We start from the raw sequence: 57,671 nt of genomic DNA on the forward strand, positions 1-57,671 counted from the left end.
AAAACCAAATATACCTACAGTCTTTCCTGCCAATTCTTCTCCTCGATTACCTTCCCTATCCCAGACACCATTTCGAACCTCCACATCAGCACGGTTGATATGGTTAAACAATGACAACAAACCTCCTATCGCATGTTCTCCTACTGCATCTCTATTTCCTTCGGGAGCATTATGTAGTTGAATTCCTTTTTCTTCCAAAAACTCCAAATCAATCTGATCCAAACCTGCTCCAGCTCTACCTATAAACTTCAGATTCACAGCTTTCTCCAAAAGCGCTCTATCCATTGGGGTTTTGGAACGAATGATCAAGCCTGTATATTCAGACACAATTGTCAAAATTTCTTCTCTTTTGATCTCAGGCCTGTAATTCACAACAAAACCTTCCGCTTCCAACAATGGAATGATCGAAAGGTGCATTTCATCAATTATTAAGACTTTGTTGTTTTGAGTCATTTTTTGATCGGGTAGTTTTGTTTAGTTGGAAAGTTGTGAAAGTTAAAATGTTGGAAAGTTACCAGTCAAATAACTTAATGTTATCAAAAGATTGTTGTTAATCAATTGCTATTGATACTTGACATATGTTTTCCCTTTTATTATTCATCATTCGATGTTTGACATTCGACATTTTTTAGATTTAGAATTCTGAAAAATAAATCAAATTTCGACCTACTGTCATTTATTAAGGCATGATGTTCAATCTTCTTTTCTTTCGTTTTATATGTCTGTTCACCTAAAAGATCTAAATGTCATTCAAATTCTCCTTCAGTACAAATGCGAACTGTCTATTTTCATATTGGCTTCCTGTCTTGTGTCTTGCATCTTGCTTCTCGTCTCTATCACGTCCTGATTTTACTTGACACTTTTTTCATTTAATTGAAGAAGTTCAACCCGCTTCGGGGTTGATAAAACCATGAAGGGTCTCTTTCCAAATTCCCCGCATTTCATACGGGGCTACTCAAGGTTTAACCCTGCCTGACGTCAGGCAGGCCCATTCGGGGTTTGTATCCCTTTTTCTCTCTCGGTTGTCACTTGTGTTTCGTTTCTTGTGTCTCTGTCTCACATCTTATTACTATTTACTTAGCGTAACTTTGCAGCTTTGAGTCCTTTGAGAGATTGTCTCATTTCTAACTTCCTAATCCCTCAATAACTAATCAACTGATAACTTTCTATCAGAAACCATTCTAAATCTTAATTTTAAAATCTACAATCATAAATCTAAAGAACTCACGTATCTTACCTCAATCCTTCCCCTAAAGATTCAAAAACCACATGGCTATTCCAAAATAGATTGCCAATCCAAGAAGGTCATTTGCAGTTGTAATAAATGGCCCAGAAGCTATGGCCGGGTTGATACCAAACTTATCCAATACAAGCGGGGTTACTGTCCCCATAAATGAAGCCATCAGGACCACACAAAACATTGCAAAACCAATGGTGAATCCAAAAATACTTTCATTTCCCAATACAAAAACAACAACCAGGTAAACAAAAACTCCCAAGACGACCCCATTCAATAATGCTATCAAGAAACCTTTGATAAATCGCTGCCAAGGTGTATCATCGAATACTGACTTTGTGGCCAATGTCTGGACTACGAGTGAAGATGATTGAATCCCCACATTTCCTCCTGTAGCCGCTACCAAAGGAATAAATGCTGCCAATGTCACATATTTTTGCAATCCTTCTTCAAAAATTTCGATAATCTGAGACCCCATCAGCCCACCTATTACTCCTATCAACAACCATGGAAGCCTTGCTTTGGAGATCTTAAAAATACTATCTGATTCTTCTACATCAGAGGATATACCTGTCATAGCTTGCATATCTTCTTCTGATTGCTCCCTAATGACATCCAAGATATCATCTACTGTAATTCTCCCAACCAATTTATTTTTTGCATTGACTACAGGAATAGATTCCAAATCATACTTCCGCATGATTTCAGCTACCTCTTCTTCGTCCATGTGTGTTGGAACCGAAATTACTTCTGGTTCATAGATGTCTGCGATTTTGGTATCAGAGGAGGCCAAGATTATTTTTTTCAGGGCAACTCTTCCCAGCAGGTGTTGTCTATTGTCCACTACATATATAGAATAAATCTTCTCAACTTTCTCAGCTTGCCTTCTAATCTCTTCGATGGTCTGGATGACATTCCAGTTCTGGTTGGCTTTGATAAATTCCTTTGCCATCAAGCCCCCTGCACTATCCTCATCGTAGCGCAACAGGTCAAGAATGTGAGCTGACTTCTCCTTTTCCTGTAAGTAGCTGATGATATCTTCACGCTCTCTGACTGAGAATAAATTCAAAATATCAACTCCGTCATCAGATTCCATTTGATCTATATACAAAGCTAGCTCGGAAGACTCCATTTCTTTGACAACTTTCATCAAGGAATCCTCATCAAGCTCAATCAAAATGTCGGCGGCAATATCAGGAGACAATAATCGTAAGACATAAAGCGCCTCTTCCATATTGAGCTCATCTAGCAATGCTGCTATATCTGCTTCATTGACTCCTTCGAGTGATTCTTTGATGAATTCATTGTCCTCTAGGTCGATAGACTCCCTGAGGCTTTCTAGGTATTCTTTGGATAATTCAAATACTTTTATTGGTTCCAAGATTTCTGAATTTTATTGGTTAATGCGACAAAGTCTTCCACACCAAGCTGTTCTGCCCTGAGGTCCAAAATCGGATCCATTTTCAACTCCTCAGAGATCCCCATACTTTTGACGGCATTTCTTAAGGTTTTTCTTCGCGTACTGAAGCCCTGTTTTACGACTCTGAAAAATAGTTTTTCGTCACAATCTAATTTCTTTGTTTCATTCCTTTTTAGTCTGATCACGCCAGAGTTTACTTTTGGCGGAGGATTAAACACACCGGGAGGAACTGTAAAAAGGTATTCAATTTCATAAAACGCCTGAAGCAAAACCGAAAGAATCCCATAGCTTTTGTTTCCTTTCGGGGAAGCTATTCTCTCTGCCACTTCCTTTTGTAACATACATACCACTTCGGTCACTTCATTTCTCACATCTAGAATCCTAAAAAAAATCTGAGAGGAAATATTATATGGAAAATTCCCTGCGACAGCATAAGATTCATTCATGATCGGTTCAAAATTTTCTTTCAAATAATCTCCCTCAATGATTTTATCACCAAGTTTTGGATACTTTATATTCAAATATGCTATTGATTCCTTATCGATATCCACCAAATAAAGATCCCAGTTTTCAGCCAAGAGAAAATCTGTCAACACCCCCATTCCTGGACCGATTTCGAGGACTTTTTTTATACCTCCATGCCCAGTGACTGCCTTGGCTATTTTTTCTGCTATACTTAGATCAGTGAGAAAATGCTGACCAAGGTGTTTTTTAGGTTTGACTTTTTCCATGCGTTAACTCTGATAATTTTATATAAATTGCAGGTCAAAAATAAGACAATAATCACAAAGGTCTATAATTATTTAAAAGTAGCCCATTTGGATCAGATGTCGAAATGTAATAAAATTTGGAAAGAAGGCAAGTCTAGAATAGATGAATCAAAGAAAAAACAAACCCGTCATAGGAATTAGTATTGGAGATATAAACGGCATCGGTGCAGAAGTCACCATGAAAGCGCTCCTTGACAATAGAATACAAAAATTGATCACTCCAGTAATCTATGCACATGGGAAAGCGATGACTTTTTATAGGAAACAACTGGAAATGGAAGATTTCAACTTCATGCAAATCAAATCCATTGATGAAGTTCATCATAAAAAAATAAACTTGATCAATGTGGTAGACGAAAGCCCTGAAGTACTTCCAGGAGTAGAAACCCATGAAGCAGGTCGCTTAGCCTTGGCCGCCCTTGACCATGCTATACAAGACTTAAAAGCCGAAAAGATCGAGGCACTAGTAACAGCTCCGCTCAACAAAAACAATATCAATTCGGAAGAATTGAAATTCGTAGGCCATACAGAATACTTGACTGCTGCATTTGAAGCAAATGATAGCTTGATGTTTTTGGTATCTGAAGATATTCGAGTGGGCGTGGTCACTGGACATATTCCATTAAAAGATGTTGCGAAAAAAGTAACTAGCGAAAATATCCGTAAGAAATTAAATTTGATGTTAAGATCATTGACGGATGATTTTGCGATCAGCAAGCCAAAGATTGCAGTCCTTGGGCTCAATCCCCATGCTGGTGAAGATGGTTTACTTGGCGATGAAGAGATAAATATCATTCAACCAGTCATCCGAGAGTTCAAAGACAAAGGCCATCTGGTTTTCGGTCCGTATTCAGCTGATGGATTCTTTGGAATGATGCACCAGAAGAAGTTTGATGGTGTTTTGGCTATGTACCATGACCAGGGATTGATTCCATTCAAATCATTAGCTTTCGAAACTGGCGTGAATTTCACAGCTGGACTTCCAATCATTAGAACTTCTCCTGACCATGGTACAGCCTATAATATTGCAGGCAAAAACATGGCCGATGAAGGCTCAATGAGAGCTGCTATTTTGCAAGCATATGACATTATCAGAAACAAAGGAAATTGGGACGAAGAAGAATAGTGAAAATAATTCTTCATCAAATTTCATATTTCTAAAAGGATTCCCTAAATTTGCGGTCTTGAAATAAGGGGAGGTCAGATGAAATTCTTGAAAAACTATAATATAGACGTCATCAAACTTAAAGAAGGTAAGCATGAATTTACCTTTCCAGTTGACAGAGAGTTTTTCGAACATTTCGAAGCAGCTGAGTTCTTGCATGGAGGAAAGCTCCAAGCGACGATTCATCTCAATAAGCTTACCTCACTAATGGAAGCTACATTTGAAATACAAGGTGAAGTGAATTTGACTTGTGATAGGAGTTTGGAAGAGTTTGATTTTCCACTATTCACAGATGAAAAGATCATTTATAAATACGGACTTGAGGAGGCAGAAATCACCGAAGATGTATTTATGATCACGAGAGATACACCAAGTATCAATGTAGCACAGTTGATATATGAATTTATCTTGCTTGCCATTCCGGCAAAGAAAATTCATCCTGATTTTGTAGAAGAGATGGATGAAGAAGATTTTGACGGAGAAGGTGAGTTAGTATATATTTCAGATGAAAAATTTGAAGAAGAGTCCTCTGACGAGGATAATCACTCAAACGAAGCAGATGAAAGCACAGATCCCAGATGGGAAATATTAAAAAAATTAAAGAAAAAAGATTAATCTAAATTACATAGAGATGGCGCATCCTAAACGAAAAATTTCGAAAACCAGAAGAGACAAGAGAAGAACACACTATAAGTTAACTGCTCCTGCATTAGCTCAGTGTCCTACTACTGGAGAATTTCATTTACCTCACAGAGCTTTTTGGCTTGACGGTAAGCTTTATTACAAAGGACAAGTAATCATGGAGAAGGAAATTCTCGCATAAGCATAAAATTATATAAAAGGCCTTTTACAAAAAATCCATCCCAATAATTTGGGATGGATTTTTTTTTATTTATTGAGAAGCTATCTTCTTGATTTTAAGTGAATAAATAAAGTAATAGTCAATTCTAATATCAAAAAGCTTTGGTGGTACAGCACATTTTAAATATTTTTGACATCTTAAACTGAACAAGAATGTCTTGAACAACTTCAAAGGAGGAGACAAACACTTGTAAGTCAATTAAATGGCGATCAAAAAGAATCATTTAATTGCCTAAACCAAACAATTAATGAAAAAAACGAGAGCAGTAATTACCGGAGTTCATGGTTGGGTACCGGAATATGTCCTTACCAATCAAGAATTGGAAACAATGGTGGACACCAATGACGAGTGGATTGTCAGCCGAACAGGGATCAAAGAAAGACGTATTTTGAAAGGTGAAAACCAAGGCACATCAGTGATTGGAACAGAGGCTGTCAAAGGCTTACTGAAGAAAACCAATACCGACCCAAACGATATAGACCTTATCATCTGCGCTACCGTCACTCCCGACATGCCCTTCCCTGCAACAGCAAATATCATTGCAGATAATGTAGGTGCAAAAAAGAGCTTTAGCTTTGATATCTCCGCTGCTTGTTCAGGATTTTTGTATGCATTGACAATGGGGAGTCAATTTATAGAGACTGGCATGTACAAAAAAGTGATCATAGTAGGAGCAGATAAAATGTCCTCGATCATTGATTACACAGACAGAGCAACATGCATTATTTTTGGAGATGGTGGCGGTGCTGTTTTGTTGGAACCTACCACAGAAGAGGTTGGAATCATGGATAGCTTGCTGCATGCAGATGGATCAGGAGCTCCTTATTTACATATGAAAGCAGGAGGTAGCAGAAAGCCTGCTACAATAGAAACCGTCAATGCAAGAGAGCATTTTGCCTTTCAAGAAGGCTCTACTGTATTTAAATTTGCTGTAACAAACATGGCAGAAGTCAGTGCCCAAATCATGGAAAGAAACGGTTTGAAATCTGACGAGATTGCTTGGCTAGTACCTCATCAAGCAAACAAAAGAATCATTGATGCTACAGCAAACAGGATGGGTGTAGGCCCAGAAAGAGTCATGATGAATATCGAAAAATATGGAAATACCACAGCAGGTACACTTCCACTTTGTCTTTGGGATTATGAATCCCAATTGAAAAAAGGTGACAATATCGTCCTAGCTGCCTTCGGAGGCGGATTCACTTGGGGTTCTATCTACCTGAAGTGGGGATATGACCCAAAATAATTTTAAAACAACTTAGACAATTAATAATGGCAAGTACCGCAGATTTTAAAAATGGATTGTGTCTGGAATTCAACCACGACATCTACACCATCACAGAATTTCAGCACGTGAAACCGGGTAAAGGTGCTGCATTTGTCAGAACCAAAATGAAAAGCCTTACCAATGGAAAAGTGTTGGACAAGACTTTCAATGCCGGTGAAAAAATAACTACCGCTCGTGTGGAAAAAAGATCCCATCAATATTTATACGCTGATGACATGGGACTTCACTTCATGGACAATGACAGTTTCGAACAAATCAGAATTGATGAAAAACTGATCGAGAGAGCTAATTTGATGAAAGAAGGACAAATGGTAGATGTACTGATTCATGCAGAAACTGAAACCCCTTTGACTGTAGAGCTCCCTCCTTTCGTAGAATTGATGATTACCTATACAGAACCTGGAATCAAAGGTGATACCGCAACAAATGCACTGAAACCAGCTACAGTAGAAACTGGCGCAACAGTAATGGTCCCTCTTTTTGTAGAACAAGATATTTTGATCAAAGTAGACACCAGAGATGGTTCATATTCTGAAAGAGTAAAATAATTTCGTAAAACTGTTTGATTTAATTAAATTACATAGAATTACGATTTTTAACCCAATGAAAATAGAAACTAACAATATGGTTTCTGCAAATAAATAACTTATGAAAGCAAAAGAAATTCAAGATTTAATAGATTTTATTTCAAATTCAGGCTTAGCCGAGGTGAAAATTGAGACAGATGAGTTCAAGCTCTCAATCAAAAAAAATAGTGAAACCCAGTACGTTGCTGCTGCTCCTGCCCCTGCTCATGCAGCTCCTTCTCCCGCATCTGCGCCAGCACCTGTTGCCACTCCTTCTGCTCCAGCTACTATAGCAGCAAAAGAAGATGATACTTCAAAATATTTGGAAATCAAATCTCCAATGATCGGCACCTTCTACAGAACTCCAAATCCTGACTCAGACAACTTTGTAAACGTCGGAGATGTGGTAAAAGGTGGTCAGACAGTTTGTATCATAGAAGCGATGAAGCTTTTTAATGAAATCGAATCTGAGATTTCAGGCAAAATCGTAAAAGTATTGGTTGACAATGCTACTCCTGTAGAATATGATCAGCCATTGTTTTTGGTAGATCCTGCAGGATAATTTCTTTTTGTTTCACAAAACTGAATTGATGTGTTTAAAAAAATATTAATAGCCAATAGAGGCGAAATCGCACTCAGAATAATCCGTACCTGTAAAGAGATGGGGATCAAAACTGTTGCGGTATATTCTACGGCAGATAAAGACAGTTTGCATGTAAGGTTTGCTGACGAAGCTGTATGCATAGGCCCTGCCCCAAGTAGAGAGTCTTACCTCAATATCCCAAGAATAATCGCGGCAGCTGAAATCACCAATGCTGATGCAATCCATCCTGGTTATGGATTTCTTTCAGAAAATGCCGAATTTTCCAGAATTTGTGAAGAATACAACATCAAATTCATTGGTGCTAGCCCGGACATGATCAATAGAATGGGCGATAAGGCTACAGCTAAAGCAACCATGAAAGAGGCTGGTGTACCTACTATCCCAGGTTCTGAAGGGCTTTTGGAGTCGATAGAACAAGGCGTAAAGCTAGCAAACGAAATGGGCTACCCAGTCATACTCAAAGCTACCGCCGGAGGTGGTGGACGTGGTATGAGAATCGTAAAGCAAGAAAGTGAATTCAAGAAAGCTTGGGATGATGCGCGTCAAGAATCAGGTGCTGCTTTTGGAAATGACGGTCTCTATTTGGAGAAATTCGTAGAAGAACCAAGACATATTGAAATCCAAATAGTCGGTGACAGCAATGGAAAGGCATGTCACTTATCTGAAAGGGATTGTTCTATCCAAAGACGACATCAAAAATTAGTAGAGGAAACCCCTTCTCCATTTATCACAGATGAATTAAGAGAAGCAATGGGAGCTGCTGCTATCAAAGGTGCGGAAGCAATCGGCTACGAAGGTGCTGGAACTATAGAATTTTTGGTTGATAAAAACCGAAATTTCTACTTCATGGAAATGAACACCCGAATTCAGGTAGAGCATCCGATTACTGAAGAGGTGACAGATTTTGATTTGATCAAAGAACAAATCAAAGTTGCAGCTGGTGAAAAAATATCTGGAAAAAACTATTTTCCAAAGCTTTATGCTATGGAATGTAGAATCAATGCTGAAGATCCTGCAAATGGATTCAGACCAAGCCCAGGTAAAATCGTAAACCTTCATCTACCTGGTGGTAGAGGTGTAAGGATCGATAGCCATGTTTATGCAGGCTATGTCATTCCTCCAAACTATGATTCAATGATCGCTAAACTTATCGTAAGTGGCCAATCTAGGGAAGAGGTAATTGTCAGAATGAAAAGAGCATTGGAAGAATTTGTGATTGATGGAATCAAAACCACAATCCCTTTCCATATCGCTTTGTTGAACGATGAAAAATTCAAAGCTGGAGACTTCACTACCAAATTCTTGGAAGATTTTGATTTCTCTGTTATCAAAAAGTAAAATCTAATACAATCCATATTAGAAAGACTGCCGCAATGGCAGTCTTTTTTTATAAAACTAAATTTATTGGTTGACAAATGCATGAGTTTCAATCGATCTACCAAGCTTTGGGTGAAGAGAAAATCAAAAGTTTAGTGCATCATTTCTACCTAGGAGTAGCTAATACTCCTAGTTTGTTGGCTTTGTACCCAGAGGATTTAGTTCCTGCTGAGGATCGATTATTTTTGTTTTTGCAGCAGGTTTTCGGAGGGCCACAGACCTATTCTGACCAACGAGGCCATCCAATGCTTCGCAAAAGGCATTTTCAATGGGAAATCGATGGAGATATGAGAAATAGTTGGCTCAATTGTATGTTTGCAGCTATGGAAAAGATAGAAATAGACCAAAACACAAAAGAAGCAATGATGCGTTATTTTGTACAAGTTGCCAACCACATGATCAATAAATAAGATGGTTCTTCTGAGAGGTCTCTATACAGTTTATGCTTTCATCGTATTTTGCTTGAGTTTTATCCTCTTGTTTCCACTTCTATTAATTACCATTTGGATACCAGGTCAGCAAGAATATGGCAGGAAAATCAACAGATTTTGGGCAAATATTTACTTTGTATTGATTGGTCTTCCAGTGAGATTTGTTGGGAAAAAGCATGTAAAAAAGGGGCAGCCTTACATTTTCATTGCGAATCATTTTTCTTATATCGATATCGCAATGATGGGATTTGTCCCGGGAGATGTAGTTTTTATCGGGAAAAGTTCGCTAAGAAATATCCCTTTGTTTGGATACTATTTCAAGAACCTCCACATTGCAGTCAATCGAGAAAGTGTAAGAAGTCGTGGAGAAGTATTGGTCAGGGCAAAAAAAGCAATTGAAAATGGCAGTAGCATTGTTATTTTTCCAGAAGGCGGTATCACAGCTGCACAACCACCAGTTCTCAGCAGATTCAAGGATGGAGCATTTAGTTTGGCAATTGACAAACAAATCCCTGTAATTCCTGTAACTTTATCTTATAATCATTTAATTTTGCCCGATGAAAAATATCCACTTTTGAATTTCAAATCAGGGAAAATCGTTTTTCACGAACCAATTTCAACCGAAGGTCTGACCACAAAAGATGTACCGATGATACGAGAGCAAGCGCATCAAATCATTCAAAACCAACTTTGGGAAGACAATAAAACAGAACAAAAAGCTTTATAGACTTATGAAAATAGATGTAAATTCGCTCAAAAAAATTGCACACCTTGCAAGATTGGAATTTGATGAAAAGAGTGCTGAAAAAATGACTCAAGACATGACCCAAATCCTGGATTGGGTTGAGCAATTGAATGAATTGGATACTGATAATATAGAACCAATTACAACCATGTCATCTGAAGTGAATGTATTGAGAGAAGATAAAGTTGGTGAGCATCTTTCTCACGAAAGTGGTTTGAAAAACGCACCACAACGTGACTCGGATTATTTCAGAGTTCCAAAGGTAATGGAGTAATGTCAGTAAAAACTTTCAGGAATTTAGAAAACTTATTACTCAAAGGCCTTCCCAGTATCATAGCATTATTGGGAGGGCTTTTCCTATTATTGAGTCTCTTTGTTTGGGACAAAGCTAGTATGCCTATTCTTCCAGGTGTATTTGCGGAAAGTATAAGTGTGCCTTTACATTTTTATAAACTAGGAACAGAAATAATCAACCTTGATATAGATAATTTTTTAGTTTTTCAAAACTTCGAGTCATTACCCCCTATCTTGAATACTGAATTCGGGTTGTTTTTCGGTGGATTGGTTGTTTTGTTCTTGTGCTATGGCTTGACATTGATCAGCACATTGAAGAAAATGTACTTTATCGCAGGAAGTGCAGGATCAATTTTCTTTTTTACTTTCTCTGGGATCAATGGTCTGAATATCGGTGGACTATCTACCAACTACCCATTAATCATTTTGCTCTTGGGAGCATTGTCGCCAGTGGCTATCATTCATTTCTTTTTAGAAAATTGGAGCTTGAGCAAGCGTTTCTTTCTCGTGTCTACGAGCTTGATCGCCACCATTTTTCTACTAACCCAAATTACAGAAATAGAAGCTGCATCACTTTATTTATCTGAAAACATCACATTGCCTGTAGCATTTCTCGCCGTAATTTTCATGTTGCACATAGGCCATGCAGTAATTTCGAGTGCCAGTATCTTTTTGATCAAACTCAACCAAGGGGTAAAACTCAAGATCACTTGGCATATTACCATTATTTCAATAGTCTATTTCTTCCTTGTACTCTTTACACTTTTTGATACTATGGGAGAAATAAACCTTCCCTTCCCTACCCTTCCACCATTGGTGATTATGCTAGTTGCTGGCGTTTTGGGATACTACATTTTGGACTTCAAGCTAACCCAAACACCTCAAGCATTTGATCAGCCACTCATTGGGAAATCATTTTATCTGATAGGTCTTGGGGCTACAACTTGGGTTTGGGGAAAAGCAATCTATACCTACAACCAACCCCTGATCGAATTCTTCAACCACACTTTTCTGTATGGGCAAATCGCTCTTTCTTTATTGTTTTTTGCCTATTTATTGACAAATTTCTCCAGTATTCTAAACAATGGAGAGCCTTTGGAAAAAGTGATCTTCAAGCCACAATTTTTTGCTTACTTCCACATGAGGATTGGTTCGATCATGTTTTTGGTGATTTTAGTGATTTTTGCAGATGCAGTCATCGCCGTACAATTGAAATCTGCTTCACTAAATTTATCTGCCGATTATTACTATCAAACAGAGCGTCCACAGCATGCGAGAATCCTTTATGAGAATTCATGGAAAAATTATTTTAAAAATGACAGAGCAAAAAATTCCGTTGCTCACCTCTACCTTCAAGACAAGCAACAAAACATGGCGCTTAGGCATCTGGAGGAAAGTTTCGATTTTGCCCCGAATGTTCCAAACATCCTTTTGCTCAGTTCAAGATTACATCAGGCTGATAAAATCGTGGAAGCAATATTCTATTTGGAGAAAGGATTAGAGTATTTCCCTGAAGATGCAAAACTTTCGAATAATTTGGCCTTGCTTTACTCCAAGATCAATAAACCGAACCAAGCAATTGAAGTTCTCAATTCCACTTTAAATGACCAAAAAACTATAATAGCAAACAAGTTGGCATTGGAAGTAAAACACAACCTTGAGAGCAAAACAAGTCTAGCCCCTTCTCAAGACCTTATTGGCCAAATTAACGCACTCGCAAAAGCAAATAAGTTGGGAAACTATACCGATTTTGTCTTAGACACAGATAATCTTCCTGATCAATTTGTATTGAAATCATCTGCATTGAGAAATCAATACACCAATCAAATTGCAAAAAGTTATGAAATTGACTTAATAAACCTTAATAACTTAATCAAGATCCAACAATCAAGTTATGAACAAAGAAACTATTGGGAAACAAGGGTTATCCGGACATTTCAAGACCAAAGGATCAATGAAACGCTGAAATTCTTGTCAGGCGCATCATTTTCGTTCCCTAACCATGCAGCAAAATACCATGTAATGTCAGCGGAAATCCTTGCCAGCCAATTGGATTTTGAAAAAGCTGCTTTGGAACTAACAATAGCAGCAGTAGATGGCTATCTAAGTTTCAAACCACATCATTTGGCAATTCTCTATTTCAGTGGAAAAACTGCAGAAGCACAAGCTTTGCAACAAAAACAAGGGGTGAAATTCCCTAAATGGATGGAATGGAATGAAAAAGGCGAATTGTTGGAAAATGACCAGACCAAGTTTTTTGAAATTTTGAGCATTTTCCATCAAAGTACAAAAGAAAAGCTGCTGTTAAGTATTGAAGAATTGACTACTAAAAACTTCAAAAGTGATTTGGCAAATTACTTAATGTTATATAAGTCACATTGGTTAGTCAAAATGGATTTTGACTATTTGGAAAAACTATTGACCCAAGGCGAAAATGCAATTTGGACAAAAGAAGAGTTTGAAGAGTTGACAGTAGTATTGGAAAAAGGCAAAAACGAAATACAATCTGAAAAAATACATAAAATACTGAAGCCTGAAATTTCAAAAACAAAAAATGCTTATGTAACACCTTTGATTTTCCAAGCATTGGCAGAAGAAAAAGAAGCTTTGAAAAGATATGAAATCCTTCAGGAATCAATTCAATTCAATAAAGACCCAATTCTTTGGATGGCCTATGTAAAAGAGAGTAGAAATAATGGCTTGGGGAATTATGGAACAAAAGCTTTAGAAGACATGTCAAAATGGCTATCAAATGAGGAATTAGAAAAATTAATGATTGAAAACCTCTAAAATTTCACACCGTTAATCAAATTAATTTTTCCTTTTTGATCAATTCTACTAAATTCAGGAATTCAAAACAATTGACCATGAAAAAAATAATAGAAACATCCGATATTCAAAAGACATATAAAATGGGGGCTGAAGAAGTTAGAGCTTTGAAATCAGTTTCTATTTCGGTCAATAAAGGAGAATATGTAGCATTTATGGGCCCATCTGGTTCTGGTAAGTCAACATTGATGAATATTATCGGCTGCTTGGATACCCCAACAGCAGGAACTTACATTTTGAACGAAAAGGATGTAAGTGATATGTCTGAAAATGAATTGGCTGAAATCAGGAATAAAGAAATTGGATTTGTATTTCAAACGTTCAATCTCCTTCCTCGTGCAAGTTGTCTTGAAAATGTAGCTCTACCATTGATCTATGCGGGATATAATAAATCAGATAGAGAAGATAAAGCATTTATAGCTTTGAAAAATGTGGGTCTTGCTGACCGTGTTCACCACAAGCCAAATGAACTTTCCGGTGGTCAGAGGCAAAGAGTAGCCATTGCAAGGGCACTTGTAAATGATCCTAGTATTATTCTGGCTGATGAACCAACTGGAAATTTGGATACCAAAACCTCCTACAGTATCATGGAACTTTTTCATGAGCTCCATCAGAAAGGGAATACCATCATCATGGTAACACATGAGGACGATATCGCCCATTATGCACACAGAGTGATCAGGCTTCGTGATGGCTTGGTAGAATCAGACGAGATCAACCTTACACCTACAAGGGCTGTAACTGTTGAATTAGACGAATAAAAAAGCATCTTTTTATAAATAGATTCTTACTTTTGTAGGAAGGTACATTTTTACCTCTAGGATGCATATCTAGCGTAATTAATGAAAATTTATACAAAGACCGGTGATACCGGAACAACATCCCTTCTTGGTGGCAAAAGAGTTTCAAAGGGACACATCAAGATAGATGCTTATGGGACTGTCGATGAACTAAATTCTTACATAGGATTACTTAGAGACCAAGAGGTCAATAAAAGTCGGGAAGTAATCCTCAAAGAAATCCAAGACAGGCTATTTACTTTAGGTGCTACATTGGCCACTGAAGTAGGAAAATCAAACATCAAAAAACCTGATCTCCACCAAGAAGACCTAGAACTTCTTGAAAAAGAGATAGATACAATGGAAGAAAAACTCCCACCTCTCAGCAACTTCATTCTTCCAGGGGGGCACCAGTCAGTTTCGTTCTGTCATTTGGCTCGTACTGTCTGTCGGAGAACAGAAAGGTGTGTCATCCTTTTGATGGAAATTGAACCAGTCGACCATATTATTTTAAGTTATTTGAACAGACTATCTGATTACCTTTTTGTATTGGGACGTCTTATGGCGATAGAACTAGAAGTACAAGAGGTAACTTGGAAACCAAGAGCATAAATCAAGATGAATACTACTTTAAGCATAGAAATCAACAAAACAAAATCATCAAAATTACCCCAGACAAACTTTGATGATTTAAAATTTGGTCAAACTATCAGTGACCACATGTTTGTAGCGGATTATGAAAATGGAGAATGGGGAAATTTCCGTATCGAGCCATACGCACCACTGCAACTCAATCCTGCGAATGCAACTTTGCACTATGGACAATCGGTCTTCGAAGGGATGAAAGCCTATAAAAATGAAAATGGCGAGGCTTTGATTTTTAGAGCTGATGCAAACCAAAAGAGGCTAAATGAATCAGCTAAAAGAATGTGCATTCCAGAAGTTCCTGAGCATATCTTTATGGAAGGACTTACTCAATTGTTGGAAGTTGACAAAGCTTGGATTCCCAATAAACCGGGCTGCTCACTCTACATCAGACCTTTTGTGTTCGCTACGGATGATTACTTAGGAATAAGACCTTCGGACAAATACAAATTCATGATTTTCACTTGTCCGGTGGGTAATTATTACTCCAAACCAGTTTCTGTGAAAGTCGAATGTGAATACACAAGAGCTGCCGAAGGAGGAACAGGCTTTGCAAAAGCTGCTGGAAATTATGCAGGTTCCCTCTATCCTGCATTGCAAGCCCAGAAGCAAGGCTATGACCAATTACTTTGGACAGATGGAAAATCTCATCAGCATATAGAAGAAAGTGGAACGATGAACGTGATGTTCATGATCAATGATACACTGATCACCGCACCTACCACTACAGGAACTATCCTCAAGGGAATTACAAGAGATAGCGTTTTGACACTAGCCAGAGAGATGGGAGTTAATATAGAAGAGAGATTCCTCAGAGTTACTGAGCTTGAAGATGCGCTAAGAAGCGGGACTCTAATTGAAGCATTTGGTACAGGAACAGCTGCTACGATAGCGCATATTGCAAAAATCCATATAAATGGAAATGATTATGAATTGCCCCAAAAAGACAATTCAGCATTTAGCAATATCATTTTGGAAACATTGGATGGTATCAAATATGGTAGACTCGAAGACAAACATAATTGGATCATCAAGATTTGATCACTTAATATTTCTACTGAAAAAGTGTCAAAGTTAATCTTGACACTTTTTTTATGTTTAAAGAAAAATAGGAGTCAAACTAAACCTGGAATTACCCACATTTTGAAAATATTTTGATATCTTGAATTTAAATCAACTAAATAAAAATGAAGTGTCATATTTTTAAAATTTCAGCATGCATTCTTCTTTTATTTGTCATCAACCTTAATGATGTGTATGCCCAAAAATTCATTTTGCTCCAAAAAGGAACAAACCAAAAAAGCAGATTGAAATTTGAAGTTGGGGAGACTTTTACTTACAAGAGTAAAACAAACGATTTTTATATCACGGACGTCATCAAAGACATTCAAACTGATATAATCGTACTATCAGAAAACATATTGAAGCCAGAAGATATTACTTCTGTGGATATTTTTGATAAAGACCCAAGAAATGGCACACTCAAGAACCTATCCACATTAAGTTATGGTGCAGGTCTTATCTGGTTGACAGCAGAATCGATCAACTCCCTCTACCATGACAAATCGTTCGGAATAAGCTCCGGCGGAATGATAGGTGCTGGTGCACTTTTTGCATCTGGATTTACACTTTCAAAGATAAGACGCAGGCATTTCAAAAATACAAAAAGGAATAAAATTCAATTGGTGATTCTTTACGGAGATTAGAAAATGAATAGGTTTCTAGTATAATTTTTCCGATTTTTGCATTCCAAAACTAAATAAATTTATGACATCAGACCAGTTGAAAGACTTGAAAGCCCGCGTTTCGGCTTTGAGGAGGTATCTTTGACTACGATCGTAAGATTGAAGAAATAGAAGATCTCGAGGCCGTATCTGCGCAAGCAGATTTTTGGAATAATCCAGACGAGGCCGAAAAAACAATGAAAGTAATTCAAGGAAAAAAATCCTGGACAAATGCTTATGAAAAAGTAGCTACCGGGATTCAGGACTTGGAAGTTCTTTATGAATTCTACTCAATGGATGAAGTTTCTGAAGAGGAACTGAAAGCTGAATATAGCAAAGTCCATCAGAATGTAGAAGAGTTGGAATTGAAAAAAATGCTAAGCAGTGAGGAAGATCAGCTTAGTGCACTCATGGAAATCAACCCAGGAGCAGGTGGTACAGAAAGCAATGACTGGGCCTCTATCTTGATGAGGATGTACATCATGTGGGGCGAAAAAAACGGATACAAAGTTCGTGAAGTTGATCTACAAGAAGGAGAAGTTGCTGGTATCAAATCAGTTACTTTGGAATTCGATGGCCCGCTAGCTTATGGTTTTTTGAAATCTGAAATCGGCGTACACAGATTGGTAAGGATTTCCCCATTTGATAGCAGTGGTAGAAGGCACACTTCTTTTGCATCGATATATGTGTATCCTGTGATAGATGACACCATCGAGATCGATATCAACCCAAGTGATGTAGAGCTACACACTTCCAGATCTGGAGGAGCCGGTGGACAGAATGTCAACAAAGTGGAAACGAAAGTTCAGCTTACACATAAACCTACAGGCATTGTCGTAGTATGTCAAATCGAAAGATCACAGCTTGCTAATAGGGAAAAAGCCATGCAAATGCTTAAGTCCAGACTTTACCAAATGGAAATGGAAAAGCGAAATGCTGAGCGTGCAAAAGTAGAATCTGGAAAAATGAGAATAGATTTTGGTTCCCAAATCAGAAACTATGTCTTGCACCCATACAAATTAGTGAAAGATGCAAGAACAAGCCATGAAACTTCAGATGCACAAGCTGTATTGGACGGGAATTTAAATGAATTCATCAAGGCTTTCCTATTGGCGCAAAGCGAAGAGGAAGCCAATAAAGATTAACGTTTACAGATAATTGTTTGCAGACCTCTCAGGAAAATTTTGATATAGAAAATTATCAATGCTTTGCTCCTGAGAGGTTTCTTTCTTTTAAATCAGAATTCAAGATATAAGATTTTCAATGTATAGGCTTCTCCCCACCTTTTTCACTCTGAATTTTTTTACGCTATGCTTGAGTTCATTTTTGTTTTTTGCAAGTTTCAACATGATCATTCCAGAACTCCCCTCCTATTTGACTTCACTTGGAGGTGAAGATTACAAAGGCTTGATTATTTCTCTATTCACACTTACAGCTGGCTTGTCTAGGCCATTCAGTGGCAAACTAGCAGATAAAATCGGAAGAATTCCTGTGATGATTTTTGGTGCTGTTGTATGTTTTGTGGTGAGTTTACTTTATCCACTTATCACTTCGGTAATTGGATTTTTGTTTTTGAGGTTTGTACATGGATTTTCTACAGGATTTACCCCTACTGGTACTTCTGCTTTTGTAGCTGACATCATCCCATTTAATAAACGAGGGGAAGCTATGGGCATCCAGTCTTTATTTGGTTCTTTGGGAATGGCTGCAGGCCCAGCTTTGGGAGGTTACATTGCGGCAGAATGGGACATAAATGCACTATTCTACTGTTCTGCATTTACAGCAATCCTTTCTATTTTGATTCTTATGAGGCTCAAAGAAACTCTAAAGGACAAAGAAAAATTGTCGTTTGATCATTTCAAACTCACTAGACATGAAATCATTGAAAAGAGAGTCATTACCCCTTCCATCGTTTTGTTTTTGACCGTATTTTCTTTTGGAATTGTATTGACAGTTATCCCAGATTACTCTGAATATCTAGGGATAAAAAACAAAGGACTTTTCTTTGCTGTTTTTACACTTGCATCACTTGGTATAAGGATCATTGCAGGCAAAGCATCAGATAAATATGGTAGAGTGTCAGTAATGAAAGCAGCAACTCTTTCCATGGCAATAGCAATGATTACAATAGCTATGGCTGAAAACAAAGAAATGCTCCTTTTTGGTGCAGTTATTTTTGGAGCTTCAGTAGGAATGAATTCCCCTACAATTTCCGCTTGGACTATAGATTTATCTTTGGATAAATATAGAGGCCGCGCTTTGGCTACAATGTATATTGCTCTTGAAGCAGGTATTGGAATTGGAGCTTTAGTTTCTGGATTTGTATATGACAACAAACCAGAAAACTTCTTTCTTGTGTTTTGTTTAGGCGCAATAACTTCATTTTTGGCCATATTTTATCTATTCACTTTATCAAATAAGTCAATAGTTCAAGATTAGATCATTTTTTCTTAAATAATCCTATTTTAATTTAATAAAATCAAACTTAGTACAATTAAAATCACTATAATTAAAATTAACGTTAATATGTTAATTGCAGAATAAAAACTTATTGAATTTCAATAATAAACATATTTTCTTTCGAAAATTTGATTTAAATTCATTTTTGAAACAAGCTTATTTGGTTTAGAAAATGACCATTCACCCAAGGTTAATCTTAATTTACTTAATTACTTCTGTTCTCTGTCTAACGTTTTTATTATTAGACTTTGACTTTGGTTTTTTTGTTACCAAACCTTTAATTCTGCCTGTTCTTTTATTTTTTCTTCTCCTGAAGTTTAAGTCGACAAAGCATCAATTAATACCACCATTGATGATCGCTACTTTTTTCTCATTTTTGGGAGATATATTCTTGATGGTACAGGTAGAGGAGTCATTGTTCAAGTTATTGGGGATCTGTACTTTTATTGTTGCCCAAACTGCCTATGCACTGCTTTATTACTACTCTACATATGATTTCAAAAAGCGAAAAATAAATATCATCCAAAGATGGCCTGAATTTCTGACTATCATTATCACAATGACCACTTTGATATTCGTGTTCCCTACTCTCGGCGTTTTTGCCGTTCCAGCTATAATTTACACAGTTATTGGATCGATCGCTATTGTTTTTGCCCTTAACAGAAGGTTTTATGTGTCGCAAAAAAGTTTTATTATCACAATTATAGGCGTAATTTTTTTCTATTTGGGTGATGCAATAATGGGCCATGATTTATTCTTAAGCAATAAACATTTACATGTCATTGTTCTCCTTTTCTATATTCTAGCACATTTCTTAATTATAAAGGGTATCATGATTCAAATAGATAAAGAAATAAAAAGGACACCTAGAAAAGATGCCCAATTATTCTAATTGTTTAAATATTTACGTTCTCTTGGTATGGATAATATTTCTTTCTGTCTTCCGTCAAGATAAATGACTTCCTTACCGTCAAAAAATGCCCCTTCTTCTAGCATCACCCTGATTTCATTATTCCACTCTTCGACAAAAACGACAGCATTTAATTCTATTGCATATGCTGTATTTGGGTATAATGGATAATCTCCTGCTCCCGGAGTATCACCCTGATTGTCCCACATTCCAATAGTAGGGCCAGAAGCATGACCATGATAACCCATAGGGTGTGAATAAATACTACCTTCAATCCCCTCCTTTTCCATCATAGACCTTGTAGCTTTCAATATTTCATTGCCCGTTCTCCCTGTCACGAAATTTGATGTTAAGATATCTTGTAATCTATTTCCTGCTTTCAAAGCATCATTGAGGTATTTTGGCACTGAATGTTCTCCAGGCTTGAGTACATAAGCCAATTGTTGGGTATCGGTATTAAGTCTCAAATATGTAATTCCAAAATCAATGTGCAATAAATCTCCTGGCAAGATGACTTGAGAATCCGGCTTGTTGGCAAATGATCTCAAATGCTCTTTGGAGGCAGGGTCAGGTCTTTGGATATCTACAGTTGGATGAAACCACGTATCAAGCTTCATGGCTGCTATCCGCTCTCTATACCACCATACAACATCATCAGTGGTAGTCACTCCTGGAGTAATTACTTTTTCTGAAAGTCCTTCTGAAATGATGCTATTCGCGATACTTTGCAAATGCCTATAAGTAGCCATTTCCGATGGTGTTCTCGTTTCTAACCATCCTACCGCCAGATTTTGGGCAGAAACAACTTTAGACTTTGTACTTTCGTCCAAATACTCCATAAGGGTATTGTATTCGCTCACATTCAAGCCATCTGCATGTCCATAATCTTTGCCCATGTTGACTGCGAGTTTGTTAGGATTTCTTTCTTGAATCAATTCCACAAGTTTTTTCCATTGATCTGGCTCTTCATCTGGATCCCAAGCTCTCTTAAACGACTTACCGACATCGTATCTCGCTACAGCTAGCGCTTCTACTTTATTACTTCCTTCTGGTTTGTACATCAAAAGCATGGTTCTTCTTCTTGCAGCAAACCATGTTGCTGGCAGAAAAGTACGAATAACTGGATCTTCATTATACTCCCTTGATATAATCAACCACATATCAATACCTTCCCTTTCCATCAGCTTGGGGAGTAATGTTTGGACTCTCTCTTCTAGCCAGTTGTCAATTACTACAGCCTGCTCTTTTTTTGTCAAAACTGATGGACTTTGTGCCAAAACAAATTGACTAGAAAATACTACTACAATGAAAATAATAATCACTTTGCTCATATACTATTTGGATTGGTTGATACAGCGTTCTGTTTCCAATAAACTGGCTATCTCTTGTTTGTCCCAAGATTTTTTGATCTTAGTAAGATTGGCTTCATAATCTTTCTTAAATCCTTTTCTGAAAATTGCCTCGATAAATCTCCTTACATCTGTTTTATTCTCCAATATCAATTCGGGGACTGTTGTAGGTTTGTCTTCATCATTTTTGGCTACCATTGTAAAGTAGCAAGTATTGGTATGCTTTACTTCACCTGTTTTCACATTTTCAGAGATTACCTTGATACCAATGATCATCGAGCTATTGCCAACATAATTCACTGAAGCCATCAAAGAAACCAATTCCCCTACTTCTACAGGTTGCAAAAAATCGACTGTATCCACTGATACGGTAACACAATATGCTCCACTATGCTTAGAAGCAGTAGCGTAAGCTACTTTATCCATAAGTGAAAGTAAAATTCCCCCATGGATCTTTCCTCCAAAATTGGCATATGATGGAATCATCAATTCTGTAATAACTACTCTAGAAAAACTGGCTGGTCGTGCTGCTATCATTTTATTTTTTTCTGAATTTAAAGATAATAGCAGGAATAAAAAAATGGTTTTTCCACGAACCTAAAGTTCATTTCCAAACCAAAAGTTTCTTTTATAGCAAAGCCCAAACACGTCTATCTTTCTGTTTACACTTTCTTAAGTAACCTTGCACTCAAAGAATGGAACCTATACAGCAACATAAAGCCAGTAACAGTAAGACCTATCAATAAACCATACCAGATTCCTTTTTCTTGCATATCGAGGACAAAGGCAAAGAAATAACCTAAAGGCAAACCAATGACCCAATAAGCAATCAAAGTCACAATGGTAGGCACTTTCACATCAGCCATGCCACGCAATGCACCCAACCCGACTACCTGGATTCCATCAGATAATTGAAAAATCCCTGCGATAATTAACAAACTTGCACTCATCTGTATCACTGTATCATCATCAATATACAATGAAGGCAAAAACTCCCGAAGTGAAATAAACAAAACAGCAGCACAAAGCATAAATATGGCAGTCATTCCAAACACTGTAAATCCTGCTTCTCGAAGTGTTTTGATATCTTTTCTTCCGAGTTGATTTCCCACTCTGACCATAGCTGCTGCAGAGAGGCCCGACGCCATCATGTAACTGATTGATGCCAAATTAATTGCTATCTGATGTGCTGCCAAGGCAGTGACGCCTATCCAACCCATCATAATGGCTGCTGCACTGAATGCCCCAACTTCAAAGATAAACTGAAATCCAGTCGGCACACCGATTCGGAGCATTTTAGAAATCATTGGAAATGAAAACCTCTTTATCTTAAAACCAAGATTGAAAGATTTATACCTTTTGGATTTTAATACATAGTATGCAATGACAATTCCCATTAATACTCTTGAGATCAATGTTGCCCATCCAGCGCCATTCAAACCCAAAGCAGGAAAACCTAAATTGCCATAGATCATAATCCAGTTTAAGAATACGTTGAGGCCATTACAAACAATCGTAATGTACATTGCTTGCTTTGTCTGCGACAATCCTTCTGCAAACTGCTTGAATGTCTGGAAAAACATAAAAGGAAGGATGGAAAGCGTGATGATTGCCAAATAAGGAATCGCCAATTCAACAACTTTTTGAGGCTGATTCATATATTTTAGCAAAGGAGAGAATAGGATTATCACGATAAACAGCATTGCGCCAGTTACCATATTGATAGTAAAACCATGTCTAAACAACCTCCCTATTCTACTTGTCTTGTTTTTGCCATCAGCCATAGCGACAAGTGGTGTGATGGCCATGGAGACACCAATCCCAAACATCAAAAGCACAAAGAAGATGCTATTTGCCAAGGAGGCAGCGGCCAGTGGCTCCGCTCCCAATCTACCGACCATCATGCTATCAGCCACCCCTACCAAGACTTGTCCCAATTGACTCAACATGACGGGATAAGCCAAAACGAATGTTTTGGAGAAATGATCGTTAAAATTATACTTAGACATTGGTGAAAGTCAAATTAAATTTCAGTTTTAGATATTGTACATTTTAGCTACTTTGAGTAGCCCTGCAATGGATATGGCATCCGTTATTTCACCATCCATTACTTTTTGAATAGCTACTCTTAGCGGTAGCTTTAGGATTTCAATTTGTTCTGTTTCTTCAAACGCAGTTTCTCCAGAAGTCAGATCTTCGGCCAAATATACGAAGCCTTCTTCATCAGTTACAGAATTTGAGGTATGGATTGTCATGATTTTGGTCCACTTTGAAGCAGATAATCCAGTTTCTTCTTTGAGTTCCCTCTTTGCGCTTTCCAAATAATCATCTTCCAACAGACCTCCCCCCATAGGGATTTCCCAAGAATATGCGTCCAAGGTATACCTGAATTGGCCAACAAGCCATGTATTTCCTTCTTTATCAATCGGTATGATGCCTATTGCTTTATTTTTGAAGCATACTTTACCATAAATCCCATCTTTTCCGGATGGAATGATCACTTCATGGTGTTCCAATCTAATCCATGGGTTTTCATGGATCTTTTTGATGCTTTTTGTAATCCAGGGGTTTTTCATAATGTAATAGGGGTTCAATAAAAAAGGGAGTCTATTTCTAGACTCCCTTTTGAATGATTTTTCAAAAAAATTAAGCCGGAATAGGAAGAACTTTGCTATCCTTGAAAGTAGAAAGAATAACCATTGACTGCATAGAGTCAACTTCTCTGATTTCACTTACTTTTTCAAGCATTAATTTTTGATAGGCTGTAATGTCTTTTGCGATTATTTTTAAAATAAAATCACCTGTACCAGTTATGTGGTGACATTCGATTACTTCCTGAATATCGTTGATTTCTTTCATAAATGCATCGATATTGCCTTTGTTGTGTCCAATTAGGCTGACCAAAACAAAAGTACTAACCCCGAGACCGATTCTCTCAGGATCTAGTTTTGCATGGTAACTTTTGATGATGCCTGACTGCTCAAGTTTTTTTACTCTTTCCAAAGTCGGTGCAGGTGAAAGACCTATATCCTTCGAAAGCTGGGCATTGGTGATTTTGGCATTTGCTTGAAGAATTTCTAGAATCTTTCTATCTATTTTATCGAATTTTATTCTGATGCTGTTATCCATAATATGAAGAATTTGCAAAATTTTATGTGGTGCAAAGTTAATATAATTTGAATTTATTTTAAAATCTATTTCAACAAAAAACGACCGCTTCTACAAAATATTGTTATTTTTTAATCTAATTTAATGAAACAAATCAACTGATAAACCGAGATATCTTGATAATATTCAAATTATCTCTTGAATTTACGTAATCCTTAACGGTAATTACTGATTAAAGTTTATTCTTTTTGATATAATCTCTAGCTTCCTTGTGAGCTGGGTGTTTCCGCTTCGCATATTTTTTTACCTGGTTAAAATATTGCTTCGCTTTCTTCTTGTCTTTCTGCTCATTGGCGATTTTACCAAGAGCTATTAATGAATACAAATAATATCCACTTTCTTGACTTTCTGACTCTGCTCCATAAGACAATGTCTTTTCATAATACTTCTTGGCTTCTTTCTTATTGTTGATCCTTTCATTAAATTGAGCAATATAGAATGCAGCGTATCTGCCACTATTGGATTCATAGCCAGTCCATTTGTCGTCTATTCTGTTGAGAATTTCTTGTGAAACATCCTTCGCTTCATTAATCCTACCCACTGCATACAAATGTCTAGCATGCGATCTGTGGAAATATGGATTGTTTGGATATTTATTATTAAGGTATTCAGTGATTTCCAGTGCTTTGTAGGGTTGTTTTTCTTCAGATGCATATAGCCTGAATAGAAAATACTGCGCTTCAACTCTTGCATAAAAAGCATTCTTCGCAACCTCTTCCAGCTGCTGTAGACCTAGTTTTTTGTCACCTTTTGGGAAAAATGCCAAAACAGGTTTCAACAATGGGTAATTTTCTGGAATCCATACAGAAAAATAATTGAACAATGCATCCCCCAAAATCAGTTCCGGATTCAACTCATCATCTCCCCTACTCAGATTAAGGTATTTCATTGCACTTTTTCCTGCAAAAGTAGCTTTTGTCCAACTCCTTCTTTCACTGTAAAGTCTGCCTTGAAATCCATAAGCTCCCGAGAGAAAAAAGGCTGCTTCCTTATTTGTTGGGTCTTTTTTATAGATCTTTTCTGCCTTTTCTATAGCGACATCCATCTGCTTGATAAATAGGGCATCATAGCGCTTGTTTTCCAGATCTGGTGCTATTTTCCACCATGTACTCAATCCCATCAAAAAATAGGGCAATGGATGCTCAGGATATTGGTATTGGATCACTTTGAATCCCCTCTCTGCTACTTCAAAATCAAAATTATACAAGCTATTTACTGCTTCAGTGATTCTAAATTGAAGCCCTTTGTCCAGCAATAAATATTCTGAAGTTGTTAGATTAAGATTTGAAGATTCTGTTTCTTCATTTTGCTGTGCAAAGGAGGCTACAATGGAAAATGGAATAAGCAAACTGAATACAAATATTTTCAACTTCATCATTAAGGTTAATTTTACTGCAAAACTATCAGGTATTCCAAACAAAAATTTACATTTGATAAAATTTAATTTTCGCTTGAATGGTAAAACCCAAATCTCAAATTGCACAACGTATCGAAGACATAATTAATTTCGATAAAAGACTATTTTTTATCTTTATTGTTTTGATTTTTATTGTCATAAGATTTATAACCAACGAAATCATCCTTGAAGCTATTCCTGGATATGAGCAATTGTCCCAAGATGGTTCACTTACTTTTTTTCACATTTTCAATGCATTACATTATATCTGGACTCCTTTTGCGCTTCTTTGGAAATTTACTTTGACGGCATTTATCCTTTGGACTGGCGCTTTTGTGCTTGGGTACAAAATTTCATTTCGCGAGCTTTGGAAGTTTGCTTTGGTTGCTGAGATCATTTTTATTTTTCCTGAATTGATTAAGTTATTTGTTTTTCTTGATCCTGCTGACAATTTGACTTTTCAGGAAATCAAAGATTATTACCCCTTGTCGCTGATGAGCTTATTAGACACTTCTGAGATGCATAGGAAGTACTTCTATCCACTACAAACCATCAACCTTTTCGAAGCTATTTATTGGGTATTATTGACGCTTGGAGTTCACACGTTCAGCAAAAGAAGCTTAAAGGAATCGAGTATCATCGTACTAGTTGGCTATGTAATGATTCTCTTTTTATGGCTATTCTTTTACATCCTTGTATATAAATAAAATATGAGTATCCGTAATGTTGAACGTAGGCTAAGAAGTAGCTTTTTAAGTTGCGGATACTCGTCATCAGTCAACAAAACCACGAATCGTATATCCAACAATCTATTTTTTGGCTACGTGTATGAAAGCGGATAATCATAAAATAAAAGGAATGATTTTTTAACTTTGTGCCTTTAGAATCGTTAACCGTACAATTACCAAATCAATAAATGAATATGAATCCACTATTGGAAAAATTCAACACTCCTTTTGATACAGCACCTTTTGAAAAAATTAAAACAGAACATTTTTTACCTGCTATAGAAGAAGGAATTCAAATGGCAAAAGCCGATATTGAAACGATCAAAAGCAATGAAAAAGTTAATTTCGAAAATACAATCGTAGCATTAGACCATGCAGGTGACAGATTGAATATTATTTCTGGAATATTCTACAATCTAAATGCTGCTGAGACCAACGAGCAAATTCAAGCCTTGGCAAGGGAAATATCTCCATTACTCACAGCACATGGCAATGACATATTATTGGATGATGCTTTATTTGGGAAAATTCAACAAGTTTATGATCAAAAAGACAAATTTGAGCTAAATGAAGAACAAGCAACACTTCTAGAAAAGACTTATAAGTCCTTTGTAAGAAATGGAGCAAAACTAAATGAAGAACAAAAAATTCAGCTCAGAGAAATTGACAAGAACCTATCCCAACTTAGTCTAAAGTTTGGGGAAAATGTATTGGCAGAAACCAATAAATATCAACTTGTCGTGGATGATGAATCAAAGCTCTCAGGACTACCAGAATCCATCAAAGAAGGCGCATCACAATCCGCAGAAGAAAAAGGGCATAAAGACAAGTGGGTCTTTACTTTGGATTTCCCAAGTTATTTCCCATTTATGACTTATGCTGATGATCGGGAATTAAGAAAAGAATTGTTTTTGGCCTACAATACAAAAGCTTCCAAAGGTGATGAACTGGACAACAAACAGTTCATCAAGGAGATGCTAGAGTTAAAAACAAAACGAGCAAAACTTTTGGGATACAATTCTTATTCAGATTTTGTATTAGAAGAAAGAATGGCAAAAAGCGGATCTGCTGTGATGGAATTCCTAAAAAACCTTCTTGAAAAAGCCAAACCTAAAGCTTTGGATGAAATAAAAGAAGTTTCAGAATTTGCCAAAAAATTAGACAGCATTGATCAACTGGAGAAATGGGACTTTGGATATTATTCCGAAAAACTCAAAAAAGAAAAGTATGAAGTAGATGATGAACTTCTTCGACCGTATTTCAAACTTGAAAATGCGATAGAAGGTGTATTCGAAACAGCAGAAAAATTATATGGATTGAAGTTCAAAACCAATAAAGATATTGAAGTATATCACCCTGATGTGACTGCCTATGAAGTTTCTGATAAGGACAATAACCATTTGGCAGTCTTTTACGCTGATTTTTTCCCTCGGCCCGGCAAAAGAAATGGAGCATGGATGACAAGCTATCGAGGTCAAAAATTGATTGGTGGCAAGGATCAAAGACCACATGTATCTATTGTTTGTAATTTCACAAAACCGACCAAGACTAAGCCTTCACTCCTTACCTTCAACGAAGTCACTACACTATTTCACGAATTCGGACATGCCCTGCATGGTATGTTAGCCAAAGGAACCTATGAATCATTGACTGGTACCAGTGTTTATTGGGATTTTGTAGAGTTACCTTCACAAATTTTTGAAAATTGGTGCTATGAAAAAGAATGTCTAGATCTATTTGCCAAGCATTACGAAACGTGTGAGACCATTCCTTCTGCATTGATTGAAAAAATCAAGAATGCTTCAAATTTTCTACAAGGATATCAAACAGTAAGGCAAATTAGCTTGGCATTGTTGGATATGGCTTACCATAGTTCCGACCCTAGTATGATTACTGACATTGTGGTATTTGAAAGAGAGCAAATGAAAAAAACTTCCTTGCTTCCTGAAGTAGAAGGCACTATGATGAGTACCTCATTTTCACATATTTTCCAAGGAGGATATGCAGCTGGATACTACAGTTACAAGTGGGCAGAAGTATTGGATGCTGATGCTTTTGAATTGTTTCAAGAGAAAGGGATATTTGATGCCGAAACAGCGAATTCTTTTAGGGTAAATATTTTGGAATCTGGAGGAAAAGTCCATCCATCTATTTTATACAAAAGATTCCGAGGAAGGGAACCAAGGCCTGAGGCTTTGCTAAAAAGAGCCGGACTATTGTAATAAGAAGAGGATGCATAAAAATGCATCCTCTTCTCTTATAAATTAAAAAATCCTGCGTAAAACAGACCATTATGCTTTCTAGCCTTTTACCTACATTACGATAATAAATCCAACCAAGGCTAACCAAATTATCGACGAAATTGCCAATAATGCTCGAAATTGCTTGTCTTCGTTCATGACTATTTTTTTGTTGAATGTACATTATTTTATGTTGATTTTCAACATAAACCAATATTATTTAGGTAAACTCTAGCATATTAGACAATAAACATCAAGTTTTTTCGTATATATTTATTTTTTGATTGGGATTTCCAAACAAAATAAATGATTTGCCGGTACATTTCTGCTAGAAATCAACTTCATCTCACAGTACCTAAAACGCATTCATAATATCATGATTCAAAAAATGCATGGTTTCAATTTTACTTTTTATAAAGACTAAATGTAAAGCATCGAATTGGAATAGAATCATCATGAAACTTTATCCTCAGCTAAGTCGTGATAATGTTTTTGGTTTTTTGACATATTGCTCGCCGTCCAAACAATCCTGGTCTTATTTTCCGATTTTCTAACTGGACAGTTTTTCATCTGGCAATAGTGGCAACACTTTTCGGGGATGCAAGGGTCTGAATGAACAAAAACCTCCATTATCCCAATAAAATCATTTTCCAAAGCGGATTCGACTTTTTCAACCTCTTCATGCACTTCTCTCAAGTTAAAATAATAAGGTAATGTAAGGTGTAAGTCAATATGTCTATCAGCTCCATATTGCTGAACCCTCATATTATGAATATCTATCCAAGTGTCTTTTCTTTCCTTATTCAATACAGTGACCGTATCCATCACAGCTTCTGGATTAGCCTCATCCATCAATCCTGCTACCGACTTCCTTACCAAAAAGTACCCTGAATAAATGATATAGAAAGAAAATAAGACCGAAAATATTGAATCAAGGACAGTGAATCCAGTGAAGTAAATGATTCCAACACCTACAACCAAAACAAAGCTGGACACCGTATCAGTAATCAAATGTTTACCATTCGCTATTAGGGTTAGGCTGTTTAGCTTACTCCCTTCTTTTTTGAGTTTCAACCCCAAAAATCCATTTACCAATCCAGAAAAACCAATCAAAGCTATACCTTCAAGCAACATATCTAGTTCCTGCGGAAAGAAAAAGTTATAAAAAGCCTGATAAATAATAAACAAACCTGCCAAAATAATCAATGTCCCTTCAATTCCAGCGCTAAAAAATTCAATTTTCCCGTGTCCGTATGGGTGGTTGTCATCTTTGGGTAAAGAACTTAAATAAATGCTATAAGATGCAAAACTAGCGGTGACTACATTTACAATACTTTCCAATGCATCAGTCAAAATTGCAGTGGAATTTGTGATGTAGTAAGAGTAAAACTTCACCATCAATAAGATGATGCTCACTACAAAAGAAATGATAATCCACTTTGATTTTTCCTTGTTCACTGAAGCTTGCTATGATTGAAATTCAAAAATAAGGCTTATTTTATTGAAAACTCGTCAATAATTTCAATATTAGACTTTATTTTAATCAAAACACTTAAGCCAACTTTTAAAAAAATGAACGAGAAAAAATTAGTACTTCCTTCTTACATCAAAGCATTGTTGGTTTTGATGCTGATAATCATCATTGTATATATTCTGATAGTAGGCAAAAGTCTTTTGGTACCGCTATTCCTGGCAGGATTTATTGCGATTCTTCTGACACCAGTAGGTAATTGGCTTGAGAAAAGAAAAATTTCTAGGATGGTAAGTGCTATCATTTCTTTAGTATCTGCTTTATTAATTTTGCTTGGGTTTCTCGCTTTTGTAATTCTTCAGGTGGCGAGTTTTACCAAGGATTTAGAAAATGTAGGTGATAGGTTGAACAATTACCTAAGTGATATTGATTCATGGATTTACGATAAATTTCAAATTGAATCAGGCATTGGTAACGGAATCGACCAAGAGTATTTTGTAGAACTTCTCCAATCTAACAGTTCTAGTTTGGCTGAATTTATTCTAAACACGGTAGGTTCCCTTTCTGGAATAATTCTTCTTCCGGTATTCATATTCTTCTTTTTGGTATATAGAGATCACCTAACAGATTTTATCGTTCAGTTATTCAAAGAAAAAGATAAGTCACATATCAAAAATGAAATACGAGACCTTAGAAAAGTTGTACAAAATTACATTGTGGGAATCCTAAAAGTCATGGCTATATTGGCTGTATTGAATGTAGGGGTGCTTTTGGGATTAGGAATTAAGCATGCAGTGTTCTTCGCTATTTTTGCAGCCATACTTAATATCATTCCTTATTTGGGACCTTTGCTTGGTGCAGTCCTCCCTACTATCTTCGCATTTCTCACAAAGGACAGTTTGTTCTATCCTGTAGCTGTAGTTGTGGCATTTCAAATCATCCAAATTATTGAAAGTAACTTTTTGACTCCAAAAATTGTTGGTAGCAATGTAAACCTTAATGCATTTGTTACATTTATAGGATTATTGGTTGGAGCATCTATTTGGGGTGTAATTGGTATGATACTTATCATTCCAACTTTAGCTGTATTGAGAAAAATATTCGAATTAAGTGAAGCTACAAAACCTTATGCCTTGCTATTTGGAGAAGAAAAATCATATGATGAAAATGAAAAGTCTGATTAGGCCTATTTTAAATATTTTAGTGTTGCTTATCGTGGTTTCCGGATGTGATTCCCAAGAAGACCGAAAAGGTCGTTTTTTATTGAAAGGAAATGAAAAATTAAAAGAAAATGATCTTCTGGGAGCTTTGGAATTTTATTCTGAAGCCCTGAAGGTTGATCCCCAATTTAATGATGCCTTACTCAATCGTGCAATAGTTTATGAAAAACAAAACAATTTAGATCTTGCAATTAGGGATTATTCCCAGATCTTAAGTAATGGTTCGGAAATCGATACAATGGTGTATTTTCAGAGAGGGATCGCCTATTTGGATAATGGAGAATTCTATAAAGCTTTAGATGATTCAAAAAAGCTTGTGAGTACTAATCCTGACAGTTGGAAATCTTACTTTTTGCTTGGACTTGTTCATGAACAGCTCAAAGATCACACTTCAGCTTTGGTCGCTTTTGAAAAAGGACTAGAGTTGAATCCAACCAATAATGATCTCTTGGTTAACAAAGCTACAATTCATTATTACCAAAATGAATTGGACATTGCTATTTCATTACTTGAAAAAGCAGAATCAATCAATCCGAAGGAAGCTAATATTTACAATCTTCGATCGATGATTTCATTTGAAGAAAAAATGTATCAGGAAGCAATGGAATGGGTAGAAAAAGCACTACAGCTAAATCCCAAAGAATCTTATTTTTATAACAATAGAGGGTTATATCGTTTGTTTTTAGATGATTTGGAAAATGGATTGGATGACATCAACTTAAGCCTCAAACAAAACCCAAAAAATGCATTTGCTTGGAGAAACAAAGGGATTTACTATTATTTCAAAGGTGAAAAAAGTCTGGCAATAAAATACTTAGAGGACGCTTCAAAAAATGACCCTGAAATGCCTTTGGCAAATGAATACCTTAGACTGTCTAAAGAACTTTAAATCATGACTCAATCATCAAGACTTCTTTTATTTTTTTCAATAATTCTGTAGCATCGATTGGCTTCGAAACAAATCCATCAAATCCACTTTTTGTTATATCCTCTATGACTTCCAACTTCGCGGCAGCTGTCAATGCAATTACTGGAACATCTGAGACTGATTTGATCTTTTCGGTTGCTTCAAATCCATTCATCACAGGCATCTGAATATCCATCAAAACCACATCAAAACCACCTTCTTTAACTGATTCATAAGCCTCTTTGCCATTGATAACTCTGTCATATTGAAAGCCCCATTTCTTTATAATTTTCCCCAAAACAAGCGCATTCACATCATTGTCTTCAGCCATCAAAATTTTCAATGATGAAAAGTCAACATCCAAATTTGGTTCATTGCCCAACTTCATTTCATGACTGTTGGGTGCTTTTTCAAATTGAATTTCAAAATTAAAACAAGTCCCAACTCCTACTTCAGATTCAACCTGAATTTCACTATCCATTCTTTTCAGCAATTTTCTGGTGATAGACAAACCCAATCCCGTACCACCATATTTTTTGCTAAATGAATGATGAACTTGGTCGAAATCCTCAAAAATTTTATGCAAATTCTCTTTGGCAATTCCAATTCCTGTATCTTTTACTTCGAAGTGAATTTTTACTTTATCTCCAGATACACCTTTAAGTTTCACTGAGACGTCAACTTCCCCATTCTTAGTGAATTTCAATGCATTTGTAACTAGATTATTCAAAACTTGGGCAAGCCGGACTTTATCGCCTAACACTTGGATTTTCACATCCGGATCCAAATGCAGACTCAGTACATTCTGACTATCTCTGGCATGAAACTCCAACCCATTTACAACTTGATGAATAATTTCATCAATGCGCATCGGATTCAATTCCATATTCAATTTACCTGCTTCAATTTTCTGAAAATCCAAAAGATCATTGATCATGATTATCAAATTATCTACAGCAAAATTTATGGTATTCAATGCAGACTTTTGTGCAATCGTATGATTATCCTGAAGCAAACTATAAACGGAACCAGAAATTGCATTGAGTGGAGTTCTCAATTCATGGCTTATCATAGACAAAAATTCCGACTTGATTTTGCTCGCTTTTTCAGCTGCCTCACGAGCGTCCTTCAATGAGTTTTCAAATTCCTTCTGTTCAGAGATGTCCGACAAATACCCATACCAAACTACATCACCTGACTCCATACTCTCTGGCTTTGCTGCCCCCATAACCCAAATATAATCTTCTCCATTGACCTGCTTCACCCTAAATTGGCATGTCCAAGGATTTAACTTCTTGGCAGAAGCTACTGAAGATACCAAAACCTTTGCTATATCTTCTGGGTGAATTTTGGAAATAATCATCCCAATATCATTCATCCCGTTGATTTCTTTGTCTCCAAGATCAAAAATCGATTTGATACCAGGGCTTAGGTAAGAAAACTTCATCACGCCATTGCTATCCAAAACAAATTGATAAAGTGCTCCAGGCACTTGTTCTGTCAAATGAAGTAGAAAATCAGAAGAATCCTGGAGTGACTTTTCCAATAAAACTCTTTCTGTAATATCTCTTGAGAAGGAAATGATATATATCTCACCTTGAACCTCTATTAGATTACAGCTAACCTCAACAGGAAACTTCTCCCCATTAATATGCATCAGCTCACTTGTGTATCTTAAGTATCTATCTTGTTCTAGCTGCTTTATATGAAGGTTCCAATCATCAAAAAATTTGAATTTTTGATCATATTTACTGATTTTTGGACTTAAAGTACTTTTTTCAAAAACACCAAGTTTATTGTTAGCTTCCTGGTTTGAGAATATGATGTCACCGGAAACATCCATGATCATGATAGATTCTGGAGAAAGATCAAAAAGTTCCTTAAACAAACTTAACTCTTCAATCAACTGCTTTTCTTGCGAAACATCCTGAAAAGTCCCAAAAACTCTTGCTACTTGACCATTTTCGATTGTTGCTTTACCAATTACTTGAACCCATTTCTCAATTCCTTTTGCGGTTCTTATCATGACTGTGTGCTCAAAATCATTACCGCTCTTTATGCAATTTTCCAGAGACTTTTGAATGGTTGGTCTAAATTCTGGCGGATAAAAATCTAGGGCTGTCTCTACGTTAAAAGTTTTGGAAAAATCAGACACATCGTGAATTTCATAAACTTCATCACTCCAATAAACTGATTTTAATGACAAATTAATTTCCCAAACTCCTATTTGTGCAACTTTTTCACCCAATCGATAGCGTTCATTTTGCTGATCTTTTTCCAATATTTCTAGCTGTAATTCTGATACGTCTCTGCCTGTGGCATAAAACTTATCTTCTTTGAACAAAACTTGCCAGTGTATAGATTTGTATTTTCCATCCTTCGCCAATATCCTGGCAGTAAATTGATCTCTTTCTACGCCTCGTACGACATCCTTGAGGAAATTCCTTGCAACTTCTAAATCATCTTCGTGAAAAAACCTACACATGTCGGTATTTATCAACTCTTCAGGTTCATAGCCTAGAATAGTTCGAAAGGAATTGCTTGCCCATGTCAAAAAATCTTTTTGACCAATCCCTATCAAATCGCTACTGGATTGAAAAAAATGCTGCATATCAACCAAGTCTGGAAGACCTTTTCTCTTGATCTCCTTTCCTTTGTAAAAAAGGAAATAATTAGATCCATTTTGTTGTGGTAATTCTAGCTGGAAAGAAAATTCTTTTGTTTGATATTGAATAATCATTTCTTCTTTGAAAATATAAGAACTGATATCCAATCCTAGGCCAACAAGACTCAACTCATCCAGATCGTTCCCAATCAACTCATCAAAAAGTACATTTGTATAAAATATATTATAGGGAAAGGTATCATCAGCGAGAAATACCATCTCGGATGATTCATATATCAACTTTTTGAATGTATTGTTTATACCCCTATCCATCATAGATTCAAATCAGAAAAATTTAAGATTTCCCCTAGTAATTGAGGAATCTTAAATAATTTTGATTCGTAAACATACAACAATTTGTAATTCACAGCAAGTTTTTTGCTGTTAAAATAATTACTCTTGATCTTTTATTCTAAATCCCAAATTCCACCTGAAACATCCCTGTCCAAGAGTTTCCTGAATTTTCGATTTGGTAAAGACCTTCTAGCCATCTATAACCTAGATTTGCTTGTATTTTGATCCTATGTCCATTGAGGTAGTGAGTAAAGCCGATCAGAGATTCGTCTACTCTTTCCAAATACATATCAATAGATTTATCAGGTACTACAAAAGCATATCTCAAAGCCAATTCGGATTTTGGTCCTATCATTCGGCTCACATGTGTATTTACACCTTTACCAACAATTACAAATCGAACATCTCCTACTTCGTTAGTGGTTATCGGATCTTTTGTAGATCTACTCATATATTCAGACATCAATGCCCAACCCTGATATTTGAACATTGCATCGACAATAAGACTGTTGAGTGTACGTGCTTGAAAAAGTTCGGCACCAAGCTGACCTCCTGTCCTTATGGCTTTTTGGTTTTCTGAAAGGGTGATTCCAACTGATAATTTTGGAAGTGGCTCGAACTCCAAGTCCCCCTCGGAATAATCACCGCTATTTCTAAACACCCCAAATGGCAAAGCCTCAATTCTTCCAGTGTAAGAAAGTCCATTGTTTACCGCAGAAGCATTTCTTCCATCCCCAGAAGAAATCGCACCTTTGAGAAGAAAGATAGATTGGGATCTTGTTCGCAAAGTATAATATCCAAATAGTCCAAAATCCCTGTCAAGTGTAAATAGACTGTTAGCAATAGATCTATCAGCAAATTGCAAATTCCCTGAGCTAATAACCCGCTCTCTATTTCCTGGCAATTTTGACTGACCGAAACCCAAATAGAGATTTTTGTTTATAGTATAATACAATATCGCATCCCTAACTGGCTGTGCAATATCACCTGTTTCCAAATCTAAATCAGCTTTTGAAAATGCCAATTGAATATAATATTGGAATTTGGGACTGAGAACGTAGCCGTCGAAACGTAACCTCAACCTTCTTACTCTCATCTCAAACTGTTCGACACCTAAATTTTCCCCATCATAAATTGAGTTGAAACCTGCACGGTTTTGCATCCTAAATCTAAGATTCATTTGGAACAAAGAATCTTTGGAAAATCTAATTCCTTCATCCACATTCAAAAGGGCTCGTTCATCAGACTCAACTGTTTGGCAATGAATATCATTCACACCTATAAGAAACAGAATAATGAATACAGCGGCAATTCTCTTTAGGTCACAAATTTTCATGTTCTAAATTTATGGTAATTAGACAATAAAAAAGCCATGGTTTCCCATAGCTTTTTTATCATTCCATCAAGTAATTAAAACTTACGCTCCTCCTTTGATTAAGTTCAAAGCAGAACCTGCCTTAAACCAACCAATTTGACCTGCATTGTAAGTATGATTCACTTTTATTTCATCCTTGCTTCCATCAGCGTGGTTCAAGACCACAGTCAATGGTAATCCTGGCGCAAAAGAATCCAAACCTACGATATCAATGTTATCATCTTCTTGAATCAAGTCATAATCAGCTGGATTTGCAAAAGTCAAAGCCAACATTCCTTGTTTCTTCAAGTTTGTCTCGTGAATTCTGGCAAATGATTTCACCAAAATCGCTCTCACTCCTAGGAACCTTGGTTCCATAGCAGCATGCTCTCTTGAAGAACCTTCACCATAATTTTCGTCACCTACTACGATCGAACCTACACCAAACTGCTTATATTGTCTTTGTACATATGGCACTTCAGCATATTCACCATTAAGTTGGTTTTTGACTTTGTTAGTCTCTTCGTTGAAATAGTTCACTGCACCAATCAACATATTGTTGGAAATATTATCCAAGTGACCTCTAAATCTCAACCAAGGCCCTGCCATAGAAATGTGATCAGTCGTACATTTTCCTTTGGCTTTGATCAAAAGTTTCAAACCAGTCAAGTCTGTGCCTTCCCATGGAGCAAATGGCTCCAATAGTTGAAGTCTTTCAGAATTGACATCTACTATTACACTCACTTCAGATCCATTTTCAGCTGGTGCTTGATATCCAGCGTCCTCTACAGCAAAACCTTTTGTAGGAAGCTCCAATCCAGATGGCTCTTCAAGCTTCACTTGAACACCTTCTTCGTTTGTAAGGGAATCAGTCATTGGGTTGAAAGTCAAATCACCCGCGATTGCCAGAGCTGTTACGATTTCTGGAGAAGCTACAAATGAATGCGTATTTGGGTTTCCATCAGCTCTCTTTGCAAAGTTTCTATTGAAAGAAGTGATGATGGAATTTTTCTCTTGCTTCTCAGCACCATGTCTAGCCCACTGACCAATACAAGGACCACAAGCATTTGCCAAAACTACTCCACCCATTTGATCAAAAATATTCAAGAAACCATCTCTTTCTACAGTAAATCTTACTTGCTCAGATCCTGGTGTGATGGTATATTCTGATTTGGCTACCAATTTTTTATCAACTGCTTGCTGAGCCAATGAAGCCGCACGGGAAATATCTTCATAAGAGGAGTTTGTACAAGAACCGATCAAACCTACTTCCAATTTTGCAGGCCAGCCATTTTCTTTTACTGCAGCAGCAAATTTTGACAATGGCCAAGCCAAATCAGGTGTAAATGGTCCATTTACATGAGGCTCCAATTCAGAAAGATTTATTTCAATTACTTGGTCAAAATATTTCTCAGGATTAGCATATACTTCCTCATCTCCATTCAAATATTCTTTGATACCATCAGCTAAGCTTACGATATCTGCTCTATCAGTGCCTTTTAGATAAGCCGCTGTTTTTTCATCATAACCAAAAATGGAAGTCGTCGCACCAATCTCAGCTCCCATATTACAAATTGTTCCTTTACCTGTTGCAGAAAGGGAATTTGCTCCTTCACCAAAATACTCAACAATAGCACCCGTTCCGCCTTTTACAGTAAGAATACCAGCTACTTTCAAAATCACATCTTTAGCGGAAGTCCAACCTGATAATTTACCAGTTAGTTTTACCCCGATCAATTTTGGGAATTTTAGTTCCCAAGGTAAGCCGGCCATTACATCACATGCATCTGCACCTCCTACACCAATTGCGATCATACCAAGCCCACCTGCATTAGGTGTATGTGAATCTGTACCGATCATCATCCCTCCTGGGAATGCATAATTCTCAAGTACTACTTGGTGGATAATTCCAGCTCCTGGCTTCCAGAAACCAATACCGTATTTATTCGAAACTGAGGATAAAAATTCATAAACCTCCCTGTTTTTGTCTTTTGCTTTTGTCAAATCAGCTACGGCTCCGACTTCAGCTTGGATCAAGTGATCACAATGTACTGTAGATGGTACTGCTACTTGATCTCTTCCAGCTTGCATAAACTGCAAAAGTGCCATTTGAGCTGTTGCGTCTTGCATAGCAACTCTATCTGGCTGAAAATCAACATAAGAAACTCCTCTTTCATAAGCTGATTTTGGATCACCTTCTGAGAGATGAGCGTATAATATTTTTTCTGTCAATGTAAGAGGTCTTCCCACTGCTTTTCTAGCAGCTGCTATCCTTGAAGGATATTTTTCATAGACCGCCTTAATCATTTCTATATCAAATGCCATTGGAAATGTATGGTTTAGAGTGTTGATAAGGTTTATTTAAATTGATCGCAAAGATAAAAAATTAGGGCAAAAATAGAAGCAAAAAGAAATTAGAGTTGGTAATTTATATAGACTATAAAAAAGGATCTTATCCTAGATTATCTTAAATTTTGGAGTTCTTTTAAAAGAATCGCATTAATAGACACCTTGTTAATTAAAGCTTTACATTTTATAATTAACCGCTTTCTTGCTCGTATCTAAACAACAGGGTGTCGGATGCATGACTTGTGGCTCTGTTGACTGTGAATTGTTATATACACAACGGCCTACAAGTTATGGACGAGTATACATTGCTTTCAAAGCTACTTCTTATCTCATTAGCAACATTGCTAAAACAGGTATTATTTGTAAGCCCAATTTCAAATCAGTATTCCTATTTAATTCAATTCTTACCTTAAATTCATGCTGCCACCCTTCCAATAACCGACCATTTTTTTAGGCAACTTTTAAGTGAAAATCAACTTTCCTGTTGCATTGCAGATAATTATATTCGACTTTTTCAATTTAAAGATTCAGTATTTGAATTTTCTTTTTTTCACATCTTTATCAAAAGTCTAATTAATGGCTTTAATATTGCTAAAATATGCCCGAACAATTAAGAAAACCAACAGTTTTAAGTTTTCGTAAATTAGCCCTAAAAATAAAGAATTGAATAATTCTCCAGAAAATAAATGAATCTTGAATTTAATGTTTTTTCTTTAACACTTCTTATTTCTGGACTGATCGTAACAGTTTTATCATCCATTATTATCTTTAAGTTAAGTGATTATGTGAGATGGTTTGCATTTACAATGCTGTTTGTATCTATTTGGTCTATAGCTTATGGTTTTGAACTAGCAAGCATATCTTTAGATTCTATGCTTTTTTGGATAAAAATCGAATACATTGGAATAGCTTTGACTCCAGCTTCTTGGCTATGGTTTTGTTTCAAATATTCAGGACTGGAAAAATGGCAAACAAAAAAATCATTTTTCTTAATTTCGATTATTCCATTGACAACTTACCTGATGGTTTTCACAAATGAATACCATTCATTTTATTATGAAAGTGTAGAAGTTTTCGTGAATGGTCCTTTCCCTTTGTTAAAAATTACACCTGGCCCATGGTATTATGTGCATATGGTCTATTTTTACATCACTCTAGGTATTGGTAATTTTATTTTGTTCAGTAGGTTCAAAAACACAGAACCAATCTTCAGAAAGCAGACATACATCATTATAGCGAGCGGTCTCCTCCCATGGATTATCAACATGATGTATCTATTGGGCTACAGACCATTTGAACTCATAGATTTGACTCCTTATTCTTTTCTATTTCTGTATATTGTTATAGGGTTAGGGCTTTTGAAATTTGACCTTTTTGACATAAAACCAATCGCAAGAGACAGGGTGATATTTGCAATGACCACGGGTATAATGGTTCTCGACCCAAAGAATAGAGTTATAGATTTCAACCCATCCATGTTGAGGATATTGGGCAACCCTAAAAAAAACCTAATTGGGGAATCTATCAAGAGCATTTTTTGTGATTATGATGAAATAATCATCAGGGCATATGCACAACAAAAATGTGTAATAGATATGCGCATGCACTTTTCGTTTACTCAGAGGAATTTCAATATCAAATTCATCCCTCTTCAAAATAACAAAAGTATTTTTAGTGGCTTACTACTTCAGTTTGATGATGTAACTGAAGAAAAAAACATCAAAGAAAAACTAATTGAGCAAACCAATGAGCTTCAAAAATTAAATAATCTAAAAGACAAGTTGTTTTCAATTATTTCCCACGATTTGAAAGGGCCTATTTTAGGGATAAGGGATTTAATCAAACTGACAGCTGATGGCACTATAAGCCAAGAAGAGTTTACCAACATACTACCAGAAGTTTCCAAAAATATGGATTCGGTATCTCTTCTTCTAGAGAACTTATTAGCTTGGACTTCAACTCAGTTGAAGGGAGAATTTGTAGACAAGAAAAAATTTAATCTCACAAAACTAATAAATCAGCAGTATTTACTTTTTGAAAATTTGGCAAAAGAAAAGAATATTGAGTTTGAAATAAAAGTTGAAAACGACCTATTTGTGTTTGCAGACAAGCATATGATAGATCTAGTTATCAGAAACTTGATTAGCAATTCATTGAAATTTTCAAACAATGGTGATTTGATTTCTATTCAAGCCACCCAAAAAGAAAATGAAGTACAAGTAAAAATCATAGATACAGGCGCTGGTATCGCTCAAGAAAACCTGGAAAAACTTGAAAAGGGATTAAGTTTTACTACCACTGGTTTGAGAAACGAGACGGGGACAGGCCTAGGTTTGATCCTTGTAAGAGATTATATCGGAAAAAATGGCGGAGTTTTGCAGATTGAAAGCGAACTGAATTTAGGCAGCAAGTTTGAATTTTCCCTCCCACTTATAAATGAGGAAGTATCACTTTAATTCTACTAAGAATTGTAATGTGTCGATACCATCAGCATAATCTTCAAGATTCGGGTTTTGCGCCAAACCAAAACCTGTACTCCCAAAGTACCATTCATCTTTACTGACAATGCATTGAATTTTATCTTTTATTATCGAAAGATCTGAGCTTAGGGAACCTATGCTCTCATAAATTTCAAAATACAAGACTGAAATGGGTGAAACCAAATCCTTGCTTTCTTTCAATAAAAGGAAGCCATTATCAAGATGATCCTCACCATTTACCAAGTAAATAGATTTATTGTAATCATAATTATTGATGTATTTGTGGTTGCTGGCGATAATTTGAAATCCATTTATAGCATCCAAAAAATCGATCAAAACACTTTTATTGGGTACATAAATTTTTGACACATTTCTACATCCTAATCCAAAATATTGAAATATATCTTTTGCCAAGGCAACAAAGTCTTCAGTTTTTTCATTGCCATTCAAAATACCTATGGAAGTTCTATTCTTTCTTATTATACTAGGATATTTGCCAAAGTAATAATTGAAATATCTAGCCGAATTATCACTTCCTGTGGCAATGTAAGCATCTTTTTGTTTAAGCATTTCCTCAAATCTGATAAAATCCTCAAACAGTGGCTGAATGGAAATCAATTCATTTGTGAGCCACTTTATCAAAACAGAATCTGAAGAGCTAAGTTTAACTGAGGCTATATGGCCCGAAATCAAAACACACAAAAGATCATGAAAACCTACAGCCGGAATATTTCCTGCCATAAGGATCCCAATTTGCTTGGGTTGCAGAATTTCTTCAATTGAGTAATTCTTTACCCAATTGCGAAGATTTTCCAAATTCAAAAAAATCACCAAACCTTCCAAAGCTGACTTGGTATGTTCGGAAGTAAACCAACTGTTATTATTCTCAACTCTCCACGCCAGCGCTTCAAATTCATCAGATTTGAGGTTGATTATTTTTTTTCCTAATTGATCGAAGGCTAAAATTCTTTCTTCTAATGTCATTTCACTATCTTTGAAGCGCAAAGTTATCTTATTTAGGAGAAAAAAATCTTAGTTAGATTAAATATAAATTATTTAGCATAACAACTTTTTGTTGGTGGTTATGTTATTTGCGTATTAATTTTGAATGAAAATAATAAAAAAACAAAAATAAGCCATGGCAATAATGATTACGGATGAATGCATCAATTGTGGTGCATGTGAACCAGAATGTCCGAATACAGCAATATATGAAGGTGGGATTGAGTGGTCTTGGGCAGGTGGTACTACTTTAAAAGAAGTAACACTTCCAGATGGTTCAGTAATAGATGCAACAGAGAAACAAGAACCAGTTTCAGATGAGTTCTATTATATAGTTACTGAGAAATGTACTGAATGTACTGGATTTCATGAGGAGCCCCAGTGTGCAGCAGTATGTCCTGTAGACTGCTGTGTGGATGATCCTGATCACCGTGAAACAGAAGAAACACTTCTTGAAAAGAAAGTATTCATGCATGGAGAATAAAAGAGGGCAAGCCCTCTTTTATTGATTTTGGGCAGATTCAATTGATTTTAAACAGTTTATAGATAAAATTCAGCATGTTATGTAAAAAAACTGAATTAGCTATTGAATTTCTATGATGAATTCATTTATCTTGCCTCCTGATTTAATTCCTAAATACAAACAACAAAAACTTAGGGCTGTGGAAGACAACAGAGGAAATGACAGAGAAGAGATCTTCTCGAAGAGAGTAAAGGCTGGTAAGAGAACCTACTTCTTTGATGTAAAATCAACCAGATCAAACGATTATTATCTTACAATCACAGAAAGTAAAAGAAGAATGAATGGTGATTCGTTCACTTTTGAAAAACACAAGATTTTCCTTTACAAAGAAGATTTCGGGAAATTTATCGAAGCTTTGCAAGGTGCTGTAGATCATGTAAAAACTGACCTTTTACCTGATTTTGATTTCTCTCAGTTTGATGAGCAAGAAACAGAATCTGAATATGATGATGAACTGAAGTGGGATTAATCCACTTCTGAACCCTCATATCATAACCGAGAAAGAAACTAAGAATAGACAATAAAATTGTCTATATTAGGAAGATGCACCCTCATCTTTCGTTGGTTTCTTTCTCTTTTTTATTTTGATCCATGAAAAAAGTATTCATTTATGTTTCAATTTTCACCATTCTATTATTTGTAATAGGTTGGTACTTTTCCAATATTGCTTTTTATGTTGTATTTTCAATAATCCTATCGGCGGTACTCCGACCCCTGACCAACCGAATAAATTCTATCCACCTTATGGGAAGACACATTCCAAGGTGGTTTGCAGTTATTGTTTCTTTTTTTGTTATAGTAAATTTAATTGTTATAGCAGGGCTGTTGTTTGTACCGTTAATAAGCACACAGATACAAGTTATTGCTACATATGATTTAGAATTTTTGTACGAACAAATACAGAATCCTGCAGGAAAAGTTGAGGACTTGCTCATTAGGTATCAATTAATCAAAAGTGAGCCGGGGTTCCTGATCAAGCAAGTAAGAGAAAACTTAATTTCCAGCTTTAACATTATCAATATCCAAGGATTTGTAAATACTGTTGTAAGCACTACAAGCAATATTCTAATTGGAGTAATGGCAATCACATTTATCACTTTTTTTCTTTTGCTCGAAAACGGATTACTCAGGAGAAACATTATTAACTTGGTTCCAAATTCCTATTTTGAGCTCTATGTATCTACTTTCAACAAGATTGAAATGTTGCTGTCCTACTATTTGATAGGATTGCTGATACAAATGTCAGCGATCTTTACCATAGCATCAGTTGGTTTGTCAATTTTGGGGATAGAGTACGCATTGACTATTGCATTCTTTGCAGCAGTTGCCAACTTGATCCCATACGCTGGACCTATTTTAGGGGCTACATTTGGTGTATTGGTTGGATTGACTACATCGAGTTTTGGTGAATCTACCGATGTCACATTGTTTATTATCAAGATTCTATCAGTTTTTTCGGTAGTTCAATTGACCGACAACATCATTTTACAGCCTTTGATTTTCTCTAAATCTGTAAAAGCGCATCCACTTGAGATATTTGTTGTTATCTTTGCGGGAGCAAAAATCGCTGGGATTCCTGGAATGATCTTCGCAATACCAGTTTATACCGTCTTTAGAGTAGCAATCATGGAATTCTACAAAGGGTATAAAGCATATAAAATATTTAAATTATAAAAAATTCATAATGGCTTTACAGTGTGGCATCGTTGGATTACCCAATGTTGGAAAATCAACCCTATTTAATGCTTTATCAAGTGCAAAAGCGGAAGCAGCAAATTTCCCTTTCTGTACAATCGAACCAAATGTCGGTGTCGTAACAGTACCAGACAGAAGACTTCAAATTCTCGAAAATCTTGTTTCTCCCCAACGTGTATTACCTACGGTAATTGAGTTTGTGGATATCGCTGGCCTTGTGAAAGGAGCGAGTAAAGGAGAGGGGCTTGGTAATAAATTTTTGGCAAATATCAGAGAAGTTGATGCCATTATTCATGTAATCAGATGTTTCAATGACGACAATATTGTGCATGTGGCAGGGGGTGTCGATCCTGTATTCGACAAAGAAGTGATTGATACAGAGCTTCAGTTGAAAGACTTGGAGTCTGTAGAAAAGAAAATCCAGAAAGTCGAAAAAATCGCCAAATCAGGAGATGCTAAGGCTAGAAAAGAATTGGAGACTTTGATGCTGTTCAAAAACGCATTGGTAGGTGGAAAAAATGCTCGGGCAGTAGATGTGGAAAAAGAAGATTTGGAAGCTGTGAGAGACTTACATCTTTTGACAATAAAACCTGTATTGTATGTCGCTAATGTTGACGAAGAAAGTATCTTGACAGGAAATGAGTTTGTAGAAAAATTAAAGGAAGAAGTTAAAGAAGAAAATGCTGAGGTTATCATTTTGTGTGCGGCTTTGGAAGCGCAGATAGCAGAATTTGAAGATGCTGACGAAAAGGCAATGTTCCTTTCAGAATACGGATTGGAAGAAAGCGGACTGAACAGATTGATAGCTGGAGCTTACTCTCTCCTTAATTTAATTACCTATTTTACGGCCGGAGTACAAGAAGTTAGGGCATGGACGATAAAAAAAGGCTGGAAAGCTCCACAAGCCGCAGGTGTAATTCACACTGACTTCGAAAGAGGATTTATCAAGGCAGAAGTGATCAAACTACCTGAATATGAAAAGTTTAAAACAGAAGCTGCATGTAGGGAAAATGGTAAAATAGCTATCGAAGGTAAAGAATATATTGTCCAAGATGGTGATATTATGCATTTTAGGTTCAATGTATGATAAAACTTTGAAAAAAATTTGTACTTTTGCAAGAACCCGTAATTAAAAAACACAAATCAAATTATCAATTCAAATTAATTAATTGTTTCAATTTTATTTTTAAAAACTGTGAGAATAAGATTAATATTTTCGTTAAAGAACAAAGGTGCTTATTTACCATTTCACCACCAGTACATTCTGGCGCAATTTCTCAAAGGTCTCATCGTAAAAGGTGGACGTGAGGAGTTTTTCAACTACAATTACTTCAACTTCTCTGGTCTAAAAGGACAGACCAAAGTTAGTAGAAGCGGATTACATTATTACTCGAGCTTAGTCACTCTAGTGCTTTCATCACCCAATGAAGAATTTATTGACTATCTACTTGAGCAAGTATTTGCAACTCCGAAAATTGAGCTTGGAAATCTTGTTATCTCTCCTGAATACACGGAGCAAGAGACAGAGCCAGAATTAGAGACTTCGAACAAGTTCGTTTGTATCTCTCCTTTGGTATTATTGACACCATCATTCAATGATGAGTCAGGTAAAAGATTTATCAATCCAGATTCAGATGAATTCTCTGATTTGCTTTATGAATCTACCTTGACCAGAATGGAAAGATCAGGTTGGTATTCCCAGGAGCAGATGGAATCATTCTACAAGTTTCAAGTCGTGCCTGACATGAATTATGTAAATAAGCTAAGAGAACAGCAAAAGAAATTTGCTAGAATCTATTCTGTTTACGACATGGATGTGAAATATGAAGTTAGAGGATATACACTTCCTTTCACTTTGTATGCGGCTCCAGAAGTACAGGATTTCGTGTTCAAATGTGGATTGGGTGCATTTACCCACAAAGGCTTCGGGATGCTAGACTTAGCAAACCACGGTCATAACCAAAGAACCGAACCTTACAAATTCAAGAGAGAAGGATTTATTCCTTACAAAGCTCAAGAAAGAGTGAAACCTCAAGAAGGCGAAGGAGAACAAGGAACCGAAGAAGCTTAATTGCTAACTTAAATAGCCCAATCAATCGATTGGGCTATTTTTTTTGGTTGAGTTAAAAAAAACGCAATAATGAATTCAATTTTAAAACTTTTTCCTCACTTCTAAAACTTGAATCTTCAATTTAAAGTCTCCTTTTATTAGGGTTGAGGTTGATGTATCCTACCAATTCATCATACCTAGAGCCCAAATCCCTGAAATAAACAAAGATCTCATATTCGTTTTCAGTTTCAAAATGATCACCTTCTATAGCTGACATGTTCCACCCATCCTCTGTCAAGTATCCAAATTGATAATCATACCATCCTTGTTTTAATAATAAAGTTGTCTGATAGGTTTTTGTCTTTGAGTTCAGTACCATTTTGGCATCTGGATGAAAACCCCAGTTTGTCAGACTCCCGATTAGATACGGGGTTTCTTTTATCCCTTCAGAAGCTAGGTTGAACGTAGCCAAAATATATTCTCCTTCCAGGTCATGGTTTTGTCTCTCAAAATTAAAAATGGCATATTGGCCGTTTAGATCCATGTATTGGGAATATACAGCGGTCGGCCTTGCCTTCTCTGTCAACACCTCTGCAAATACAGCGTCCTCTTCCATTTCAATTTTGGCTACATTATTCCCTCTTGCTCGGACATAGCGTAGATCTACAAACCTAAATTCATTTCCAGCAAAAAAAGCATTTGTCCCATCGAAAAGCTGATACTCTACTGACTTCAAATCCTCTCGAACCATAGTCGGAACAAGGTCTGTCTTTACATTATCCCATCTTTGATTTTGACGAATTAGCACTTTTAGGCTATTTCTTGGATCCAAGACTTCCCGTGCCTTATAGTTTATATTCAAATTGATTTGCTGTTGTTCCCTCCTAAATTCCGTTTGACTAGGTGGTACTACCTTTGCCCCTATTTGTATTGAGTTATCAAAAACCATAAACCTTTTTGTAATGATTGTTTGGTTTTTATCCCTTGCTCTGTAGACTTGGACAACATAATTTCCACTTTTTGTAACTCTAGGCAAGACAAAATTGAAGTGAATATAAGGGATCCTAGTATCTATGGAATAGTTGTAATCGTTGACATTAAACTCATTAAATTGATCTAAATAATCATTCTCCTTCAAATCAGAAGGTGTCCAGTCCATATCACAATGTATAATCCTAGCTGAATACATATCGGGATCATATGCAATATCATCGAACGACAACAATAAAGGTGTAGCTGCTTGCAATGAAATGGAAGGTGAACTCATTTGACTACCAAAGTCTTGTGTTTGTGGAAAAAGCCTCACCGATTGAATATTTTCTTCGAATACTTTATCAACCAACACATCTTGTGCTATAGCTTGTGAGATTGAAATAATTAAAAAAGTGAATAGTAGAATTTTTTTTGACATCTTCTGTTGATTTAAATTAATCTTCTGATTAGATCTTTTTTACAGTCTTATCCAATGTAAACATTTGTTTGTTTCTTAACAAAAATCAGGAAACTGAAATAATTGTAAAGAATTAAACGAAAAATAATGCCAAACTCCAAAAAAGGAATTTGGCATTCAATAAAGTTATCGATTTCGCTTAATTCTCGGCTCAATGCAATGATTTAATTTGAAAGATTTCGATTAGGATACTTGCTCTTGAAGATCTTCTATAGCTTCAACCAAATTTTCCCATTCTTTATTTTGAGAAGCTTCTTTTGATTTTAGATTTGTATAATCCTGATTCAACTTCTCTAATCTTTCTATATCCGAATAAACTTCTGGTTTGGCCATTTCTGCTTCCATTGCAGATTTCATAGCTTCAAGTTTAGAAATTTCAAGTTCGATTTTCTCCAATTCTTGTTCTTTTTTCTTCAATTCCTTTTTCAGTAGATTAGATTCAGGGCTACTGACTTCACGTTTCTTTGGCTCGACCTTTGGAGCATCAACTTTCACTTGTTTTGGTAAGCTTGTTACTTCCTGCTTTGCTTTCCAGTCCACATATTCTTGATATGTGCCTAAATACTCTTTTATTTCATGATTCTCAATGTACCAAATCTTGTTTGCCACACCTTTTATAAAATGTCTATCGTGGGAAACAGTAATAAAAGTCCCCTCGTATTGCTCCAAAGCTTGGATCAATATATTTACAGATTGCATGTCCAGGTGGTTGGTAGGCTCATCAAGAAGAAGAAAGTTCGCTTCTGAAATTAAGGTTTTTGCTAGCGCTACCCTTGATTTTTCGCCACCTGACAGAACCTTGATTTTTTTAAAAACATCATCATTTGAAAACAGAAAGCAACCCAAAACACCTCTTAACTCTTGTTCTGTCTTCTTTGAGCCTGCTTGCCCCATCTCTTGAAGAATTTCATTATTGACATTCAAAGCCTCCAATTGATGCTGTGCATAAAAAGACTTGATCACATTGAAACCGTGTTCCCTTTTGCCTTCTATCGGTTCGGTACCATCCACAATTCTTAACAAAGTGGACTTTCCTTTTCCGTTGGCTCCTATCAATGCTATTTTATCACCTCTCTCAATTCTTGCTGTAGAATTTTTCAAAATGACTAGATCTCCATAAGACTTTGAGACATTCTCCAAAGAGACTAATTCCCTACCTGATTTTTGTGAAAACTTAAATTTGAAATTAACAGAAATATTATCATCAACCACTTCATTTACCCTATCCAATCGATCCAGTGCTTTGACACGGGATTGTACCTGATTGGACTTTGTGGCTTTGGCACGGAAACGCTCTATGAACTTTTCCGTCTGCTTGATCATTTGCTGTTGATTTTCGTAAGCATTTTGCTGGATTTCCATTCTTTCCTTCTTTTCCTCTTTGTAGAAAGAATAATTTCCAGAATAAAGTGTCAAACTACCATGCGAAACCTCAACGGTGGATTCTATACAATTATCTAAAAAATCTTGATCGTGAGATACAACAATAACAGCACCCTCGTAGGTTTTTAAATAATTTTCTACCCATTGAATAGAAGGTAAATCCAAGTGGTTGGTAGGTTCATCAAGCATCAATAGAGAAGGCTTTTCCAAAAGAAGCTTAGCGAGCATCACACGCATTCTCCAACCTCCGGAGAAAGTCTTTAGTGGTCTCTGCAAATCCTTTGTATTGAAACCTATCCCTTCTAGTACTTCCTCTGCCTTTGCTTTGATTGTGTAGCCTTCATTGGCTTCAAATTGATCCTGAAGCTTAGCCAGCCTATTGATTATCTCGTCAGAATAATCTGTTTCCATGAGCTTTAGAACAGCATCAATTTCCTCTTGTAACTTTAAAGTATCTTTAAATGCTTCCAAAGCAACATCCAAAATCGAGTCTTCAGATTGGTAAGAAAGCAGATCTTGGTTCAAAAATCCAATGCTACAATCTTTAGATTTTTGAATATCCCCCGAAGAAGGTTGATAGTCGCCATTGATGATTTTTAACAAAGTTGACTTGCCAGTCCCATTGAGACCAACTAGTCCTATTTTGTCTTTTGGTTTTATATGTAGAGAAGCATTCTCATAAAGTGCCCTGCCTCCGATGAAATACGAAAGATTATTGATAGATAACATGGCGCAAAAATAGGCAATCTACCATTGATATAGAAAGATGCTGTAAAATTTAAAGAAAATGATGATATTTATTACTTATGTAAATCAATTAACCATGCTCAAAAACATCCTTCTCTTACTTGCTATGATGATTTCCATAGCTTGCAATGGTCAAAATAAAAATAATTATATCCAATTAGAAACCATAAAACTCCCTCCAAATTTTGAGATTTCGGTATGGGCAGAGGATGTTCCTAATGCAAGGTCCCTAGCTTTGGGTGATAATGGAACCGTATTCGTAGGAAATAGACAGGGAGACAAAGTATATGCACTCAGGGATAATAACAAAGATGGAAAGGCCGATGAAAAATTTATCTTAGCAGAAGGACTCAGAATGCCAAATGGGGTTGCTTTCAAAGATGGTCATTTATATGTGGCAGAAGTCAGCAAAATCCATCGCTTCAAAGACATTGAAAAAAAACTATCGAACCCAAGTTCAGAGGTGATTTTTGATCAGTTTCCTGACAAAGCACATCATGGATGGAAATTCATCGCATTTGGGCCTGATGGAAAATTATATGTCCCTATTGGAGCACCATGTAACATTTGTGAACCTGAAGAAATATTTGCCAGCATCACAAGAATAGATGTGAATTCAGCTTCCATCAAGCCAGAGATATTTGCAAAAGGTGTTCGTAATTCGGTAGGTTTTGATTGGCATCCTGTCACGAAAGAATTATGGTTTACAGACAATGGGCGTGATATGATGGGTGATGACATCCCTGATTGCGAGCTTAACCATGCTCCGCAAAAAGGAATGCACTTTGGCTATCCATATTGGCATGCAGGAGATGTCAAAGATCCTGAATTTGGAAATAAAGGGAAAGAAAAAAATGCTTATACTGCACCTTCTGCAAAGCTAGGTGCACATACTGCTCCTTTGGGAATGCGCTTTTACACTGGCTCTCAATTTCCTGAAAAATTCAGAAATAATATCATCGTAGCCAAACATGGATCTTGGAACAGAAGCAAGAAAGTAGGATATCAGCTGACAAACATTACAGTAGATAAGCAAAACAAAGTCACAAAAGAAGAAGTATTTGCTGAAGGTTGGCTGGATAAAGATTCCCAAGAAGTCTGGGGAAGACCGGTGGATGTGCTTCAACTCGCTGATGGAAGCATCTTGGTGTCTGATGACATGTCTAATTGTATCTATAGGATCAGTTATAAGAAGTGATGATTTTAGAATGTAGATTGAAGAATTAAGATTTAGAACGACAATGATTTCTTGATAGAAAGCTATCAGTAAATTAGGTTATTGAGGGATTAGGATGTGAGATATGGGAAATGAGAGGAATCTCTGACAAGAAGCAAGAGAGACGAGAAGCGAGAGTCAGAGAATCGAGAGGCAAAAGACACGTGTTTGAGACAAGAGTGTGAAACGAGAAGCAAGAACCGGGAACATGCCCTAGGGGGGCTTATGATCCAAGCATCGGGTCATGACCCGATGTCTAAAAAGAATTCAATTATGTTTGCCCTGAAAAGCCTGTCTCGCGTCCTTATCGGGAGGCAATTGAATGGCTAGCGGAAGTACATAGAAATCAATAAAAAAAGTATCAAGTAATTTCAGGAGGTAATACTAACAAAAATTAAAAAAATATGGACAATAGAAACGTCAAAATACTCAGAAAGAAGCCTTTTGATAAAAAATATGATTTTTTTTCTTTGGATGAAAACGTTAGAGTTTGTTCAAAATGCAAAACTACAGTTGTTGAGTTTACCAATTTGTCCAATGAAGAAATTTTTATCCATATCAAAGCTAGTAATCAAGAGGTTTGTGAAAGATTATGCAAACATCAAAACAATCTTTTTTATGATGTGTTAAGGACTTACAGACATTCTCTAACTTTTATAATTTTAGCAGGATTTTTTTTGTTTGCGGGATCTGAAAAATCAATTGCAAAAAATCAATTTACGCATACCAATAGTGTCATAATAAATCAGAGCTATGACAATTTAGAATTTCAAGTACTTAAAAATAACAATACGGAAAGTCAAATTCAAGGTATAGTTGTAGATAGCCATTCAAAAAAACCCCTTCAAGGTGTAGCTATACTAATTCAAAAATCTGTTGTTGGAACTGTTACTAGTAAAAATGGGGAATTTAATCTAGCTGTTCCTGATCAATTTAATAAAAAGAAAGTAAAGAGATAAAGATTTTTAGGATGTGACAAAAATTCAATAATTATGGCCAATAAAAATCTAAAAATATCAATTAAGAACCCCTGTGATAAAAAATGGGATTCTCTTTCTATCAATGAAAATGGTGGATTTTGTTCAAAATGTAAAACGACAGTACTCGATTTTACAAATTTATCGAATGAAGAAATTCTTCAATACATGAACAAAAGCAATCAAAAAGTTTGTGGGAAAATAAACAAACATCATAAAAGTCATCTTTTCGATACAGCGAGAACATATAAGCACTCTTTAGCATTTAAAGTAATAACAGGACTATTCCTATTTGCTGGGACTGATAAAATCAACGCCAAAAATCAAATTCCTCAAGATAAAAATTATACAATAGGACAGACTTCTCAAGAATTGCTCAGGATAGATTTTCAAGTTCTAAAAAATAATAATTCAGAAAGCTTTATTTCAGGTAAAGTAATTGATGCAATTACAAGAGAGCCAATACCTGGAGCAGTGATTTTGCTTAAAAACACACAAGTAGGAACCACATCAAGTATTGAAGGAAAGTTTAAAATTGATATCCCAAATGACTTGAAAAGAAAAAAAAATGAAATAGAAGTTCGTTTCATTGGTTATGAAACTATTTCAATGAAATTTAAAAAAGATCAACTCCCAATATTTCAAGACTTTGAAATGGAGGAATCCAAAGAGGAATTGATTGGCGAGATTATCATCATACAAAACAGAAAAAGATGGTGGCAGTTCTGGAAAAAAATATAAACTACTCTCCTACTAATTCCAATTATTACTCTATTTTCCTTCCAAAGTTACATTTTGGAATAGGGTTTGCACTTTTCTGAGTAGCACTATTGAAAAAACATTTGTTTAATCAATCAACTACTACCATGAAAAAGTCAATAATGATTGGTCTCCTAAGTATAATTATGCTTTGGGGATGTTCACCCACCACTCAGGTTACCGCAAGTTGGAAAGCTGATGAAGCGAAAACGAATTACTCCAATATATTTATAGCAGCATTGTCGGAAGATTTGCAAATACGGCAAAACCTAGAAAATGAATTTGCATCAAGGCTACAGAACCGTGCTGTTGTTACAACTAAAAGCTTGGACGTACTCTCTCCTGACTTCTTTGATTCGGGTGAACCAAGTAAGGATCAAATTCTAGAAGCAATGCAAACCAATAATTCTGAAGCTATTCTAACGATCACATTGATCGATGTAGAAGAAGAAGAACGTTACGTTCAAGGTGGCCCTGTCGGTCCTGGGTTTGCTCCAATGGGCAGATTCGGTTATTATGGGAATTTTGGAGGATACTTTAATCACTGGCATGGTGCAGGATGGAATCAGGGATATTATACAACTGACAAAAAATATTTTATGGAAACAAATCTGTATGATTCAGAATCCCTAAAATTGCTTTGGTCCGCACAATCGAGAACATTGAATCCTGACGATATCAGTGGATTTGCTAGAGAATATGTGGATGCATTGAAAAAAGAATTAAGAAAAGAAGGATTAGTGAATTAAAAAAGGCGGCCTAAAATGGTCGCCTTTTATTTTTAAATTCCAATATTCAAATTTCTACTCCAACCATTCAGGTTTTGTTGTGACAATATTTGCTTCCAATTGGTTGAGCAAATTATAAACTCCAAAATAGGTTCTATTTATATAAAGACCATGTCTAGAACCTCTAGCTTGTCTTGATTTTCTGAACATCTTATCATTGGAAATTCTATCTCCCAATTTGAATATCTGCTCAAAATAATCGTTATCGGCAAAATCAAAGGTATCGACGTGGAAAGGTTTCCCCAAAAGAGAAATCATTTCCTTAAACACACCTTTGAAATAAATCTTTTCTTCAGGAGTATCCTTATCACTGATAAATTCCAATCCATAGAAAATTTCATTTAGCTCATCTTCATTGATCAACAATTCTCTTTTGATCAACGAAAAATAACCTTTATAGAAATCCTCTGGAATCACTTTAACACAACCAAAATCTATGATACCCAATTTTCCATCATTCTGGATTATAAAATTCCCAGGATGGGGATCTGCATGAACTTGCATTAGGTTATGAACTTGATGGTGATAAAAGTCCCACAAGGCCTGACCTATTCTGTTTTTATCTTCTTGAGAAGGATTGGTTTCAAGCCATTCTTTGATATGCTTACCATCGATCCAATCCATCGTAATCACTCGCTCTGCACTGAACTCCTCATAATAATCCGGGAAATTCAAATCTTTGATATGAGAACAAGCTTTGGAGATTTCTTTTGAGCGCTTTACCTCCAAGGTATAATCTGTCTCTTCGAGCAGTTTTTCCTCAACCTCTTCCATGTAATGATCTAGTTCCTTTTCATTCATATTAAGTAGTCTCAATGCAAATGGGCGTACTAATTTCAGGTCGGAACTTACTGAGTCTGCTACTCCTGGATATTGTATTTTTACAGCTAATTTCTTACCTCCTTGCGTAGCTTGATGCACTTGCCCAATGGAAGCTGCATTTACCGCAGATTTTGTGAAAGTATCGAAAATTGACTCTGGCGTCTTGCCAAAATACTTTTGGAAAGTCTTTACTACAAGCGGGTAAGATAATGGTGGAGCACTGTATTGTGCCATTGTAAATTTATCCTGATATGCTCTTGGAAGGATATTCTTATCCATAGACATCATTTGAGCCACTTTTAGCGCCGAACCCTTCAATTCACTCAATGAGTTATAAATATCATTTGCATTGTTATTATGAAGCTCCTCCTTTGTCATCGAAGGGTTCACAACTTTTTTTGCATAATGCTTTACATAATTACCACCTACTTTGGCGCCTGTACTAATAAACTTTGCCGCTCTTTGTACTTTTGATGTAGGAATACTTTGCTGCTCTTTTACCTTACTCTCCATAATTCCTCGATTACTTGTTTTGATACATGAATTTTGCAAAATCTATAAACGTGTCCAATGCGCTTTTCCCCATCAGATCAAATGCTAAATTCACTGATTTCTCAATGGCTGCATCTGTTTTCTCAAAAGCTGGGGATGTATCATTCAGCCAAAATTGAAATACAAACCAAACCTGAAACCACAACGCATCGTCATAGCGATCACTCAAAATTGGTCTGCTTGCAATTTCTTCGGTTTCTTTACCTTCCAAAATAATCTCGTTGGCAAAATCTTTAAATTTTGATTTGAAGATTTTCACTTCTGTGGGTAAAAGACTTTTGACATCCTTTTTGTTGCCATACAAAGACAAAAGGTAAGATCTGTTTTTCTTCAATTCCTCAATCCATGTAAACAAAAAGCTTAGCAATTTCTCTCTTGCCGAATATTCTCTATAAACCTCCTGCGATTCTATACTTTCTACAGTAGCCTCAAACAACTGTGACCAAACCGCAGTTTTGATTGAGTCAAAAGAAGTGAAGTAATTATAAAAATCTTCCTCCTTCATCTTAAGATCCTTTGCAAATTTGAAAACAGATACAGGTTCGTGCCCATGTTCCAAAACATGATTAACGTAGCCCGATACAATTTTACTTTTGATATCTATTTTTGTAGTTTTCTTAGCGGTTGTTTTTTCCATGATGCTTTTATTTGCTATCATGTTAACCCGAAAAAGACACTCTAGGTTTAAAATAAAAGATAAAATAAATGGAAAACCGAAAGATTCTTTAAAACTGATTTCAGTCTACCCTTTGGGATTTTTCAAATAGGTATTAATTCTAAAAGCAAGACAAAGGAGTTTACTTTCAGTCAACCTTAAGAGCATTTTCCTAGGATTTAAACAAAACCTAAAAGAATTCAAATTGTCAACTACTTCAAAATGAAACAAATCATTTAATTAACCTTTTAGGATGCATCTTGGTCGGGAAAAAGTCAGTTATAAAAACTGTATTTTCTGTTTCATCAATGAAATAAACAATTTTTAACTCAAAATATCTATTTTCTTAATATAGGATAAATCTAAATCCTTGTTTAAATGTGGCTAAATATTTTTCTAGACTGCCTCTGCTGGGATAATTTTTTAATGTACTTGCCTTTTCAATAATTTTTCTACCAATCTCTATAGCCCTATCAAAAAATAAAGTTATCAAAAATGTAAGGCAAAACTCGATTTTGATATTGCATCATTGCAGCTTTCGTAATCACTACTTCGTACGGTTTTCCTTCACCCATTTATGATTCTCTTTTTTGAACTGCTCAATCGAAATTATTTCTTTATTAGAAATAGAATTCAAAGATTCCTCCGCTCTATCTTCCATCTCAGCTCTAATGATCAACTCTTCCATGCGTTCGAGAGTTGATGTTTTCTGAACTTTCATTAATCTTTCAATAAGTCCAAGCTTGAGTGATTCTACTTTCATGATTTTTCTTGATTTGAAATTAAAGAAAGTTAGTTTATACAAAACCTCATAAATATAACAATGCCTTTTGGAAAAAACTTACCTGCTTTTCCCAAAAGGACTTTCTATTTTTAACCAATTACTTTCTCCACCACCAAATTGTGATTGGTATAGATACAGACATCTGCAGCTATCCCGAGACTTTCTCTTACCATTTCTTCAGCCGTCAGCTGTGGAGCAAACTTCTTCAAAGCTCTAGCCGCAGACTGCGCATACATGCTTCCCGAACCTATCGTGGCTATTTCCATATCAGGCTCAATAACATCTCCTGTTCCTGAAATAATCAATATATCCTGAGAGTCTGCTACTATCATCATCGCTTCGAGTTTGGAGAGCATTCTGTCTGTTCTCCATTCTTTGGCAAGTTCCACTGCAGCCCTTTTCATATTATTCCCAAAAGCTCCAAGCTTCTCTTCAAACTTTTCTAAAAGTGTAAACGCATCTGCTGTAGATCCTGCAAATCCTGTCACAATCTTTCCTCCTTGAAGTCTTCTGATTTTATTGACACTGCTTTTTGCAATTG

General features: G+C 36.1%; 52 protein-coding genes (2 of these 52 cut by a window edge). 32 read left to right on the forward strand and 20 right to left on the reverse strand.

Going from position 1 to position 57,671, the window contains the following annotated elements:
- The 3 genes from MM236_RS03625 to rsmA form a co-directional block, all read right to left on the reverse strand.
- Positions 1–453, reverse strand: partial view of a 2-hydroxyacid dehydrogenase gene (locus tag MM236_RS03625; RefSeq protein ID WP_241273567.1) — the 5' portion only. 486 nt of this gene lie to the left of the window's left edge; 453 of the gene's 939 nt are visible here — the first part of the coding sequence; the start codon lies at positions 451–453; its stop codon lies off the left edge, out of view.
- Positions 454–1,250: 797 nt separating this feature from the next.
- Positions 1,251–2,618, reverse strand: a complete 1,368-nt coding sequence (mgtE, locus tag MM236_RS03630; protein ID WP_241273568.1) for a magnesium transporter — start codon at positions 2,616–2,618, stop codon at positions 1,251–1,253.
- Complete coding sequence (gene rsmA / locus MM236_RS03635; protein WP_241273569.1) at positions 2,606–3,388, reverse strand: 16S rRNA (adenine(1518)-N(6)/adenine(1519)-N(6))-dimethyltransferase RsmA; 783 nt, start codon at positions 3,386–3,388, stop codon at positions 2,606–2,608. Before rsmA ends, mgtE begins: the two co-directional genes overlap by 13 nt.
- Before the next feature lie 142 nt (positions 3,389–3,530).
- Between rsmA and pdxA the strand changes: the two genes are divergently transcribed.
- From pdxA to MM236_RS03725, 18 genes are all read left to right on the forward strand, one after another.
- Complete coding sequence (gene pdxA, locus MM236_RS03640) at positions 3,531–4,553, forward strand: 4-hydroxythreonine-4-phosphate dehydrogenase PdxA (RefSeq protein ID WP_241273570.1); 1,023 nt, start codon at positions 3,531–3,533, stop codon at positions 4,551–4,553.
- 78 nt (positions 4,554–4,631) lie between these two features.
- Complete coding sequence (locus tag MM236_RS03645; protein ID WP_241273571.1) at positions 4,632–5,207, forward strand: YceD family protein; 576 nt, start codon at positions 4,632–4,634, stop codon at positions 5,205–5,207.
- Positions 5,208–5,223: 16 nt separating this feature from the next.
- The gene (rpmF, locus tag MM236_RS03650; protein WP_241273572.1) at positions 5,224–5,415 is read left to right on the forward strand and encodes a 50S ribosomal protein L32; all 192 of its coding nucleotides are present in this window, start codon (positions 5,224–5,226) and stop codon (positions 5,413–5,415) included.
- 286 nt (positions 5,416–5,701) lie between these two features.
- Entirely contained in the window at positions 5,702–6,700 is a 999-nt protein-coding gene (locus MM236_RS03655; protein WP_241273573.1) for a beta-ketoacyl-ACP synthase III, read from the forward strand.
- Positions 6,701–6,726: 26 nt separating this feature from the next.
- Complete coding sequence (gene efp, locus MM236_RS03660; protein WP_241273574.1) at positions 6,727–7,290, forward strand: elongation factor P; 564 nt, start codon at positions 6,727–6,729, stop codon at positions 7,288–7,290.
- Between the two features lie 100 nt (positions 7,291–7,390).
- The gene (gene accB / locus MM236_RS03665) at positions 7,391–7,870 is read left to right on the forward strand and encodes an acetyl-CoA carboxylase biotin carboxyl carrier protein (RefSeq protein WP_241273575.1); all 480 of its coding nucleotides are present in this window, start codon (positions 7,391–7,393) and stop codon (positions 7,868–7,870) included.
- 30 nt (positions 7,871–7,900) lie between these two features.
- Positions 7,901–9,250, forward strand: a complete 1,350-nt coding sequence (gene accC / locus MM236_RS03670; RefSeq protein ID WP_241273576.1) for an acetyl-CoA carboxylase biotin carboxylase subunit — start codon at positions 7,901–7,903, stop codon at positions 9,248–9,250.
- A 77-nt stretch (positions 9,251–9,327) separates the two neighbouring features.
- Positions 9,328–9,699 carry a globin domain-containing protein gene (locus MM236_RS03675; protein ID WP_241273577.1) on the forward strand — a complete coding sequence of 124 codons (372 nt, stop codon included), beginning with the start codon at positions 9,328–9,330 and terminating at the stop codon, positions 9,697–9,699.
- A 1-nt stretch (position 9,700) separates the two neighbouring features.
- Positions 9,701–10,447, forward strand: coding sequence for a lysophospholipid acyltransferase family protein (locus MM236_RS03680; RefSeq protein ID WP_241273578.1), 747 nt, complete (start codon positions 9,701–9,703; stop codon positions 10,445–10,447).
- A 4-nt stretch (positions 10,448–10,451) separates the two neighbouring features.
- The gene (gene gatC / locus MM236_RS03685; RefSeq protein ID WP_241273579.1) at positions 10,452–10,739 is read left to right on the forward strand and encodes an Asp-tRNA(Asn)/Glu-tRNA(Gln) amidotransferase subunit GatC; all 288 of its coding nucleotides are present in this window, start codon (positions 10,452–10,454) and stop codon (positions 10,737–10,739) included.
- A complete protein-coding gene (locus MM236_RS03690; RefSeq protein ID WP_241273580.1) occupies positions 10,739–13,549 on the forward strand; it encodes a tetratricopeptide repeat protein in 2,811 nt (936 codons plus the stop codon). The genes gatC and MM236_RS03690 overlap by 1 nt, the downstream gene beginning before the upstream one ends.
- 77 nt (positions 13,550–13,626) lie before the next feature.
- Positions 13,627–14,349 carry an ABC transporter ATP-binding protein gene (locus MM236_RS03695; RefSeq protein ID WP_255742333.1) on the forward strand — a complete coding sequence of 241 codons (723 nt, stop codon included), beginning with the start codon at positions 13,627–13,629 and terminating at the stop codon, positions 14,347–14,349.
- Positions 14,350–14,430: 81 nt separating this feature from the next.
- Positions 14,431–14,979 carry a cob(I)yrinic acid a,c-diamide adenosyltransferase gene (locus MM236_RS03700; RefSeq protein WP_241273581.1) on the forward strand — a complete coding sequence of 183 codons (549 nt, stop codon included), beginning with the start codon at positions 14,431–14,433 and terminating at the stop codon, positions 14,977–14,979.
- Between the two features lie 6 nt (positions 14,980–14,985).
- Positions 14,986–16,053, forward strand: a complete 1,068-nt coding sequence (locus MM236_RS03705) for a branched-chain amino acid aminotransferase (RefSeq protein WP_241273582.1) — start codon at positions 14,986–14,988, stop codon at positions 16,051–16,053.
- 146 nt (positions 16,054–16,199) lie between these two features.
- Positions 16,200–16,718: a hypothetical protein gene (locus MM236_RS03710; RefSeq protein WP_241273583.1), complete on the forward strand. Its 519-nt coding sequence runs from the start codon at positions 16,200–16,202 to the stop codon at positions 16,716–16,718.
- A gap of 61 nt (positions 16,719–16,779) precedes the next feature.
- Positions 16,780–17,881, forward strand: a protein-coding gene (prfB, locus tag MM236_RS03715; protein WP_241273584.1) for a peptide chain release factor 2 whose coding sequence is annotated in 2 segments (ribosomal slippage) — positions 16,780–16,839 and positions 16,841–17,881 — 1,101 coding nt in all. Because the reading frame shifts where the segments join, the coding sequence is not laid out codon by codon here.
- A 118-nt stretch (positions 17,882–17,999) separates the two neighbouring features.
- The gene (locus MM236_RS03720; protein WP_241273585.1) at positions 18,000–19,175 is read left to right on the forward strand and encodes an MFS transporter; all 1,176 of its coding nucleotides are present in this window, start codon (positions 18,000–18,002) and stop codon (positions 19,173–19,175) included.
- Positions 19,176–19,368: 193 nt separating this feature from the next.
- Positions 19,369–20,088 (forward strand): lysoplasmalogenase family protein, encoded by a 720-nt coding sequence (locus MM236_RS03725; RefSeq protein WP_241273586.1) that lies wholly within the window; start codon positions 19,369–19,371, stop codon positions 20,086–20,088.
- Here the strand turns inward: MM236_RS03725 and MM236_RS03730 are convergent.
- The 6 genes from MM236_RS03730 to MM236_RS03755 form a co-directional block, all read right to left on the reverse strand.
- Positions 20,085–21,437, reverse strand: coding sequence for a M24 family metallopeptidase (locus MM236_RS03730; RefSeq protein ID WP_241273587.1), 1,353 nt, complete (start codon positions 21,435–21,437; stop codon positions 20,085–20,087). The genes MM236_RS03725 and MM236_RS03730 overlap by 4 nt on opposite strands.
- Positions 21,438–21,440: 3 nt before the next feature.
- Complete coding sequence (locus MM236_RS03735; RefSeq protein ID WP_241273588.1) at positions 21,441–21,992, reverse strand: acyl-CoA thioesterase; 552 nt, start codon at positions 21,990–21,992, stop codon at positions 21,441–21,443.
- Between the two features lie 125 nt (positions 21,993–22,117).
- Positions 22,118–23,464 carry an MATE family efflux transporter gene (locus MM236_RS03740; protein ID WP_241273589.1) on the reverse strand — a complete coding sequence of 449 codons (1,347 nt, stop codon included), beginning with the start codon at positions 23,462–23,464 and terminating at the stop codon, positions 22,118–22,120.
- Positions 23,465–23,491: 27 nt separating this feature from the next.
- Positions 23,492–24,031 carry an NUDIX domain-containing protein gene (locus MM236_RS03745; protein WP_241273590.1) on the reverse strand — a complete coding sequence of 180 codons (540 nt, stop codon included), beginning with the start codon at positions 24,029–24,031 and terminating at the stop codon, positions 23,492–23,494.
- Between the two features lie 70 nt (positions 24,032–24,101).
- Positions 24,102–24,584, reverse strand: a complete 483-nt coding sequence (locus MM236_RS03750) for an Lrp/AsnC family transcriptional regulator (protein WP_241273591.1) — start codon at positions 24,582–24,584, stop codon at positions 24,102–24,104.
- Positions 24,585–24,795: 211 nt separating this feature from the next.
- A complete protein-coding gene (locus MM236_RS03755) occupies positions 24,796–25,998 on the reverse strand; it encodes a tol-pal system protein YbgF (RefSeq protein WP_241273779.1) in 1,203 nt (400 codons plus the stop codon).
- Between the two features lie 80 nt (positions 25,999–26,078).
- Here MM236_RS03755 and MM236_RS03760 point away from each other — a divergent pair, with 80 nt between their 5' ends.
- On the forward strand, positions 26,079–26,726 hold the full coding sequence (locus MM236_RS03760) for a sulfate ABC transporter permease (RefSeq protein WP_241273592.1): 648 nt from the start codon (positions 26,079–26,081) through the stop codon (positions 26,724–26,726).
- Between the two features lie 215 nt (positions 26,727–26,941).
- On the forward strand, positions 26,942–28,969 hold the full coding sequence (locus tag MM236_RS03765) for a M3 family metallopeptidase (protein ID WP_241273593.1): 2,028 nt from the start codon (positions 26,942–26,944) through the stop codon (positions 28,967–28,969).
- Between the two features lie 471 nt (positions 28,970–29,440).
- Here the strand turns inward: MM236_RS03765 and MM236_RS03770 are convergent, their stop codons facing one another.
- A complete protein-coding gene (locus MM236_RS03770; protein WP_241273594.1) occupies positions 29,441–30,445 on the reverse strand; it encodes a cation diffusion facilitator family transporter in 1,005 nt (334 codons plus the stop codon).
- A 114-nt stretch (positions 30,446–30,559) separates the two neighbouring features.
- On the opposite strand from MM236_RS03770, the gene MM236_RS03775 reads away from it, so the two are divergent.
- Complete coding sequence (locus MM236_RS03775) at positions 30,560–31,642, forward strand: AI-2E family transporter (RefSeq protein ID WP_241273595.1); 1,083 nt, start codon at positions 30,560–30,562, stop codon at positions 31,640–31,642.
- Positions 31,626–32,567 carry a tetratricopeptide repeat protein gene (locus tag MM236_RS03780; RefSeq protein WP_241273596.1) on the forward strand — a complete coding sequence of 314 codons (942 nt, stop codon included), beginning with the start codon at positions 31,626–31,628 and terminating at the stop codon, positions 32,565–32,567. Before MM236_RS03775 ends, MM236_RS03780 begins: the two co-directional genes overlap by 17 nt.
- Position 32,568: 1 nt before the next feature.
- Here the strand turns inward: MM236_RS03780 and MM236_RS03785 are convergent, their stop codons facing one another.
- The 3 genes from MM236_RS03785 to MM236_RS03795 all read right to left on the reverse strand — a co-directional run bounded on the left by MM236_RS03785 (position 32,569) and on the right by MM236_RS03795 (position 39,223).
- Positions 32,569–35,526, reverse strand: a complete 2,958-nt coding sequence (locus MM236_RS03785) for a PAS domain-containing hybrid sensor histidine kinase/response regulator (protein WP_241273597.1) — start codon at positions 35,524–35,526, stop codon at positions 32,569–32,571.
- 136 nt (positions 35,527–35,662) lie between these two features.
- Positions 35,663–36,880 (reverse strand): porin, encoded by a 1,218-nt coding sequence (locus MM236_RS03790; protein WP_241273598.1) that lies wholly within the window; start codon positions 36,878–36,880, stop codon positions 35,663–35,665.
- An 81-nt stretch (positions 36,881–36,961) separates the two neighbouring features.
- Positions 36,962–39,223 (reverse strand): aconitate hydratase, encoded by a 2,262-nt coding sequence (locus tag MM236_RS03795; protein WP_241273599.1) that lies wholly within the window; start codon positions 39,221–39,223, stop codon positions 36,962–36,964.
- A gap of 710 nt (positions 39,224–39,933) precedes the next feature.
- Between MM236_RS03795 and MM236_RS03800 the strand changes: the two genes are divergently transcribed.
- Positions 39,934–41,703: a sensor histidine kinase gene (locus MM236_RS03800; protein WP_241273600.1), complete on the forward strand. Its 1,770-nt coding sequence runs from the start codon at positions 39,934–39,936 to the stop codon at positions 41,701–41,703.
- On the opposite strand, the gene MM236_RS03805 is transcribed toward MM236_RS03800, so the two are convergent.
- A complete protein-coding gene (locus tag MM236_RS03805) occupies positions 41,695–42,711 on the reverse strand; it encodes an aldehyde dehydrogenase family protein (RefSeq protein ID WP_241273601.1) in 1,017 nt (338 codons plus the stop codon). The genes MM236_RS03800 and MM236_RS03805 overlap by 9 nt on opposite strands.
- A gap of 154 nt (positions 42,712–42,865) precedes the next feature.
- Here MM236_RS03805 and MM236_RS03810 point away from each other — a divergent pair, with 154 nt between their 5' ends.
- The 5 genes from MM236_RS03810 to cas6 all read left to right on the forward strand — a co-directional run bounded on the left by MM236_RS03810 (position 42,866) and on the right by cas6 (position 47,018).
- Positions 42,866–43,213, forward strand: a complete 348-nt coding sequence (locus tag MM236_RS03810; protein WP_241273602.1) for a 4Fe-4S binding protein — start codon at positions 42,866–42,868, stop codon at positions 43,211–43,213.
- Positions 43,214–43,391: 178 nt separating this feature from the next.
- Positions 43,392–43,721, forward strand: a complete 330-nt coding sequence (locus MM236_RS03815; RefSeq protein WP_241273780.1) for a DUF3276 family protein — start codon at positions 43,392–43,394, stop codon at positions 43,719–43,721.
- A 122-nt stretch (positions 43,722–43,843) separates the two neighbouring features.
- Positions 43,844–44,926: an AI-2E family transporter gene (locus MM236_RS03820; RefSeq protein ID WP_241273603.1), complete on the forward strand. Its 1,083-nt coding sequence runs from the start codon at positions 43,844–43,846 to the stop codon at positions 44,924–44,926.
- A 10-nt stretch (positions 44,927–44,936) separates the two neighbouring features.
- Positions 44,937–46,034 (forward strand): redox-regulated ATPase YchF, encoded by a 1,098-nt coding sequence (gene ychF, locus MM236_RS03825; protein WP_241273604.1) that lies wholly within the window; start codon positions 44,937–44,939, stop codon positions 46,032–46,034.
- A 108-nt stretch (positions 46,035–46,142) separates the two neighbouring features.
- Positions 46,143–47,018 carry a CRISPR-associated endoribonuclease Cas6 gene (cas6, locus tag MM236_RS03830; RefSeq protein ID WP_241273605.1) on the forward strand — a complete coding sequence of 292 codons (876 nt, stop codon included), beginning with the start codon at positions 46,143–46,145 and terminating at the stop codon, positions 47,016–47,018.
- 121 nt (positions 47,019–47,139) lie between these two features.
- Here cas6 and MM236_RS03835 read toward each other — a convergent pair whose 3' ends face one another.
- Both MM236_RS03835 and MM236_RS03840 read right to left on the reverse strand, forming a co-directional pair.
- Positions 47,140–48,408 carry a type IX secretion system plug protein gene (locus MM236_RS03835; protein WP_241273606.1) on the reverse strand — a complete coding sequence of 423 codons (1,269 nt, stop codon included), beginning with the start codon at positions 48,406–48,408 and terminating at the stop codon, positions 47,140–47,142.
- A gap of 222 nt (positions 48,409–48,630) precedes the next feature.
- On the reverse strand, positions 48,631–50,559 hold the full coding sequence (locus tag MM236_RS03840; protein WP_241273607.1) for an ABC-F family ATP-binding cassette domain-containing protein: 1,929 nt from the start codon (positions 50,557–50,559) through the stop codon (positions 48,631–48,633).
- A gap of 124 nt (positions 50,560–50,683) precedes the next feature.
- Here MM236_RS03840 and MM236_RS03845 point away from each other — a divergent pair, with 124 nt between their 5' ends.
- The 4 genes from MM236_RS03845 to MM236_RS03860 all read left to right on the forward strand — a co-directional run bounded on the left by MM236_RS03845 (position 50,684) and on the right by MM236_RS03860 (position 54,278).
- Positions 50,684–51,775, forward strand: a complete 1,092-nt coding sequence (locus tag MM236_RS03845) for a PQQ-dependent sugar dehydrogenase (RefSeq protein ID WP_439648008.1) — start codon at positions 50,684–50,686, stop codon at positions 51,773–51,775.
- Between the two features lie 422 nt (positions 51,776–52,197).
- Positions 52,198–52,752, forward strand: coding sequence for a carboxypeptidase-like regulatory domain-containing protein (locus tag MM236_RS03850; protein ID WP_241273608.1), 555 nt, complete (start codon positions 52,198–52,200; stop codon positions 52,750–52,752).
- Positions 52,753–52,785: 33 nt separating this feature from the next.
- Positions 52,786–53,511, forward strand: a complete 726-nt coding sequence (locus MM236_RS03855) for a carboxypeptidase-like regulatory domain-containing protein (protein WP_241273609.1) — start codon at positions 52,786–52,788, stop codon at positions 53,509–53,511.
- Positions 53,512–53,636: 125 nt separating this feature from the next.
- A complete protein-coding gene (locus MM236_RS03860; RefSeq protein ID WP_241273610.1) occupies positions 53,637–54,278 on the forward strand; it encodes a hypothetical protein in 642 nt (213 codons plus the stop codon).
- 54 nt (positions 54,279–54,332) lie between these two features.
- Here MM236_RS03860 and MM236_RS03865 read toward each other — a convergent pair whose 3' ends face one another.
- The 4 genes from MM236_RS03865 to hslV all read right to left on the reverse strand — a co-directional run.
- Positions 54,333–55,652, reverse strand: coding sequence for an ABC1 kinase family protein (locus MM236_RS03865; protein WP_241273611.1), 1,320 nt, complete (start codon positions 55,650–55,652; stop codon positions 54,333–54,335).
- Between the two features lie 10 nt (positions 55,653–55,662).
- Positions 55,663–56,328 carry a TetR family transcriptional regulator C-terminal domain-containing protein gene (locus MM236_RS03870; RefSeq protein WP_241273612.1) on the reverse strand — a complete coding sequence of 222 codons (666 nt, stop codon included), beginning with the start codon at positions 56,326–56,328 and terminating at the stop codon, positions 55,663–55,665.
- A gap of 565 nt (positions 56,329–56,893) precedes the next feature.
- Positions 56,894–57,109 carry a hypothetical protein gene (locus tag MM236_RS03875; RefSeq protein WP_241273613.1) on the reverse strand — a complete coding sequence of 72 codons (216 nt, stop codon included), beginning with the start codon at positions 57,107–57,109 and terminating at the stop codon, positions 56,894–56,896.
- Between the two features lie 110 nt (positions 57,110–57,219).
- Positions 57,220–57,671: the 3' portion of an ATP-dependent protease subunit HslV gene (hslV, locus tag MM236_RS03880; RefSeq protein ID WP_241273614.1), read on the reverse strand. Its footprint extends 91 nt past the window's final position; 452 of the gene's 543 nt are visible here — the last part of the coding sequence; its start codon lies off the right edge, out of view — the gene reads right to left on this strand; it ends in the stop codon at positions 57,220–57,222.

Source organism: Belliella calami (assembly GCF_022549695.1).
Lineage (GTDB): Bacteria > Bacteroidota > Bacteroidia > Cytophagales > Cyclobacteriaceae > Belliella > Belliella calami.

What these genes read in the sequence shown, in the direction of transcription:
- rsmA (WP_241273569.1), bottom strand. Translation starts at nt 3,388, where the DNA reads ATGGAAAAAGTCAAACCTAAAAAACACCTTGGTCAGCATTTTCTCACT.
- pdxA (WP_241273570.1), top strand. Translation starts at nt 3,531, where the DNA reads ATGAATCAAAGAAAAAACAAACCCGTCATAGGAATTAGTATTGGAGAT.
- MM236_RS03645 (WP_241273571.1), top strand. Translation starts at nt 4,632, where the DNA reads ATGAAATTCTTGAAAAACTATAATATAGACGTCATCAAACTTAAAGAA.
- rpmF (WP_241273572.1), top strand. Translation starts at nt 5,224, where the DNA reads ATGGCGCATCCTAAACGAAAAATTTCGAAAACCAGAAGAGACAAGAGA.
- MM236_RS03655 (WP_241273573.1), top strand. Translation starts at nt 5,702, where the DNA reads ATGAAAAAAACGAGAGCAGTAATTACCGGAGTTCATGGTTGGGTACCG.
- efp (WP_241273574.1), top strand. Translation starts at nt 6,727, where the DNA reads ATGGCAAGTACCGCAGATTTTAAAAATGGATTGTGTCTGGAATTCAAC.
- accB (WP_241273575.1), top strand. Translation starts at nt 7,391, where the DNA reads ATGAAAGCAAAAGAAATTCAAGATTTAATAGATTTTATTTCAAATTCA.
- MM236_RS03675 (WP_241273577.1), top strand. Translation starts at nt 9,328, where the DNA reads ATGCATGAGTTTCAATCGATCTACCAAGCTTTGGGTGAAGAGAAAATC.
- MM236_RS03680 (WP_241273578.1), top strand. Translation starts at nt 9,701, where the DNA reads ATGGTTCTTCTGAGAGGTCTCTATACAGTTTATGCTTTCATCGTATTT.
- gatC (WP_241273579.1), top strand. Translation starts at nt 10,452, where the DNA reads ATGAAAATAGATGTAAATTCGCTCAAAAAAATTGCACACCTTGCAAGA.
- MM236_RS03690 (WP_241273580.1), top strand. Translation starts at nt 10,739, where the DNA reads ATGTCAGTAAAAACTTTCAGGAATTTAGAAAACTTATTACTCAAAGGC.
- MM236_RS03695 (WP_255742333.1), top strand. Translation starts at nt 13,627, where the DNA reads ATGAAAAAAATAATAGAAACATCCGATATTCAAAAGACATATAAAATG.
- MM236_RS03700 (WP_241273581.1), top strand. Translation starts at nt 14,431, where the DNA reads ATGAAAATTTATACAAAGACCGGTGATACCGGAACAACATCCCTTCTT.
- MM236_RS03705 (WP_241273582.1), top strand. Translation starts at nt 14,986, where the DNA reads ATGAATACTACTTTAAGCATAGAAATCAACAAAACAAAATCATCAAAA.
- MM236_RS03710 (WP_241273583.1), top strand. Translation starts at nt 16,200, where the DNA reads ATGAAGTGTCATATTTTTAAAATTTCAGCATGCATTCTTCTTTTATTT.
- MM236_RS03720 (WP_241273585.1), top strand. Translation starts at nt 18,000, where the DNA reads ATGTATAGGCTTCTCCCCACCTTTTTCACTCTGAATTTTTTTACGCTA.
- MM236_RS03725 (WP_241273586.1), top strand. Translation starts at nt 19,369, where the DNA reads ATGACCATTCACCCAAGGTTAATCTTAATTTACTTAATTACTTCTGTT.
- MM236_RS03730 (WP_241273587.1), bottom strand. Translation starts at nt 21,437, where the DNA reads ATGAGCAAAGTGATTATTATTTTCATTGTAGTAGTATTTTCTAGTCAA.
- MM236_RS03735 (WP_241273588.1), bottom strand. Translation starts at nt 21,992, where the DNA reads ATGATAGCAGCACGACCAGCCAGTTTTTCTAGAGTAGTTATTACAGAA.
- MM236_RS03740 (WP_241273589.1), bottom strand. Translation starts at nt 23,464, where the DNA reads ATGTCTAAGTATAATTTTAACGATCATTTCTCCAAAACATTCGTTTTG.
- MM236_RS03745 (WP_241273590.1), bottom strand. Translation starts at nt 24,031, where the DNA reads ATGAAAAACCCCTGGATTACAAAAAGCATCAAAAAGATCCATGAAAAC.
- MM236_RS03750 (WP_241273591.1), bottom strand. Translation starts at nt 24,584, where the DNA reads ATGGATAACAGCATCAGAATAAAATTCGATAAAATAGATAGAAAGATT.
- MM236_RS03755 (WP_241273779.1), bottom strand. Translation starts at nt 25,998, where the DNA reads ATGAAGTTGAAAATATTTGTATTCAGTTTGCTTATTCCATTTTCCATT.
- MM236_RS03760 (WP_241273592.1), top strand. Translation starts at nt 26,079, where the DNA reads ATGGTAAAACCCAAATCTCAAATTGCACAACGTATCGAAGACATAATT.
- MM236_RS03765 (WP_241273593.1), top strand. Translation starts at nt 26,942, where the DNA reads ATGAATCCACTATTGGAAAAATTCAACACTCCTTTTGATACAGCACCT.
- MM236_RS03775 (WP_241273595.1), top strand. Translation starts at nt 30,560, where the DNA reads ATGAACGAGAAAAAATTAGTACTTCCTTCTTACATCAAAGCATTGTTG.
- MM236_RS03780 (WP_241273596.1), top strand. Translation starts at nt 31,626, where the DNA reads ATGAAAAGTCTGATTAGGCCTATTTTAAATATTTTAGTGTTGCTTATC.
- MM236_RS03785 (WP_241273597.1), bottom strand. Translation starts at nt 35,526, where the DNA reads ATGATGGATAGGGGTATAAACAATACATTCAAAAAGTTGATATATGAA.
- MM236_RS03790 (WP_241273598.1), bottom strand. Translation starts at nt 36,880, where the DNA reads ATGAAAATTTGTGACCTAAAGAGAATTGCCGCTGTATTCATTATTCTG.
- MM236_RS03795 (WP_241273599.1), bottom strand. Translation starts at nt 39,223, where the DNA reads ATGGCATTTGATATAGAAATGATTAAGGCGGTCTATGAAAAATATCCT.
- MM236_RS03800 (WP_241273600.1), top strand. Translation starts at nt 39,934, where the DNA reads ATGAATCTTGAATTTAATGTTTTTTCTTTAACACTTCTTATTTCTGGA.
- MM236_RS03805 (WP_241273601.1), bottom strand. Translation starts at nt 42,711, where the DNA reads ATGACATTAGAAGAAAGAATTTTAGCCTTCGATCAATTAGGAAAAAAA.
- MM236_RS03810 (WP_241273602.1), top strand. Translation starts at nt 42,866, where the DNA reads ATGGCAATAATGATTACGGATGAATGCATCAATTGTGGTGCATGTGAA.
- MM236_RS03820 (WP_241273603.1), top strand. Translation starts at nt 43,844, where the DNA reads ATGAAAAAAGTATTCATTTATGTTTCAATTTTCACCATTCTATTATTT.
- ychF (WP_241273604.1), top strand. Translation starts at nt 44,937, where the DNA reads ATGGCTTTACAGTGTGGCATCGTTGGATTACCCAATGTTGGAAAATCA.
- MM236_RS03835 (WP_241273606.1), bottom strand. Translation starts at nt 48,408, where the DNA reads ATGTCAAAAAAAATTCTACTATTCACTTTTTTAATTATTTCAATCTCA.
- MM236_RS03840 (WP_241273607.1), bottom strand. Translation starts at nt 50,559, where the DNA reads ATGTTATCTATCAATAATCTTTCGTATTTCATCGGAGGCAGGGCACTT.
- MM236_RS03845 (WP_439648008.1), top strand. Translation starts at nt 50,684, where the DNA reads ATGATGATTTCCATAGCTTGCAATGGTCAAAATAAAAATAATTATATC.
- MM236_RS03850 (WP_241273608.1), top strand. Translation starts at nt 52,198, where the DNA reads ATGGACAATAGAAACGTCAAAATACTCAGAAAGAAGCCTTTTGATAAA.
- MM236_RS03855 (WP_241273609.1), top strand. Translation starts at nt 52,786, where the DNA reads ATGGCCAATAAAAATCTAAAAATATCAATTAAGAACCCCTGTGATAAA.
- MM236_RS03860 (WP_241273610.1), top strand. Translation starts at nt 53,637, where the DNA reads ATGAAAAAGTCAATAATGATTGGTCTCCTAAGTATAATTATGCTTTGG.
- MM236_RS03865 (WP_241273611.1), bottom strand. Translation starts at nt 55,652, where the DNA reads ATGGAGAGTAAGGTAAAAGAGCAGCAAAGTATTCCTACATCAAAAGTA.
- MM236_RS03870 (WP_241273612.1), bottom strand. Translation starts at nt 56,328, where the DNA reads ATGGAAAAAACAACCGCTAAGAAAACTACAAAAATAGATATCAAAAGT.
- MM236_RS03875 (WP_241273613.1), bottom strand. Translation starts at nt 57,109, where the DNA reads ATGAAAGTAGAATCACTCAAGCTTGGACTTATTGAAAGATTAATGAAA.